General features: G+C 68.2%; 55 protein-coding genes and 2 tRNA genes (2 of these 57 only partly in view). 37 read left to right on the top strand and 20 right to left on the bottom strand.

Annotated elements, in window-relative coordinates; all coding sequences use genetic code 11:
• The 5 genes from ACXPWS_RS21110 to ACXPWS_RS21090 form a co-directional block, all read right to left on the bottom strand.
• Window positions 1-572, bottom strand: the 5' portion of a protein-coding gene (locus ACXPWS_RS21110; protein WP_458708521.1) for an ArsR/SmtB family transcription factor. The gene continues 190 nt to the left of window position 1, outside the view; the window shows 572 of its 762 coding nt (coding positions 1-572); its start codon is at window positions 570-572; its stop codon lies off the left edge, out of view.
• Window positions 565-1,737, bottom strand: a complete 1,173-nt coding sequence (locus ACXPWS_RS21105; protein WP_458708520.1) for an MFS transporter — start codon at window positions 1,735-1,737, stop codon at window positions 565-567. Before ACXPWS_RS21105 ends, ACXPWS_RS21110 begins: the two co-directional genes overlap by 8 nt.
• Before the next feature lie 66 nt (window positions 1,738-1,803).
• Complete coding sequence (locus ACXPWS_RS21100; protein ID WP_458708519.1) at window positions 1,804-3,045, bottom strand: glycosyltransferase family 4 protein; 1,242 nt, start codon at window positions 3,043-3,045, stop codon at window positions 1,804-1,806.
• A gap of 97 nt (window positions 3,046-3,142) precedes the next feature.
• Complete coding sequence (locus ACXPWS_RS21095) at window positions 3,143-4,705, bottom strand: 1,4-alpha-glucan branching protein domain-containing protein (RefSeq protein WP_458708518.1); 1,563 nt, start codon at window positions 4,703-4,705, stop codon at window positions 3,143-3,145.
• A complete protein-coding gene (locus ACXPWS_RS21090) occupies window positions 4,702-5,481 on the bottom strand; it encodes a class I SAM-dependent methyltransferase (RefSeq protein ID WP_458708517.1) in 780 nt (259 codons plus the stop codon). Before ACXPWS_RS21090 ends, ACXPWS_RS21095 begins: the two co-directional genes overlap by 4 nt.
• Before the next feature lie 197 nt (window positions 5,482-5,678).
• On the opposite strand from ACXPWS_RS21090, the gene ACXPWS_RS21085 reads away from it, so the two are divergent.
• The 8 genes from ACXPWS_RS21085 to ACXPWS_RS21050 all read left to right on the top strand — a co-directional run bounded on the left by ACXPWS_RS21085 (window position 5,679) and on the right by ACXPWS_RS21050 (window position 12,823).
• Window positions 5,679-6,470, top strand: a complete 792-nt coding sequence (locus ACXPWS_RS21085; protein WP_458708516.1) for an electron transfer flavoprotein subunit beta/FixA family protein — start codon at window positions 5,679-5,681, stop codon at window positions 6,468-6,470.
• A gap of 46 nt (window positions 6,471-6,516) precedes the next feature.
• Window positions 6,517-7,473 carry an electron transfer flavoprotein subunit alpha/FixB family protein gene (locus ACXPWS_RS21080; protein ID WP_458708515.1) on the top strand — a complete coding sequence of 319 codons (957 nt, stop codon included), beginning with the start codon at window positions 6,517-6,519 and terminating at the stop codon, window positions 7,471-7,473.
• 124 nt (window positions 7,474-7,597) lie between these two features.
• Window positions 7,598-8,356: an SDR family oxidoreductase gene (locus ACXPWS_RS21075; RefSeq protein ID WP_458708514.1), complete on the top strand. Its 759-nt coding sequence runs from the start codon at window positions 7,598-7,600 to the stop codon at window positions 8,354-8,356.
• 102 nt (window positions 8,357-8,458) lie between these two features.
• A complete protein-coding gene (locus ACXPWS_RS21070) occupies window positions 8,459-9,295 on the top strand; it encodes a GNAT family N-acetyltransferase (protein WP_458708513.1) in 837 nt (278 codons plus the stop codon).
• Window positions 9,292-10,152, top strand: coding sequence for a lysophospholipid acyltransferase family protein (locus ACXPWS_RS21065; protein ID WP_458708512.1), 861 nt, complete (start codon window positions 9,292-9,294; stop codon window positions 10,150-10,152). Before ACXPWS_RS21070 ends, ACXPWS_RS21065 begins: the two co-directional genes overlap by 4 nt.
• Before the next feature lie 47 nt (window positions 10,153-10,199).
• Window positions 10,200-11,387, top strand: a complete 1,188-nt coding sequence (locus ACXPWS_RS21060) for a cysteine desulfurase family protein (protein WP_458708511.1) — start codon at window positions 10,200-10,202, stop codon at window positions 11,385-11,387.
• Window positions 11,387-12,454, top strand: coding sequence for a tRNA 2-thiouridine(34) synthase MnmA (gene mnmA, locus ACXPWS_RS21055; protein ID WP_458708510.1), 1,068 nt, complete (start codon window positions 11,387-11,389; stop codon window positions 12,452-12,454). The genes ACXPWS_RS21060 and mnmA overlap by 1 nt, the downstream gene beginning before the upstream one ends.
• 102 nt (window positions 12,455-12,556) lie before the next feature.
• A complete protein-coding gene (locus ACXPWS_RS21050; RefSeq protein ID WP_458713630.1) occupies window positions 12,557-12,823 on the top strand; it encodes an ArsR/SmtB family transcription factor in 267 nt (88 codons plus the stop codon).
• A 6-nt stretch (window positions 12,824-12,829) separates the two neighbouring features.
• Here ACXPWS_RS21050 and ACXPWS_RS21045 read toward each other — a convergent pair whose 3' ends face one another.
• Entirely contained in the window at window positions 12,830-13,459 is a 630-nt protein-coding gene (locus tag ACXPWS_RS21045) for a sensor domain-containing protein (RefSeq protein WP_458708509.1), read from the bottom strand.
• 35 nt (window positions 13,460-13,494) lie between these two features.
• Between ACXPWS_RS21045 and ACXPWS_RS21040 the strand changes: the two genes are divergently transcribed.
• From ACXPWS_RS21040 to ACXPWS_RS21025, 4 genes are all read left to right on the top strand, one after another.
• Window positions 13,495-14,508 carry a methionine synthase gene (locus ACXPWS_RS21040; protein ID WP_458708508.1) on the top strand — a complete coding sequence of 338 codons (1,014 nt, stop codon included), beginning with the start codon at window positions 13,495-13,497 and terminating at the stop codon, window positions 14,506-14,508.
• A 51-nt stretch (window positions 14,509-14,559) separates the two neighbouring features.
• A complete protein-coding gene (locus tag ACXPWS_RS21035) occupies window positions 14,560-15,171 on the top strand; it encodes a hypothetical protein (protein WP_458708507.1) in 612 nt (203 codons plus the stop codon).
• 62 nt (window positions 15,172-15,233) lie between these two features.
• Window positions 15,234-16,145, top strand: coding sequence for an alpha/beta fold hydrolase (locus tag ACXPWS_RS21030; RefSeq protein WP_458708506.1), 912 nt, complete (start codon window positions 15,234-15,236; stop codon window positions 16,143-16,145).
• Window positions 16,146-16,199: 54 nt separating this feature from the next.
• A complete protein-coding gene (locus tag ACXPWS_RS21025) occupies window positions 16,200-17,327 on the top strand; it encodes a DUF2235 domain-containing protein (protein WP_458708505.1) in 1,128 nt (375 codons plus the stop codon).
• A gap of 21 nt (window positions 17,328-17,348) precedes the next feature.
• Here the strand turns inward: ACXPWS_RS21025 and ACXPWS_RS21020 are convergent, their stop codons facing one another.
• Window positions 17,349-17,744, bottom strand: a complete 396-nt coding sequence (locus ACXPWS_RS21020) for an MmcQ/YjbR family DNA-binding protein (RefSeq protein WP_458708504.1) — start codon at window positions 17,742-17,744, stop codon at window positions 17,349-17,351.
• 82 nt (window positions 17,745-17,826) lie between these two features.
• On the opposite strand from ACXPWS_RS21020, the gene ACXPWS_RS21015 reads away from it, so the two are divergent.
• Together ACXPWS_RS21015 and ligA are read left to right on the top strand one after the other, a co-directional pair.
• Complete coding sequence (locus tag ACXPWS_RS21015) at window positions 17,827-18,417, top strand: class I SAM-dependent methyltransferase (RefSeq protein WP_458713629.1); 591 nt, start codon at window positions 17,827-17,829, stop codon at window positions 18,415-18,417.
• Between the two features lie 33 nt (window positions 18,418-18,450).
• Window positions 18,451-20,508, top strand: a complete 2,058-nt coding sequence (gene ligA, locus ACXPWS_RS21010) for an NAD-dependent DNA ligase LigA (RefSeq protein WP_458708503.1) — start codon at window positions 18,451-18,453, stop codon at window positions 20,506-20,508.
• 3 nt (window positions 20,509-20,511) lie between these two features.
• Here ligA and ACXPWS_RS21005 read toward each other — a convergent pair whose 3' ends face one another.
• Window positions 20,512-21,171, bottom strand: a complete 660-nt coding sequence (locus ACXPWS_RS21005) for an ACT domain-containing protein (protein ID WP_458708502.1) — start codon at window positions 21,169-21,171, stop codon at window positions 20,512-20,514.
• Between the two features lie 73 nt (window positions 21,172-21,244).
• Between ACXPWS_RS21005 and gatC the strand changes: the two genes are divergently transcribed.
• The 5 genes from gatC to ACXPWS_RS20980 all read left to right on the top strand — a co-directional run bounded on the left by gatC (window position 21,245) and on the right by ACXPWS_RS20980 (window position 25,978).
• Entirely contained in the window at window positions 21,245-21,544 is a 300-nt protein-coding gene (gene gatC / locus ACXPWS_RS21000) for an Asp-tRNA(Asn)/Glu-tRNA(Gln) amidotransferase subunit GatC (protein WP_458708501.1), read from the top strand.
• Entirely contained in the window at window positions 21,541-23,022 is a 1,482-nt protein-coding gene (gatA, locus tag ACXPWS_RS20995) for an Asp-tRNA(Asn)/Glu-tRNA(Gln) amidotransferase subunit GatA (protein ID WP_458708500.1), read from the top strand. The genes gatC and gatA overlap by 4 nt, the downstream gene beginning before the upstream one ends.
• A 62-nt stretch (window positions 23,023-23,084) precedes the next feature.
• Window positions 23,085-24,248, top strand: a complete 1,164-nt coding sequence (locus ACXPWS_RS20990; protein ID WP_458708499.1) for a sensor histidine kinase — start codon at window positions 23,085-23,087, stop codon at window positions 24,246-24,248.
• Window positions 24,236-24,901, top strand: coding sequence for a response regulator (locus tag ACXPWS_RS20985; protein WP_458708498.1), 666 nt, complete (start codon window positions 24,236-24,238; stop codon window positions 24,899-24,901). Before ACXPWS_RS20990 ends, ACXPWS_RS20985 begins: the two co-directional genes overlap by 13 nt.
• 45 nt (window positions 24,902-24,946) lie before the next feature.
• Window positions 24,947-25,978 carry an ATP-dependent 6-phosphofructokinase gene (locus ACXPWS_RS20980; RefSeq protein WP_458708497.1) on the top strand — a complete coding sequence of 344 codons (1,032 nt, stop codon included), beginning with the start codon at window positions 24,947-24,949 and terminating at the stop codon, window positions 25,976-25,978.
• 4 nt (window positions 25,979-25,982) lie between these two features.
• Here ACXPWS_RS20980 and ACXPWS_RS20975 read toward each other — a convergent pair whose 3' ends face one another.
• Window positions 25,983-26,675 (bottom strand): NAD(P)-dependent oxidoreductase, encoded by a 693-nt coding sequence (locus ACXPWS_RS20975; protein WP_458708496.1) that lies wholly within the window; start codon window positions 26,673-26,675, stop codon window positions 25,983-25,985.
• Between the two features lie 74 nt (window positions 26,676-26,749).
• On the opposite strand from ACXPWS_RS20975, the gene ACXPWS_RS20970 reads away from it, so the two are divergent.
• Entirely contained in the window at window positions 26,750-27,223 is a 474-nt protein-coding gene (locus ACXPWS_RS20970) for a MarR family winged helix-turn-helix transcriptional regulator (protein ID WP_458708495.1), read from the top strand.
• A 23-nt stretch (window positions 27,224-27,246) separates the two neighbouring features.
• Window positions 27,247-28,749 (top strand): Asp-tRNA(Asn)/Glu-tRNA(Gln) amidotransferase subunit GatB, encoded by a 1,503-nt coding sequence (gatB, locus tag ACXPWS_RS20965; RefSeq protein WP_458708494.1) that lies wholly within the window; start codon window positions 27,247-27,249, stop codon window positions 28,747-28,749.
• Window positions 28,750-28,752: 3 nt separating this feature from the next.
• Here the strand turns inward: gatB and ACXPWS_RS20960 are convergent, their stop codons facing one another.
• Entirely contained in the window at window positions 28,753-29,883 is a 1,131-nt protein-coding gene (locus tag ACXPWS_RS20960) for a PQQ-dependent sugar dehydrogenase (protein WP_458708493.1), read from the bottom strand.
• Window positions 29,884-30,043: 160 nt separating this feature from the next.
• On the opposite strand from ACXPWS_RS20960, the gene ACXPWS_RS20955 reads away from it, so the two are divergent.
• Window positions 30,044-30,865, top strand: a complete 822-nt coding sequence (locus ACXPWS_RS20955; protein WP_458708492.1) for a DoxX family protein — start codon at window positions 30,044-30,046, stop codon at window positions 30,863-30,865.
• A gap of 1 nt (window position 30,866) precedes the next feature.
• Here ACXPWS_RS20955 and ACXPWS_RS20950 read toward each other — a convergent pair whose 3' ends face one another.
• Window positions 30,867-31,208 (bottom strand): PH domain-containing protein, encoded by a 342-nt coding sequence (locus ACXPWS_RS20950; RefSeq protein WP_458713628.1) that lies wholly within the window; start codon window positions 31,206-31,208, stop codon window positions 30,867-30,869.
• A gap of 315 nt (window positions 31,209-31,523) precedes the next feature.
• On the opposite strand from ACXPWS_RS20950, the gene ACXPWS_RS20945 reads away from it, so the two are divergent.
• From ACXPWS_RS20945 to ilvC, 3 genes are read left to right on the top strand one after another with little or no spacing between them, the layout of a single operon-like run.
• Window positions 31,524-33,374, top strand: coding sequence for an acetolactate synthase large subunit (locus ACXPWS_RS20945; protein WP_458708491.1), 1,851 nt, complete (start codon window positions 31,524-31,526; stop codon window positions 33,372-33,374).
• A complete protein-coding gene (gene ilvN, locus ACXPWS_RS20940; RefSeq protein ID WP_458708490.1) occupies window positions 33,374-33,880 on the top strand; it encodes an acetolactate synthase small subunit in 507 nt (168 codons plus the stop codon). The genes ACXPWS_RS20945 and ilvN overlap by 1 nt, the downstream gene beginning before the upstream one ends.
• 55 nt (window positions 33,881-33,935) lie before the next feature.
• Window positions 33,936-34,937 carry a ketol-acid reductoisomerase gene (gene ilvC / locus ACXPWS_RS20935; protein ID WP_199196252.1) on the top strand — a complete coding sequence of 334 codons (1,002 nt, stop codon included), beginning with the start codon at window positions 33,936-33,938 and terminating at the stop codon, window positions 34,935-34,937.
• Window positions 34,938-35,006: 69 nt separating this feature from the next.
• Here ilvC and ACXPWS_RS20930 read toward each other — a convergent pair whose 3' ends face one another.
• Together ACXPWS_RS20930 and ACXPWS_RS20925 are read right to left on the bottom strand one after the other, a co-directional pair.
• Window positions 35,007-35,432, bottom strand: coding sequence for a hypothetical protein (locus ACXPWS_RS20930; RefSeq protein WP_458708489.1), 426 nt, complete (start codon window positions 35,430-35,432; stop codon window positions 35,007-35,009).
• 67 nt (window positions 35,433-35,499) lie between these two features.
• Window positions 35,500-36,927, bottom strand: a complete 1,428-nt coding sequence (locus ACXPWS_RS20925) for a phytoene desaturase family protein (protein WP_458708488.1) — start codon at window positions 36,925-36,927, stop codon at window positions 35,500-35,502.
• Between the two features lie 61 nt (window positions 36,928-36,988).
• On the opposite strand from ACXPWS_RS20925, the gene serA reads away from it, so the two are divergent.
• Genes serA through ACXPWS_RS20905 form a run of 4 tightly spaced genes read left to right on the top strand, consistent with a single transcriptional unit; the run spans window position 36,989 to window position 40,839 of the window.
• On the top strand, window positions 36,989-38,575 hold the full coding sequence (gene serA, locus ACXPWS_RS20920) for a phosphoglycerate dehydrogenase (protein ID WP_458708487.1): 1,587 nt from the start codon (window positions 36,989-36,991) through the stop codon (window positions 38,573-38,575).
• The gene (locus ACXPWS_RS20915; RefSeq protein WP_458708486.1) at window positions 38,572-39,582 is read left to right on the top strand and encodes a 3-isopropylmalate dehydrogenase; all 1,011 of its coding nucleotides are present in this window, start codon (window positions 38,572-38,574) and stop codon (window positions 39,580-39,582) included. Before serA ends, ACXPWS_RS20915 begins: the two co-directional genes overlap by 4 nt.
• A gap of 12 nt (window positions 39,583-39,594) precedes the next feature.
• Entirely contained in the window at window positions 39,595-40,173 is a 579-nt protein-coding gene (locus ACXPWS_RS20910) for a hypothetical protein (protein WP_458708485.1), read from the top strand.
• Between the two features lie 60 nt (window positions 40,174-40,233).
• Complete coding sequence (locus ACXPWS_RS20905) at window positions 40,234-40,839, top strand: dihydrofolate reductase family protein (RefSeq protein ID WP_458713627.1); 606 nt, start codon at window positions 40,234-40,236, stop codon at window positions 40,837-40,839.
• Here ACXPWS_RS20905 and ACXPWS_RS20900 read toward each other — a convergent pair.
• Window positions 40,836-42,023, bottom strand: a complete 1,188-nt coding sequence (locus ACXPWS_RS20900) for an MFS transporter (protein WP_458708484.1) — start codon at window positions 42,021-42,023, stop codon at window positions 40,836-40,838. The genes ACXPWS_RS20905 and ACXPWS_RS20900 overlap by 4 nt on opposite strands.
• A 109-nt stretch (window positions 42,024-42,132) precedes the next feature.
• Here ACXPWS_RS20900 and ACXPWS_RS20895 point away from each other — a divergent pair, with 109 nt between their 5' ends.
• The 5 genes from ACXPWS_RS20895 (at window position 42,133) to ACXPWS_RS20875 (ending at window position 45,890) form a co-directional block, all read left to right on the top strand.
• Window positions 42,133-43,293 carry an alpha/beta hydrolase family protein gene (locus ACXPWS_RS20895; RefSeq protein ID WP_458708483.1) on the top strand — a complete coding sequence of 387 codons (1,161 nt, stop codon included), beginning with the start codon at window positions 42,133-42,135 and terminating at the stop codon, window positions 43,291-43,293.
• A gap of 26 nt (window positions 43,294-43,319) precedes the next feature.
• Entirely contained in the window at window positions 43,320-44,102 is a 783-nt protein-coding gene (locus ACXPWS_RS20890) for a fumarylacetoacetate hydrolase family protein (RefSeq protein WP_458708482.1), read from the top strand.
• Between the two features lie 9 nt (window positions 44,103-44,111).
• Entirely contained in the window at window positions 44,112-45,563 is a 1,452-nt protein-coding gene (gltX, locus tag ACXPWS_RS20885) for a glutamate--tRNA ligase (RefSeq protein WP_458708481.1), read from the top strand.
• 116 nt (window positions 45,564-45,679) lie between these two features.
• Window positions 45,680-45,754, top strand: a tRNA-Gln gene (locus ACXPWS_RS20880).
• A 60-nt stretch (window positions 45,755-45,814) separates the two neighbouring features.
• A tRNA-Glu gene (locus tag ACXPWS_RS20875) sits at window positions 45,815-45,890 on the top strand.
• A 47-nt stretch (window positions 45,891-45,937) separates the two neighbouring features.
• On the opposite strand, the gene ACXPWS_RS20870 is transcribed toward ACXPWS_RS20875, so the two are convergent.
• The 3 genes from ACXPWS_RS20870 to ACXPWS_RS20860 are packed head-to-tail and all read right to left on the bottom strand — an operon-like array spanning window position 45,938 to window position 49,233.
• The gene (locus tag ACXPWS_RS20870) at window positions 45,938-47,137 is read right to left on the bottom strand and encodes a DUF1501 domain-containing protein (protein ID WP_458708480.1); all 1,200 of its coding nucleotides are present in this window, start codon (window positions 47,135-47,137) and stop codon (window positions 45,938-45,940) included.
• A gap of 12 nt (window positions 47,138-47,149) precedes the next feature.
• Window positions 47,150-48,484, bottom strand: coding sequence for a DUF1800 domain-containing protein (locus ACXPWS_RS20865; RefSeq protein WP_458708479.1), 1,335 nt, complete (start codon window positions 48,482-48,484; stop codon window positions 47,150-47,152).
• A gap of 47 nt (window positions 48,485-48,531) precedes the next feature.
• Window positions 48,532-49,233, bottom strand: coding sequence for an IclR family transcriptional regulator (locus ACXPWS_RS20860; protein ID WP_458708478.1), 702 nt, complete (start codon window positions 49,231-49,233; stop codon window positions 48,532-48,534).
• Window positions 49,234-49,309: 76 nt separating this feature from the next.
• Here ACXPWS_RS20860 and leuC point away from each other — a divergent pair, with 76 nt between their 5' ends.
• From leuC to ACXPWS_RS20845, 3 genes are all read left to right on the top strand, one after another.
• Window positions 49,310-50,755 carry a 3-isopropylmalate dehydratase large subunit gene (gene leuC, locus ACXPWS_RS20855; protein ID WP_458708477.1) on the top strand — a complete coding sequence of 482 codons (1,446 nt, stop codon included), beginning with the start codon at window positions 49,310-49,312 and terminating at the stop codon, window positions 50,753-50,755.
• Window positions 50,756-50,768: 13 nt separating this feature from the next.
• On the top strand, window positions 50,769-51,362 hold the full coding sequence (gene leuD, locus ACXPWS_RS20850; protein ID WP_458708476.1) for a 3-isopropylmalate dehydratase small subunit: 594 nt from the start codon (window positions 50,769-50,771) through the stop codon (window positions 51,360-51,362).
• Window positions 51,363-51,564: 202 nt separating this feature from the next.
• Window positions 51,565-52,251: an HU family DNA-binding protein gene (locus tag ACXPWS_RS20845; RefSeq protein ID WP_458708475.1), complete on the top strand. Its 687-nt coding sequence runs from the start codon at window positions 51,565-51,567 to the stop codon at window positions 52,249-52,251.
• A gap of 81 nt (window positions 52,252-52,332) precedes the next feature.
• Here ACXPWS_RS20845 and mutT1 read toward each other — a convergent pair whose 3' ends face one another.
• The 3 genes from mutT1 to cofC all read right to left on the bottom strand — a co-directional run.
• A complete protein-coding gene (gene mutT1, locus ACXPWS_RS20840) occupies window positions 52,333-53,265 on the bottom strand; it encodes an 8-oxo-(d)GTP phosphatase MutT1 (protein WP_458708474.1) in 933 nt (310 codons plus the stop codon).
• 42 nt (window positions 53,266-53,307) lie between these two features.
• Window positions 53,308-55,470 (bottom strand): RNA degradosome polyphosphate kinase, encoded by a 2,163-nt coding sequence (locus tag ACXPWS_RS20835; RefSeq protein ID WP_458708473.1) that lies wholly within the window; start codon window positions 55,468-55,470, stop codon window positions 53,308-53,310.
• A 76-nt stretch (window positions 55,471-55,546) separates the two neighbouring features.
• On the bottom strand, window positions 55,547-55,887 hold the 3' portion of the coding sequence (cofC, locus tag ACXPWS_RS20830) for a 2-phospho-L-lactate guanylyltransferase (RefSeq protein ID WP_458708472.1). The gene runs 340 nt beyond the window's last position; only the last 341 of its 681 coding nucleotides appear in the window; its start codon lies beyond the right edge, outside the window — the gene reads right to left on this strand; the stop codon is at window positions 55,547-55,549.

Below are 55,887 nucleotides of genomic sequence, written 5' to 3'. Positions count from 1 at the left end.
CTTGACCCGGCCGGTATCTCGATCCCGATACCGGCGAGAAAGGCCCGCCCGTCCGCGCTGATCCGGTACTCCACGTCATGGCCGGGCTTGCTCAGCCCGTCGTGGCGGTCGCGCTGCGGGCGGTAGTGGCCGTCGCCGCCGGTGAGCACGTTGTGCTCCAGCAGGCTGCCCATGACGGCGACGCCGAGCCGGCCCGCCAGATGGTCGTAACAGGTACGCGCAGAACGCAACCGCGCCGCCCGGGTGCCTTCCCGCAGCGAGCGCACCGGCTGGGGCGCTGCCAGCCGGCCGAGGTGTTCCAGCAGTGCGGCCACGTCCGGGCCGGCGAGACGGTAGTAGCGGTGCCGGCCGTGGGTCTGCACGGCCAGCAGCCCTGCGTCGGTCAGTTTGGCCAGATGCCCGCTGGCGGTGGAGCGGGCGATACCGGCCTCGGTGGCGAGCACACTGGCCGGCAGTGCCCGACCGTCGTCGAGCGCCAGCAGCACCTTGCAGCGGGCCGGGTCGGCCAGCAGGGCCGCCACACCCGCGATGTCGGCGTCGCCATGGGCGGGTAGCTCGGCCACGTCACGCATGGCACACCTCCTCTTGCCGCGGACTGCCTGCCACGCTGCGTCCGCCCACGTAGGCCAGCACCGCACCAGCCAACTCGACGATGCCACCGACCAGCAGGGCTGCGCGAACGCCCGCCACCTCCGATACCGTGCCCACCACCGCGATTCCCATCGTGACACCGATCAGCCGGGCCAGATTGGCCAGCCCGGACGCCAAGCCGGCCCGATGCACCGGCACGGCGGACAGCACCGTCGTCACGGCGGGGCCGGTGTTGAACGCCAGACCCGCGCCGACGATGACGAATACCGCGGCCAGCACCAGGATGTCGGCGTGCGGGCCGACACCGGCATACGCCAGGATGCCCGCACCCATCAACGTCAGGCCGATGGTCATCGGGATGCGCGGGCCCGTGCGCCGGACCACGCGGCTGACCACGGGGATCAGCACCAGATAGGTCAGCGGTAGCGGCAGGAACCACAGCGCGGCCGCCAGTGCGCTGGCACCCCGGTCCTGCTGGAATGCCAGGCTGTTCAGCCACATCAGGGCGTACACCCCGAAAGTCATCGCGCAGGTGGCGCCCAGCCCGACCCGTAGCTGCCGGTTCCGGGCGAGATCCGCCGGGATCGTCGGCTCGGTGGTGGGGCGCTGCCACCACACGAAGGCCGCGCCGGTGAGCACGACGACCGCGGTCAGGGCGGTTGTCGCCGTGACGCCCAGCGTGTCGGTCAGCACGCCACCGATCACGGGCCCCAGTGCAGTGCTGCTTGCCGCCGCCATCGCCCAGGCGGCGGTGGCTTTGGCCCGGCCCGCCGTGTCGGGGAAAGCGGCCGCGGCGATGGCCAGGCCCTGCGGCAGCATGACGCCGGCGGCAACCCCCTGGAGTACCCGTGCCGCCAGCAGTGCGCCGAGATCCGGTGCCACGGCACACGCCAGTGATGCGACGGCGAAGAGGCCGACGCCGAGCCGGAGCAGCCGCCGACGGCCGAACCGGTCGCCGGCCGTTCCCGCGGCGAGTAGTACCGCGGCAAAGGCGACGTTGTAGGCGTCGGCCGCCCACTGGGCACCGGACACCCCGCCGCCGAACTCGGTGCGGATGGCGGGCAGCGCGAGATTGACGGCGTTGCTGTCGATCAGGCCCACGAACAAGCCGAGATACGCGGCGATCAACGTGTAGACGGTGCGCATACCTCGACGTTATGGCCGGAATGATTCGGTGGGCGCCGAACAGTGGCGAGCCCCTGACCGTCCGCCTCAGCGATCGGGCAGCGCGTGCTCGACGATGGGCCGGCGCGGAAGTGGTTCGCGCTCACCGCGTTTGGCCGCGAGATAGACCTGAGCCGTTTCGGCGGCCACGGTATGCCAGTCGAAATCGTGGTTGAGCCGTTCCCGGGCGGCCACCGCCCGTCGCTGGGCGGCGGCCGGATCGTCGAGCACCGAGCGGACGGCCGCGGCCAACTGCGCGACGTTGTGCGGGGCGAACGACACGCCGGTCTCGCCGTTGATGACGGCCTCGCCCAGGCCGCCCACGTTGGAGGTGACCAGTGGGGTGCCGGTGGCCGCGGCCTCGAGTGCGACGATGCCGAACGGCTCGTAATGGCTGGGCAGCACGGCCGCGTCGACGGTGTGCAACATCTGCACCAGTTCACCGTGATCCAGGCGCCCGACGAACTCGATTGCCTTGACCACCTTGTGTTTACGGGCCTGCTCGGCAAGCCAGTCGCGCTGGGTGCCGTCGCCGGCGATGATCAGTGTGGTGCCGGGATGGGTGCGCCGGATCCGCGGCAGGGCGGCGATGACGTCCTGCACACCCTTCTCGTACTCCAGCCGGCCCAGGAACAGCAGACGGGCCGGGCCGGCGCGCACCTTCCGCTTCGCGAACGGCCATGCCGCCGAATCGATTCCGTTGCGGATCACCAGGGTCTCGGCCAGGCCAGGACCGAACAGCTCGGTGATCTCCTCGCCCATGGACGCCGAACAGGTGATGAGGAAATCGGATTCGCGCACCAGCCAGGACTCCACGGCGTGCACCTGGCGGCTGATCGCACCGGACACCCAGCCGGAGTGTCTGCCGGCCTCGGTCGCGTGGATCGTGGACACCAAAGGGACGTCGAAGAATTCGGCCAAGGCGATGGCGGGGTGCGCGACGAGCCAGTCGTGTGCGTGCACGATGTCGGGCCGCCACGGCGTCTCGCCGCGGGTGCCGATCACCAGTCCGGCGCGGGTCATCGCGTGGCCCATGGCCAGCACCCAGGCCATCATGTCGGTGCCGAAATCGAACTCGTGCGGGTCCTCGGCCGCGGCGACGACCCGGACGCCCTCACTGATCTCGTCGGTGGACGGATGCGTGCTCGGATCGGTCCCGGTGGGCCGCCGGGACAACACCACGACCTCGTGGCCGGCGTCGACCAGCGCGGTGGCCAAATGGTGCACGTGCCGGCCCAGGCCGCCGACCACCACGGGTGGGTACTCCCACGAAATCATCAGGATCTTCATCGGCATGTCCCCGTGGTCATCGCCGAGCGTGCGCGAAATGTACGTGTTTGGCGGCGTGTCGGCGGGCAAACACGCACGCTCGCGGGAGAGGAGGAGATCACCGTAGCCGCCTTGCATCGAGGGCGCCGAACAGCCCGTCGGCGCGGTTCCAGTCATCGGCCAGCCGCTCGGCGTGATCGCGGCGCCCCGAGGCCAGTGCGGCCGCGATCTCGCGGGTGGCGTGCGCGTGCAGATGGGCCCGGTAGCGGGCGTATTCGGCCGCCGAGTCCTTGCTGACCATGAACGGCCAGTCGCTGGACACGGTCAGCAAGGTCTCACGCAGAATCTGGTCGGCCACCCGGTCGCGGGTGTGCGGTGCGCCGGTTTGGTCCAGTGCCTTGTCCACGGCGGCCAGTGCGGTCTCGGTCACCTCGGCGTTGAGCTGCACCAGATCGGTCACCTTCTCGCCGTTCCACACCTGCCAGTCCTTGCCCGAACCCCATGAGCTGGGCGGCAATTCGACGGCCGCGCCGACGAAGCCACTGTCGATGGCATCCGACAGCGTGCCGACCCGGATCCCGGCCTCGGGCAGCGCCCGCAGCAACCTCTCCAGCCACAACGGACCCTCATGCCACCAGTGGCCGAACAGTTCGGTGTCGAAGGCCGCCACCACGTGCGCCGGTCGCCCGGTGCGGTCGGCCTCGTCGATCAGCCTGCGGCGCACCACCTCGACGAAGTCGGCCACGTGGGCGTCCACCGCGCGGTCGGCCCGCTGCGGGTCATACGGCGCCTTCTCCGCCGACGGCACGTTGCGGCCGGTCACCCGGGCCGGCTTGAGCCCGGTCACGTGGTCGTAGGTGTGGAAGTCGCGGTAGGCCGCGTGCCCGGGATAGCCGGACTTGGGCGACCACACCCGGTAGCTGACCTGCAGGTCGCGGCCGAACGCGACGACATCGGACTCGCCGACCGGTCGGCCCACCGCGGTGTCACCGTGCAGCGACGGCCCGTCGACCATGAAGTGACTGACACCGGCCGCGGCGTAACCGACTTCCATTCCGGGCGCGTACGCGCATTCGGGCGCCCAGATGCCCGTGGGGGTGTGCGCGAACCGGTGTTCGGCGTCGGCCAGGCCCTCGCGCAGTGCGAACTCGCGTAGCCGCGGATTCAGCAGCGGCTGGAACGGGTGGGCCAGCGGACCGCCCAGCAGTTCGATGGTTCCTGCGTCGATCAGCTGGCGCAGCAGCGGGCTGGCGCCGTGCGCCCACAGCGAGGTGAAGTCGTCGAGCGCCCGCTCGGCCGCTTGGGCTTCATGAAGTCCGTACTCCCGCAACGCTTCCGGTGCGGCAAATCCGGTGCCGCCACGCACCGTGGTGGCCTCCAGTGCGCGTAGCCGCCAGTTGGCCAGCCAGTGGTGCATCCCGGTCAGGCAGTACGGGTCGTCCAGCTGGGCGGTCACCACCGGTGTCATGCCCAGGCTGACCAGGTGGCCACGGCCCTCGGCGGCCAGCGTGCGCAGCGCCCGCATCAGCGGCAGATAGGCCGCCGCCCACGACTGATAGAGCCATTCCTCGCCGACCGGCCACCGGCCGTGGTGGGCGAGCCAGGGCAGATGGGTGTGCAGGACCAGGGTGAACAGGCCCGGGATCGGCGGACCGGGATCTCGCGCACTGGAAGTGGTCACGTGCGCATCGCGATCGCCACCAGATCCAGGCTGTCATCGATATCGCGGTCATCGGTCAGGTCGAAGTCATCGGTGCGCACCGCGGCCACGTCGGCGAGCAGTTCGTCCGACCACGGCGCGTCGGCGACGGCCCTGGCGATCTGGGCGTCGATGATCGACCCGCCGTGGCGGGCGTCGATGGCCTGCAGTCCGGCCCCGTGGAAGACACCCAGCATGGTTTCCATCTCGAAACCCCCGTGCGTGAGCAGTTCGGTCAGCTCGGCGGCATTGAGTTCGCGGGTGTGGAACGGGTTGAGCGGGGTGTCCCGGCCGGGGGAGAAGGTGATCCGGTTGGGCGTGGACATCAGCAGCACGCCGCCCGGCCGCAGCACCCGGAAACACTCACCGACGAACTGCCCCTGATCCCACAGGTGCTCGATGACCTGGAAGTTCACCACCACATCCACCGAGGCGTCCGGGAGCGGCAGATCGGCCAGATTTCCCAGGTGCATCTGCACCCGCGGGTAGCGGGCGCGGATGTGGGCGACCGCGGATTCGTCGTAGTCCACCCCGATGACCTGCCGGGCGACCCCGGCGATCAGGTCGGCGCCATAACCCTCACCGGGGCCGGCCTCCAAGACGTCGCGGTCGGCGCAGCGCGCGGCCAGCCGCTGGTAGACCACCTCATGGCGGCGAAACCAGTAGTTCTCCTCGGCCAGGCCGGGGATGGTGCGTTCACCGGTCAGCGGCAGCGACGGCTGCGCGCCCGCGTTGTCGACCGAACCGAATGTGCTCATTGGAAGGCAGGCTAACCCGTGATGACGTGTTCGCGAACGGATGGCTGGCGACTGTGGGGTCAGAATGCCTGGATTCACGCGCTATGGTGTCCCTGCGTGCCACCACAAGTTACCGACGAGTAACCTGGTGGCCGTAACGTGAAACGTGATATGCCCTGGCCGGCTGCCGGCCTCATCGAGGAGGACGAACCACAGTCATGACGAACATCGTGGTCCTGATCAAGCAGGTCCCTGACACCTGGTCCGAGCGCAAGCTCACCGACGGCGACTTCACTCTCGACCGGGAAGCGGCGGACGCCGTGCTGGACGAGATCAACGAGCGCGCGGTCGAGGAAGCGCTGCTGATCAAGGAGCGCGAGGGTGGCGACAGCACCGTAACGGTGCTCACCGCCGGTCCCGAGCGCGCCACCGAAGCCATCCGTAAGGCCCTGTCCATGGGCGCCGACAAGGCCGTCCACCTCAAGGACGACGGCCTGCACGGTTCCGACCTGATCCAGACCGGCTGGGCGCTGGCCCGGGCACTGGGCACCATCGAGGGCACCGAGCTGGTCATCGCCGGCAACGAGGCCACCGACGGCGTCGGCGGCGCGGTGCCTGCCGTCATCGCCGAGTACCTGGGGCTGCCGCAGCTGACCCACGTGCGCAAGCTCAACGTCGAGGGCGGCAAGGTCACCGCAGAGCGCGAGACCGACGAGGGCGTGTTCGGCCTCGAGGCGACGCTGCCGGCCGTGGTCAGCGTGAACGAGAAGATCAACGAGCCGCGCTTCCCGTCCTTCAAGGGCATCATGGCCGCGAAGAAGAAGGAAGTCACCGTCCTGACGCTGGCCGAGATCGGTGTCGAGGCCGACGAGGTGGGCGTGGCCAACGCCGGCACCAAGGTGCTGTCGTCCACCCCGAAGCCGCCCAAGACCGCGGGCGAGAAGATCACCGACGAGGGCGATGGCGGCACCAAGGTCGCCCAGTACCTCGTTTCCCAGAAGCTGATCTAGCAGCTGATTCCCTCTCGTCTGACGACTTACACATAAGGACACATTCATGGCTGAAGTACTTGTGCTCGTCGAGCACGCCGATGGTGCGCTGAAGAAGGTCACCACCGAATTGCTCACCGCCGCCCGGGTTCTGGGCGAGCCCTCCGCCGTCGTGGTGGGTGCCCCCGGCACCGCCGCCGGCCTGGCCGATGGCCTCAAGGCCGCCGGTGCCGCCAAGATCTACGTCGCCGAATCCGATGACGTGGAGAGCTTCCTGGTCACCCCGAAGGTCGATGTGCTGGCCGCGCTGACCGAGTCGGCCGCACCGGCGGGTGTGGTGCTGGCCGCCACCGCCGAGGGCAAAGAGGTCGCCGGCCGGCTGGCCGCGCGTCTCGGCTCGGGCCTGCTGGTCGACATCGTCGACCTCAAGGACGGCGGCGTGGGCGTCTACTCCATCTTCGGTGGCGCGTTCACCGTCGAGGCCCAGGCCACCGGTGAACTGCCGGTGATCACCATCCGCCCGGGTGCCGTCGAGGCCGCCCCGGCCGACGGCGCCGGCGAGGTCGTCAACGTCGAGGTTCCGGCCCAGGCCGAAAATGCGACCAAGATCACGTCCCGCGAGCCGGTCGTCGGCGGTGACCGTCCCGAGCTCACCGAGGCCAGCGTCGTGGTCGCCGGTGGTCGCGGTGTCGGCAGCGAGGAGAACTTCAAGGTCGTCGAGGAACTCGCCGATTCGCTGGGTGCCGCTGTCGGCGCCTCGCGCGCCGCCGTGGACTCCGGTTACTACCCGGGTCAGTTCCAGGTCGGCCAGACCGGCAAGACCGTGTCGCCGCAGCTGTACATCGCGCTGGGCATCTCCGGCGCCATCCAGCACCGGGCCGGTATGCAGACGTCCAAGACGATCATCGCGGTCAACAAGGACGAAGAGGCTCCGATCTTCGAGATCGCCGACCTCGGCATCGTCGGCGACCTGTTCAAGGTCACCCCGCAGCTCACCGAGGCGGTCAAGGCCCGCAAGGGCTGACGACCCCCGGTCGACGTTCGACGCAAACCCCGGCGCTCCGGCAGCGCCGGGGTTTTGCGTCTGCGCGGGCAGACCACGGACTTTCAAGGGTTCCCCCGGGCCGAATGCCTGTGATCGTGGATGCATGAAGATCACAGTTATCGGAGCAAGCGGAAAGATCGGTTCGCAGGTGGTGCACCTGCTCGTCAACGACGGTCACGAGGTGGTCGCCGCGTCGCGCGGTTCGGGCGCCGACGTGCTCACCGGCGCGGGGCTCGACGAGGCGCTGGCCGGCGCGCAGGTACTCGTCGACGTCGTGAACTCGCCGTCCTTCGACGACGGCCCGGTGTTGGATTTCTTCACCCGGTCCTCGGCGAACCTTGTCGCGGCCGCCGAGACGGCCGGTATCGGTCACTATGTGGCCTTGTCCATCGTCGGTGCCGACGGCCTGCCCGAGAGCGGCTACATGCGCGCAAAAGTGGTCCAGGAGAAGACGATCATGGCTTCCGGGCTGCCCTACACGATCGTGCGAGCCACCCAGTTCCATGAATTCGCCGAGGCGATCACCGGCTCACTGGTGGTGGGCGACGAGGTGCGGGTCCCCGACGGCCGCATCCAGCCGATCGCCGCCGCAGACGTCGCGGCCGAGGTCGCCCGTGCCGCGGCCGCCGCACCGGTGAACGCCGTGCTCGACATCGGAGGTCCGGACAAGATGTCGTTCGCCGACCTGGCCCGCGCCGTGCTGGCCCACCAAAGCGACACCCGCGACATCGTGATCGACCCGGCGGCCACCTATTTCGGCACCCGCGTCGACGGCGACAGCCTGGTCACCGGCGACGGCGCCGTGCTGGCCGCGACAACGTTCGCCGAGTGGCTGGCGGGGCCGGCGCGCCTGCCGGCGTGACCGACGCCGGTCATCGGCCCGCGTCAAGACGTCACCTACCGCTCACGGACACGTCACCGCGACGATGCCCTCCCGAGATGCGGCTGGGCGACCGTGCTGGTTATGAGCACCGCATCTGTACTCATACCCGCCGATGACACGTGCAGCACCGGTCCCGCCGTCGGCGGGCCGCGCTACACCCTGCTGCTCTCCACCGACGCCGGCGACATCGAAGCCGCGCAGCGTCTCCGCCACGATGTGTTCACCTCCGAACCCGGATTCACCCTGACCGCGGCCCCCGACGGTCTGGACGCCGACCGCTTCGACCAGTTCTGCGATCACTTGCTGGTGCGCGAGGACACCTCGGGCGAGTTGGTCGGCTGCTACCGGATGCTCCCGCCGCCGGGCGCGATCGCCGCGGGCAGCCTCTACACCGCCACCGAATTCGACGTCCGGGCGCTGGACCCGCTGCGGCCGTCGCTGGTCGAGATGGGCCGTGCCGTCGTACGCGGGGATCACCGCAACGGCGGTGTGGTGCTGCTCATGTGGGCAGGCATCCTGGCCTACCTGGACCGCTGCGGCTACGACTACGTCACCGGTTGTGTGTCGGTGCCCACGCATGCCGACGGGTCGGAGCCGGGCAGCCAACTACGCGGTGTGCGCGATTTCGTGCTCCGCCGCCACGGCGCGCCGCAGGAGCTCACCGTGCGCCCGTACCGGCCGGTGGTCATCGAGGGCCGCACCCTCGACGAGATCGACCCGCCGGCCCGGGTCAACGTCCCCGCGCTGATGCGTGGTTACCTGCGCCTGGGCGCGCAGGTGTGCGGGGAGCCGGCACACGATCCGGACTTCGGGGTCGGAGACTTCCCGGCTCTGTTGGACAAGCGCAACGCCGATGTGCGCTACCTCAAGCGGTTGCGGTCGGTGTCACAGGCCGGCGATATGGCGGCCGGCGCATGAGCGCCCGGCATTCCTGGCTGCCGCAGGCCTCCTGCGATGCCAGCTGCATGCACGCCGGATCGGCTCCGGTCGGCTCGCGGCCGATGGTCTGGCTACGCACCACGCTGCGTGTGACCGCCGCACTGCTGCTGATCCTGGCGGTGCCCCTGCTGGCTGTCCCGCTACCCGGCCGCTCGCACCTGCAGCGCGCGTACTGCCGGCTCATGTTGCGCTGCATCGGCGTGCGAATCACCGTGTCCGGCGGCCCGATTCGTAACCTGCGCGGTGTGCTGGTGGTCAGCGGCCACGTGTCGTGGGTGGACATCTTCTCGATCGGTGCCGTCATGCCGGGCTCCTTCGTGGCCCGCGCCGACCTCATCGACTGGCCCGCACTCGGTGTGCTGGCCCGCATCATGAAGGTCATCCCGATCGAACGCGAGAGCCTGCGCCGGCTGCCTGCCGTCGTCGGCGCGGTCGCGGCCCGGTTGCGCAATGGGCAGACGGTGGTCGCGTTTCCGGAAGGCACCACCTGGTGCGGACTGGGCTACGGCGAATTCCGGCCGGCCATGTTCCAGGCGGCGGTGGACGCGGCGCGACCGGTGCAGCCGCTGCGGCTGACCTACCACCACCGCGACGGCAGCCCGTCCACCGTGCCGGCCTACATCGGCGACGACACCCTGTTGACGTCGATTCGACGCCTGGTCACCGCCCGGCGCACGGTGGTGCACGTGCGGGTGGAGTCGCTGCAGCTGCCGGGCACCTCCCGACGGGATCTGGCGGCCCGGTGTGAGGCCGCTGTGCGCGGTGACGGCAGCCGCCGCGGGCACTGGCACACGCCCAGGGCGAGCGAAGCGACCGGGGAATCGCTGGCGGCCTGACCTGCGCCGCCGGCCGAACGTCGGCCGGCGGTTATCCTGGACTGGCTATGACCGCCGTCTATCTGGACCATGCCGCCACCACCCCGATGCATCCGGGTGCCATCGAGGCGATGACCGCCGTGCTGGCCACGGTGGGCAATGCGTCCTCGCTGCACACCGCGGGCCGCGCGGCGCGGCGCCGGATGGAGGAGGCGCGCGAAGAGTTGGCCAAACTGCTGGGCGCCAGGCCCTCGGAGGTCATCTTCACCGCAGGCGGCACCGAAAGCGACAATCTGGCGGTCAAGGGTATTTACTGGGCCCGCCGAGACTCGGCGCCGGAACTGCGTCGGATTGTCACCACCCTGACCGAGCACCACGCCGTGCTCGACGCCGTCGAGTGGTTGCAGACCCACGAGGGCGCCGAGGTGACCTGGCTGCCGGTCGATGCGAACGGCTCGGTCTCGCCAGAGGCGTTCCGCGCGGTGCTGGCTGAACATGACGATATCGCGCTCGCGACGGTGATGTGGGCCAACAATGAGGTCGGCACCATCCTGCCGATTGCCGAATTGGCCTCCATCGCAGCAGAATTCGGTGTACCTATGCACAGCGATGCGATTCAGGCGGTCGGCCACATCCCGGTCGACTTCGGGTCAAGTGGACTGTCGGCGTTGTCGGTGGCCGCACACAAGTTCGGCGGCCCGACCGGGGTGGGCGCGCTGCTGCTGCGCCGCGATACCGCGTGTGTGCCGCTGTTGCACGGTGGTGGGCAGGAACGAGATGTGCGTTCGGGCACACCGGATGTCGCCGGTGTGGTGGCCATGGCGGCGGCCGCGCGGATGGCCATCGGGGGGCTGGACGCCACCAGTGCCCGGGTGCGGGCGTTGCGGGACAGGCTGATCGACGGGGTGACCACCGCCATCGAGGATGTGGACGTCAACGGCGCCCTCGGCGACGGGCGGCTGCCGGGTAACGCGCACTTCACCTTCCGTGGATGCGAGGGTGATTCGCTGCTGATGTTGTTGGACGCCAAGGGAATCGAGTGCTCGACCGGGTCGGCGTGCACGGCCGGGGTGGCGCAGCCGTCGCATGTGTTGCTGGCGATGGGCGCCGATCCCGCCACCGCGCGTGGATCGTTGCGGCTTTCGCTGGGGCATACCAGTACCGATGCCGATGTCGATGCCGCGCTGGCGGCCCTGCCCGCGGCGGTGCAGCGTGCCCGGGCGGCGGCCCTGGCCAGCGCGGGGGTGTCCCTCTGATGCGCGTTCTGGTTGCGATGAGCGGCGGAGTCGATTCCTCGGTGGCGGCCGCGCGGATGGTCGATGCCGGCCACGATGTGGTCGGCGTGCACCTGGCGTTGTCCAGTGCGCCGGGCACGCTGCGCACCGGATCCCGTGGGTGCTGCTCGAAGGAGGACGCCGGCGATGCCCGCCGCGTCGCCGACATCCTCGACATCCCGTTCTACGTCTGGGATTTCGCCGACCGCTTCAAAGAAGACGTGATCGAGGATTTTGTCGACTCGTATGCCCGCGGTGAGACCCCGAATCCCTGTGTGCGCTGCAACGAGAAGATCAAGTTCTCCGCACTGTCGGCGCGGGCCCTGGCACTGGGCTTCGATGCGGTGGCCACCGGGCACTACGCCCGGCTGCACGATGGCCGGCTGCGCCGCGCGGTGGACGCCGACAAGGACCAGTCCTACGTGCTGGCGGTGCTCACTGCCGGACAGCTCCGGCACGCGCTGTTCCCGATCGGAGACACCCCCAAGCCGCAGATCCGCGAGGAGGCCGCGCGCCGCGGGCTGGCCGTCGCCGACAAACCCGACAGCCACGACATCTGCTTCATCCCGTCCGGCGACACCCAGGCGTTCCTGGGGGCCAAGATCGGGATCCGGCCCGGCGCGGTCGTCGATACCGGCGGGACCGTGCTGGCCGAGCACGACGGCGTGCACGGCTTCACCATCGGGCAGCGCAAGGGCTTGGGCATCGCCGGGCCCGGCCCCGACGGGGCGCCCCGGTATGTCACGGGTATCGACGCCGAGAGCGGGACGGTGCGGGTGGGCCCGGCCGCCGAGCTGGACGTGTGGACCCTGCGGGGCGAGAAGCCGGTGTTCACCTCCGGAACGGCTTTCACCGGTCCGGTGGAGTGCGTGCTGCAGGTGCGTGCGCACGGTGGCCTGGTCGACGCGGTCGTCGAGCTGCGCGACGGTGAATTGCACGCCGAACTGCGGACGGCGCTGCGGGGTGTGGCGCCCGGCCAGACGATGGTGCTCTACCGCCCCGACCCGGCCGGCGACGAGGTGCTGGGTAGCGCCACCATCACGCGCTGACCTAAGAAAGGCAACCAATTGGTTGCACCGTCGAGCGGCGGGCCACGGCATTCGAGGCCAACAGTCAGGGCTGGGCGGCGCAAACCGGTCTGGTACGACCGACTGCGCATCGTCGTGCAACTCTGCGATTCCGGTCCGTGCTCGACCGCTCAAGTGACACAGGTGATCTCGGTGACCCGGCAAGCGGCCACCAAGCATCTGCTGTTGCTGGAAGCGGTGGGACTGGTGACCAGCAGTCGGCAGGGGCGGGAACGGATCTGGCGCATCCAGCCGGTTCCGCTGGCCGAGGCCAGTGCGTACCTCACTGCACTCTCGCAGCGCTGGGACCACGCGCTGGACCGGTTGCGTGCGTACGTCGAGGAGTCCTGACCCGGCTCAACCCGGCACGTTGGCCAGCAGATTGGTCATCACCAGGTCCGGGATCGACCGCGAGAACCGGCAGGCCGTCACCTCGGCGAGTACCACCGACTTCACCCGGTAGTCCCGCGCGCAGTCACCCGGTGCCCGGGTCTGCACGGTGTCCGCGGTCCCGGTGACCTGCCCGACCAGCAGTGCCCCTTCCGACGTCTCGGCGCAGTCGTAGATCCGCCCGGCCAGATCGGTGAACGCCCGGTGCGCGGTGGCTTCGTCACGGTAGGCGGCCACCGCTTCGGAGATCAGGCCGCCGGCAGGCGGATTCTGGAACGTGGTCTTGTGGAACTCCTCCACCTCGGCGCCGAAGGTCTGTGTCTCGGCGAACAGCCAGCCGCACACGGGTGGCACCGTCGTGGCGAGCCCGTCGATGTCCACCGGCAACTTGCCGTCCATCGACGGGATGATGCTGAGATGCTCACCGGCGCCGGTGAGGGCGCGCATCCGCGATTGGTCCAGGATCACCGCCTCGACGTCGACGGGGGAGCGCGACGCATCATCCAGACCGGGCACCGCCCGGCGGGCCTCACCTGCGACGGTCTGCGAGCAGCCGGCCAGCAGCAGCACTGCCACCGCCATCGTCAAGCCCCGCATTCCTGCAGGTTAACCCATCGAATACTGTTGGCGGCGTGAGTATTTTCGCCACCGCGAGCGGTATCGGATCCTGGCCGGGCACCTCTGCACGCGTGGCGGCCGAGGTGATCGTCGGCGAACTGCACGCGCTGCCGCACCTGGCCGAACTGCCGGCACGCGGAATCGGCGCCGATCTGATCGGCCGGGCCGGTGCGCTGCTGGTCGACATCGGCATCGACACCGCGCCGCGCGCCTACCGCATCACCCCCGGTCGCAGCGCCGCACTGCGCCGCGCGGTCAGCCTGCTGGACGAGGATCTCGACGCGCTGGAGGAGGCCTGGGAGAAGGCCGGCCTGCGCGGCACCCAGGGCCGCACCGTGAAGGTGCAGGTGCCCGGTCCGATCACGCTGGCCGCCCAGTTGGAGTTGCCCAACGGGCACCGCGCCATCACCGACTCCGGCGCCATGCGGGATCTGGCCGGCTCGCTGGCCGAAGGGGTCGCCGCGCATCGCGCCGACGTTGCCCGCCGTATCGGTGCCGAGGTGGTCGTCCAGTTCGACGAGCCGTCGCTGCCCGTGGCGCTGGCCGGCCGGCTGACCGGGGTGACGAGCCTGTCGCCGGTACATCCGGTCGACGGCCCGGTGGCGGGCGCGTTGCTCGACGAATGCGCCCAGCGGGTCGGCGGCGAGGTGCTGGTGCACTGCTGCGCACCGGATATTCCATGGAAAGTTCTGCAGCACAGCATGATTCATGCAGTCGCCGTCGATGTCGCGGTGCTCAGCGCAGCCGATCTGGACGGTATCGGGGAGTTCGTGGAATCCGGGCGCACCGTGCTGCTCGGCGTGCTCCCGGCGACCGCACCGGCCACCGCGCCGACACCCGAGCAGGTGGCCGCCGCGGCCGCGAAGGTCACCGACCGGCTGGGATTTCCGCGCGCGGTCCTGCGTGAGCGGATCGGCATCACTCCCGCGTGCGGTCTGGCCGGCGCCACCGCCGACTGGGCACGCACGGCACTGGGCCTCGTTCAGGATGCCGCGGATCGGCTGGCGCAGGATCCTGACGCAATCTAGCCCGCAAACATCGGTTCGCAGTATGGTGAGATGCCGACGGTGGGGGGTCCAGTGGATCGAGCGAAGCGGGCAGTAGCGGCCGGCGCCACCGCGCTGGCCGCATTTGTACTGGTCGGTGGGCCGACGGCGGCAGAGGCGATGGCCCGGCCGGGTGATTCGGGCTCACCTTCCGGACATGATCGGGGAGGTCAGCGTGGCGACCGCGGTGGCAATGATCGCGTCCGCAACCAAGGACCCCGCAATGATCTCGGCCGCGCCGACACCAGCAGCGCCCCCACAGTCAATGCGCCGCAGCCGTCCTCCGGTTCGAAGATGCGCGCGCCGGCACCGGTTTTCGTCGCTCCCAAGGTGACATTCGGCAACGGGCGCCAACCCGCCCCGGCGCCGGCGCCCGCCATCGTCTCGGCGCCGCAGCCCGACGTGTCACCGCCGCCGGTGGTGGTGCCGGTGCCCGCGCCGATGGGCATCCCGCAGTCGGCCGTTGCGCCGGCCGCGCCGGTGGAACTGTCGGCCCGGCACGACTGGGACTCCGTGCGGCCCGGCCAGCCGATGACCTCATGGTTCGGTCTCGCAGGTCTGGTGCTCATTCCGCTCGGCGGCGCGGCACTGGGCTATCGGCAGGCCCGCGCCGCCAAGGCGGCCTCCGGCCTCGCGCTGCGCTGACGATTTCGGCCGAATCGGCCATCACCCGATACCGGCGGTACTGGATAACGTAGGTTGTACCCATGGAGAACCCGCCCGATCTTCCCGGCGTGCAGCACCGCTACCTCGACCTCGGCAACGGCGTGACGATTCACGTCGCCGAGGCCGGTCCGGCAGACGGACCGCCGGTGATGCTGGTACACGGCTTCCCGCAGAACTGGTGGGAATGGCGCCGGCACATCGAGCCACTGGCCGCGGACGGTTACCGGGTGCTGTGCCCGGACCTGCGCGGGGCCGGCTGGAGTTCGACGCCGCCGGGGGACCGCTATTTCAAGAACGACCTGGCCGACGATCTGGCCGCCGTGGTGGACCGCCTCGGCGTCGGCCCGGTCCGGCTGGTCGCCCACGACTGGGGCGGCCCGGTCGCCACCATCTTCATGCTGCGGCACCCGGAGAAGGTGGCGTCGTTCATGGGTATCAACACCGCCGTGCCCTGGCTCAAGCGAGACCTCAAGGCCTTCGCCAACCTGTGGCGGATGTGGTACCAGATCCCGATGCTGCTGCCGGTGATCGGGCCGCGGGTGATCGCCGACCCGAAGATGCGGTTCTTCCGGCTGCTGGGCTCCTGGGTGGGCGGCGACTACGTGACGCCTCCGGAGGACATGGACTTCTACCGGGCGTGCATGTCCCGGCCGGCCTACGCGCTGGCCGGCTCGAAGTGGTACCGCACCTTCCAGACCCGCGAGGCGTCCCGGTGGATGCGCGGTGAGTTCGACCACCACCACGTCACCGTGCCGGTGCGCTGGCTGCACGGGACCGAGGATTCGGTGCTGACCCCGGAGTTGTTGCGGGTGCTGCCCGAGCACTGCAGCAACTTCGATCTCGAACTCGTTCCCGGGGCCGGGCACTGGATCATCGAGGAGCGCCCGGAATTGGTGCTGGACCGGCTGCGCACGTTCTTGACCTTGGGTGCCGACGCGGACAACCCGGCTTAGGTCGGGTACCGGACTACTCATCGTCCCCGTTCGTCGCTCGTCGATGGTGGACGTATGTCGAAAAGTCTCGTCGTGTGCTGCGACGGTACCTGGAACACTCCCGACCAGAAGAGCCCGACGAACGTCGTCAAAACCGCGCTCGCGGTCGCCGATGCGGATCAGGGTGGGCGGGAGCAACGAGTCTTCTATCACCGCGGGGTGGGTTCCGGCCCGCGCGAGCGTTTGCGCGGCGGCGCCTTCGGCTACGGCTTGTCACGGGACGTCCGCGACACCTACCGCTTCCTGGTGCAGAACTACGAACCCGGCGACCGGCTCTACTTCTTCGGATTCAGCCGCGGCGCGTTCACTGCCCGCAGTACGGTCGGATTCGTGCGCAACTGCGGAATTCTGCGTCCGCAGGAAGAGCATCGCATCGACGAGGCCTACAAGCTGTACCGTGACCGGAACAGGCATCCGCGCAGTCTGTCGGCCGCCATATTCCGGCGCTCCTACTCCTACGAGCCGAACATCCGGTTCATCGGCGTGTGGGACACCGTGGGCGCGTTGGGTGTTCCCGTCGACGGACTGCATGTGGCCAGCTGGCTGAACAGGCGCTGGCAATTCCACGACACGGACCTCAGCAGCATCGTCGAAGCCGCGTTCCACGCCGTCTCGATCGACGAACAGCGGGGCCCGTTCCGGCCCGCACTCTGGACCCAACAGCGACCCGCTCCCAGAAACCAAGTAGTCGAACAGGTTTGGTTCAGCGGCGTGCATTGCGATATCGGCGGCGGCAATCCCGAAAGCAAGCTCAGCGATATCTCGTTGCTGTGGATGGCCGACCGGGCGCGCGGCTGTGGCCTCCGGTACCGGGATGACGCGTTCTCCGACTGCCCGCCGCCGGGTGCCGCTCAGCTGAGCGCCGAGCAGGCCCGTGCCGCGCTGATCTGCGTGGCGCCGGACCTCACCGGAACGTTCGATGATTCGCGTAAGGGCCTCTATCAGTGGATCGCCCCGTTTCGGCGAAAGATCGGCGATGCCAGGGACGGCCACGAATCCGTCGCCTCGAGCGCGGTGTCGCGGCAATGTCGCGTGGCGGGCTATGCGCCGGACGGACTCCTGCAGTACCTGCAACGAAGCGACCATCGGGTGACCGAAGTGCGTGGCGAACCGGCGTGCCGCACGGAGGAAGTCCGCCTCTGAGATGTCGTGTGGCGCCGCGGGTCAACGCTCGTCGAGGCGGCGGATCAGTTTCTTCGGCGCCACCAACCGGAACGACGCGTCGATCAGTTCGCGCACCTCGTCCCAGTCCACCTTCCCCACCGTCAGGTCCAATCCCAGCCAGCCGAATGGCCCCATGTAGGCCGGGAAGAAGAACCGGCGGTCCTGATCCAGTGCCCGGCGATCGGATTCGTCGACCTTGATCAGCACCGAATGCGGGTAGCCGACCATGCCGTCGTCGCCCTTGCGGTTGCCGCCGTACATGGCGAACATCTTCGGCGCGCAGAACACCGGCCTGCCCCAGGAGATCTTCTCGTAGGCCTCGGGGAAGTCCAGGGCGATCGTGCGCACCTCGGCCAGCCCGAAATCGTCGTCGGTGAACATCACAGGGTGCGGCACGGGTAGCAGTCTATCCAGCTCGAAATTCAGTTAGGCTGCCCTTATCTACGCAGATAGGAGGACCGTGATGCCGACATCGTGGCTGGACACCGTGATACGCCAGACCCGCAGGGCCGGTGACTTCCCGTACCCGCACTGGGCGTCGATTTTCCTGAACAACCCCATCCGGCGCGTCATCGGCCGGCCCGGCGCGGTGATCGACGCACTGATGCTCGACGGTACCGAGCGGGTGCTCGAGGTCGGTCCCGGTCCGGGCTTCTTCAGCGCCGAGATCGCCAAGCGGTTGCCCGACGGGCGGCTGCACCTGTTCGACCTTCAGCCGCAGATGCTGGAGAAGGCGCGGCGGGCGGTGCAGGCCGCCGGCTGCCGCAACGTCGCCCTGCACTCCGGGGATGCGGCCGCCGGGCTGCCGTTCCCCGACGACACCTTCGATGTCGCTTTCCTGGCCGCCGTGCTGGGCGAGGTACCCGACAAGGAGGTCTGCATCCGCGGGCTGGAGCGGGTGCTGCGCCCGGGTGGCCTGCTGGTGTTCGTCGAGGCGTTCCCCGATCCGGACCGCCAAAGCGTGCAGACCCTGCGCGAATTGGTCGAGCCGCACGGCTTCGTGCTGCAGGGCGTCGAAGGCACCACGTGGCGTGACGTGGTGCGGTTCCGGCTGTGGCCGACGCCGTAAACCCTGTCGGCGGGCTCGACTAGCCTCACTCAGGTGAGCTCATCCGACTCTGAGGTGCGTGGCCGCTGGCAGGAACTCGCCGAGGAAGTGCGCGGACATCAGTTCCGCTACTACGTCAAAGACGCGCCGATCGTCTCCGATGCCGAGTTCGACACCCTGCTGCGCGAATTGCAAGCCCTGGAGGAGGCGCATCCCGAGCTGCGCACCCCCGATTCGCCCACCCAGCTGGTCGGCGGCGCGGGGTTCGCCACCGACTTCGCCTCCGCTGATCACCTGGAACGAATGTTGTCGTTGGACAACGTGTTCGACAGCGATGAGCTGTCCGCCTGGGCCGCCCGGATCAGCGCCGAGACCGGTGAGAACACCGAGTATCTGTGCGAGCTCAAGATCGACGGCGTGGCATTGGCGCTGGTCTACCGCGATGGCCGGCTGGTGCGCGCGGCGACCCGCGGTGACGGCCGCACCGGCGAGGACGTCACCCTCAACGCGCGCACCATCGCCGATGTCCCCGAACGGCTCACCGAGTCCGAGGAGTTCCCGCTGCCCGCGGTGCTCGAGGTGCGCGGTGAGGTGTTCTTCCGGGTCGCCGACTTCGAGGACCTCAACGCCGGCCTGGTCGCCGAGGGTAAACCGCCATTCGCCAACCCGCGCAACAGTGCCGCGGGATCGCTGCGGCAGAAGAACCCCGCCGTGACCGCCCGCCGCCGGCTGCGGATGATCTGTCACGGCCTGGGCCTGGTGGACGGCGCGACGTTCGCCTCCCTGCACGACGCGTACCGGGCACTCGGGGCGTGGGGACTGCCGGTGTCCACCCATACGACGCGGGTGCAGGGCATCGCCGCGGTGGCCGAACGGATCGCCTACTGGGGTGAACACCGCCATGACGTCGAACACGAGATCGACGGCCTGGTGGTCAAAGTCGACCAGGTCGGGCTGCAACGCCGGCTGGGCTCCACCTCACGCGCACCGCGCTGGGCGGTGGCCTACAAATACCCGCCCGAGGAAGTGACCACGAAACTTCTCGACATCCGGGTCAACGTCGGCCGCACCGGCCGGGTCACCCCGTTCGCCTACATGGAGCCGGTCAAGGTGGCCGGGTCCACCGTCGGACTGGCCACCCTGCACAACGCCTCGGAGGTCAAACGCAAGGGTGTGCTGATCGGCGACACGGTGGTGATCCGCAAGGCCGGCGACGTCATCCCCGAGGTGCTGGCGCCGGTGGTCGACCTGCGCGACGGCACCGAACGTGAATTCGTCATGCCGACAACATGTCCCGAGTGCGGTACCACGCTAGCCCCGGCCAAGGAGGGTGACGCCGATATCCGCTGTCCGAACACCCGCAGCTGTCCGGCGCAGTTGCGCGAGCGGGTTTTCCATGTGTCGGGACGCGGCGCGTTCGACATCGAGGGCCTCGGCTACGAGGCGGCGATCGCCCTGCTGCAGGCCGGCGTGATCGAGGACGAAGGCGATCTGTTCACCCTGACCGCCGACGATCTGTTGCGTACCGACCTGTTCACCACCAAGGCAAAAGAGCTGTCCGCCAACGGTAAACGATTACTGGCCAACCTGGGCAAGGCCAAATCCCAGCCACTGTGGAGGGTGCTCGTCGCGCTGTCCATCCGCCATGTCGGGCCGACCGCCGCGCGGGCCCTGGCCGGGGAGTTCGGCAGCTTGGATGCGGTGATGGAGGCCTCCGAGGAACAACTGGCCGCCGTCGAGGGTGTCGGGCCGACCATCGCCGCCGCGGTGATCGAGTGGTTCACCGTGGACTGGCACCGTGCCATCGTCGAGAAGTGGCGTGCGGCAGGGGTGCGGATGGCCGACGAACGTGCGGCGGGTGTCGAGCGCACCCTGGAGGGCCTGTCGATCGTGGTGACCGGCTCGCTGACCGGCTTCTCACGTGACGAGGCCAAGGAGGCCATCCTGGTCCGTGGCGGGAAGGCCGCCGGTTCGGTGTCGAAGAAGACGTCGTATGTGGTTGCCGGGGATGCACCGGGATCCAAATATGACAAGGCCGTCGAACTCGGTGTGCCGATCCTCGATGAGGACGGTTTCCGCCGGCTGCTGGAAAACGGGCCCGACGGCGCCTGACCGTCAGCGCAGGATGGTGGCGACGATCCCGGCCAGATAGCCCAGCCGGGCGACCTCGGACGGCCGGAACGCCGGCCCACCCGGTCGGCCCAGCAGCACGGCGGTGCCGTGATCGCCCAGGGGAGCGGCGGCCAGCGTGGTGTCGATATTGCGCCAGACCGCAGGCACCCAGTTCGCCGTACCGTCCAGAACGGCGGCATGCTCGATCGGCAGCCAGGGCGCGGTTTGGGCGTGCGTCTCGGGTGCGCTCGGACTCCCGACGACGGTGTCCACCCCGCCGTCGCGCAGGCGCAGCACCGAACACCAGCCCACCCGAAGCACTTTCGGCGCCTCGTCGGCCAGCACCCGCAGCTTGTCCTGCCGGTCGCCGGCCGCGGCGATCTGGTCGATCAGCTCGAGTTCGCGGTGGGCTTCCAGCAATCCGGTGTGCGGGCGGATGCTGTCGACATACACACCCTGGATGTGTTCGGCCGCGGTGATCAGCGAATCGGGCATCGCACCGGCGGGCAGCTCGACCACCAGATCGTCGATCGCGTAGCCCGCCGCGCGCTCGACCACGTCCAGGGACAGGATGTCGGCGCCCACCGAGCCGAGCGCGACGGCCAGCGAGCCGAGGCTGCCCGGTCGGTCCTCCAGCTGGACCCGCAGCAGATATGACGGCACGCGCAACACCTTGTCACAGCCGCCGGGGAGCGGCGAATCTTGAGCCTGGGCACAGCGACTAGGCTGCTTTGTCGTGTCACAGATCTCTCGGGACGAGGTAGCCCACCTTGCGCGGCTGGCCCGGCTCGCCCTCACCGATGGCGAGTTGGACAGTTTCGCCGGTCAACTCGATGCCATCCTGGCCCACGTCGGCCAGATCCAATCCGTCGACGTGACCGGCGTCGAAGCCACCGACAATCCGTTGAAGAGCGTGAACGTCACCAGGGCCGACGAGGTGGTGCCGAGCCTCACGCAGGACGAGGCCCTGGCGGCCGCGCCGCGCACCGAAGACGGGCGCTTCGCCGTGCCCCGCATCCTGGGAGAAGCAGAGTGACCGACCTCATTCGCGCGGATGCCGCCACGCTGGCCGCCAAGATCGCCGCCGGGGACGTCACCTCCACCGAGGTGACCCAGGCGCATCTGGATCAGATCGCGGCGACCGACGACCGCTACCACGCCTTCCTGCATGTCGGCGCCGAGCAGGCCCTCGACGCGGCCGCCGAGGTGGACCGCAAGGTCGCCGCCGGTGAGCGGCTGCCCTCGTCGTTGGCCGGTGTGCCGCTGGCGCTCAAGGATGTCTTCACCACCGTCGACGCGCCGACCACGGCCGGCTCCAAGGTCCTGGAGGGCTGGCGGTCGCCGTACGACGCGACGGTCACCGCGAAGCTGCGCGCGGCCGGCATCCCGATCCTGGGCAAGACCAACATGGACGAGTTCGCGATGGGCAGCTCGACCGAGAACTCGGCGTACGGCCCCACCCGCAACCCGTGGGACGTCGATCGGGTGCCCGGCGGCTCCGGTGGCGGAAGCGCCGCGGCGCTCGCGGCGTTCCAGGCCCCGCTGGCCATCGGCACCGATACCGGCGGGTCGATCCGGCAGCCGGCGGCCCTCACCGCGACCGTGGGGGTCAAACCCACCTACGGCACGGTGAGCCGGTACGGGCTCATCGCGTGCGCGTCGTCCCTGGATCAGGGTGGGCCGTGCGCGCGCACGGTGCTCGACACCGCGCTGCTGCACCAGGTGATCGCGGGCCACGACCCGTGCGATTCCACGTCGATCGACGCCGCGGTGCCCGATGTGGTGGGCGCGGCGAAGGCCGGTGCGTCCGGCGACCTCAAGGGTGTGCGGGTCGGCGTCGTCAAGCAGTTGCGCGGTGAGGGCTATCAAGCCGGCGTGCTGGCCTCGTTCAACGCCGCCGTCGAGCAGCTCACCGCCTTGGGCGCCGAGGTGAGTGAGGTGGACTGCCCGAATTTCGAGCATGCGTTGGCGGCCTACTATCTGATCCTTCCGTCGGAGGTGTCGAGCAACCTGGCCCGCTTCGACGCCATGCGTTACGGCTTGCGTGTCGGCGACGACGGCACGCACAGCGCCGAAGAGGTGATGGCGCTCACCCGCGCCGCCGGTTTCGGGCCAGAAGTCAAGCGCCGCATCATGATCGGTGCCTACGCGTTGTCGGCGGGCTACTACGACGCGTATTACAACCAGGCCCAGAAGGTGCGCACGCTGATCGCGCGCGACCTGGACCGGGCCTACCAGAGCGTCGACGTCCTGGTCACCCCGACCACGCCGTCCACGGCGTTCCGGCTGGGGGAGAAGGTCGACGATCCGTTGGCCATGTACCTGTTCGATCTGTGCACCTTGCCGCTGAACCTGGCCGGGCACTGCGGGATGTCGGTGCCGTCCGGGCTGTCAGCCGATGACGGGCTGCCGGTGGGCCTGCAGATCATGGCCCCGGCGCTGGCCGACGATCGGCTCTATCGGGTCGGTGCGGCCTACGAGGCGGCCCGCGGGGACCTGCCCGCGGCGGTCTAGGCGTCCGGAAATCACCCTGCAGGGGGAGTGCTGCGCGGTCGATCCGCCCTAACATTCAGGCGGTGGACAGACCGACGGCATTCAAGAGCTGGCACTGGCGCACCTGGCTGGTGGTGATCATCACCGCGATCCTGTACGCGGTCGGCTGGCCGACGCTGTTTCTGACCCATCAGGTTCCCGCGGCGCTGGCGCCCATCGTCGCCGCGCTGGCGGCCTGGCCTCTGCTGCTGATCACGATCAATCCCCTTCTGGGATGGTTGATTTCGGCCGGCGCGGCGGTGGCGATTCCGCTGTTCTTCGATCGGCTGCCGGGCTGGAGCTACCCGTGGCAGGTGGTGCACTTGATCGTGTTGCTGGTGCTCATCGTCGCGGTGGCGTGGACCAGGCCACTGCCGGTGGTGCTCAAGGTATGGGGGGCGTCGGCGGTGCTGTTCCTGATCGCCATGCCGGCCGAGGCGGACGCCGGCTGGGCGTTCGGTGTCACGGCCATCGTGTTCGGCGTGGTGCTGGTGCGCGGGCTGGTGTTGTCGCGCCGCCAGGTCGCCCGGCTGGAGGAGGAGAGCGATCTGGAGCGGGCCCGCCGCACGGTGCTCCAAGAACGTACGAGGATCGCCCGCGATCTGCATGATGTCGTCGCGCACCACATGTCGATGGTGGTGGTGTCGGCGCAGACCGCGCCGTACCGGCACGCCGACGTGCCGCCGCGGCTGCAGACCGAGTTCGAGACCATTGCCGCGACCGGCCGTCAGGCACTCAACGAGATCCGCGGTCTGCTCGGGGTGCTGCGCAGCGATACCGACGTGGCCGAGTTGGCCCCCGCTCCGGCCGTCACCGATCTGCCCGCGTTGTTCGCCGCGACGCAGCGGGCCGGCGTGCCCCTGACCTGGCAGATCGACGGGTCGACCACATTGGTGGGTGAACTGATCGGGGCGGCGGCATACCGGATCGTGCAGGAGTGTCTGGCCAATGCGTCCCGGCACGCCGCGGGATGCCTGGTGGCCGCCGATATCAGCATCACCGTGGACGGGGTGGGGATCGAGATCCGCAACCGGCTGGCGGCGACCGCACCGTGGCCGGCGCCCGAGCCCGGGCTCGGTATCTCCGGCATGCGGGAACGGGCCGCCGCGGTCGGTGGCATGGTCGCGGTGCACGCCGACGACGACGAGTTCGTGGTGTGGGCCTATCTGCCGGCGGTCCCGGCTACCGTGGCGGGATGTCCGGCCTGATCACCACCTTCATCGCCGACGATCAGGCGATGGTCCGGCAGGGGTTCGGGGCGCTGCTGGCGGCGCAGGACGATATCCGGGTGCTCGGTGATGCGGCCAACGGGCGGGATGCGGTGCGCGCGGTGCGTGAGCTCGTCCCCGATGTGGTGCTGATGGATGTCCGGATGCCGGAGATGAACGGCTTGGATGCCGCCCGGGAGATCCTGGCCCGGACGACGTCGAAGGTCTTGATGCTGACCACCTTCGATATCGACGAGTACGTCTATGCCGCTCTGCGGGCCGGAGCCAGCGGGTTCCTGCTCAAGGACGCTCCCGCCGAGGAGTTGATCCGGGCGGTACGGGTCATCGCCGCCGGGGAAGCTCTGCTCGCACCGTCGGTGACGCGACGGATGATCGCCGAACTGGTCACCTGGCCCGGCACGCCGCGGCGGTCGCCCGATGAATTGGCCCTGCTCACCCGCCGGGAGACCGAGGTGATGCATCTGATGGCGCGCGGCATGTCCAATGCCGAGATCGCCGCCGAGTTGTTCGTCTCCGAGGAGACGGTGAAGACGCACGTCGGCAAGGTGTTCGCGAAACTCGGACTGCGTGACCGTGCCCAGGCCGTCGTGATGGCCTATGACACCGGGCTGGTGTCGCCGTTCGCGCCCTGAATCCCAGGCGCGCCGCGGCCGGGCGAAGCTGGCAGGATCTAGGCCATGCGAATCGGAGTGCTGACCGGTGGTGGCGATTGTCCCGGCCTGAATGCGGTCATTCGGGCCGTCGTGCGGACGTGCGACGTCCGGTACAACTCCTCGGTCGTCGGGTTCCTCGACGGTTGGCGCGGGCTGCTCGAGGACCGTCGCATCCAGCTTGCCAATGACGACCGCAACGATCGGTTGCTCGGCAAGGGCGGCACCATTCTCGGCACTGCGCGGGTCAACCCGGACAAGCTGCGGGCCGGGCTGGACCAGATCAAGCAGACGATGGAGGACAACGGCATCGACGTGCTGATCCCGATCGGTGGCGAGGGCACGCTGACGGCGGCGCACTGGCTGTCGGAGGAGAACGTGCCCGTGGTGGGGGTGCCGAAGACGATCGACAACGACATCGATTGCACCGACGTGACGTTCGGTCACGATACGGCCCTGCAGATTGCCAGTGATGCCATCGACCGGCTGCACAGCACCGCCGAGTCGCATCAGCGCGTCATGCTGGTCGAGGTGATGGGCCGGCACGCCGGGTGGATCGCGTTGAATGCGGGCCTGGCCTCGGGTGCGCACATGACGCTGATCCCCGAGCAGCCGTTCGACGTCGAGGAGGTCTGCCGGCTGATCAAACAGCGGTTCGTCCGCGGCGACTCGCATTTCATCTGCGTGGTGGCCGAGGGCGCCAAACCCGCCGAGGGATCGATGCAGTTGCGTGACGGCGGTATCGACGAATTCGGGCATGTGAGATTCACCGGGGTGGCACACCAACTCGGCGTCGAGATCGAGAAGCGGATCAAAAAGGAGGTCCGCACCACGGTGCTCGGTCACGTCCAGCGCGGTGGCACCCCGACGGCGTATGACCGGGTGCTGGCCACCCGGTTCGGGGTGAACGCCGCCGACGCCGCGCATGCCGGGGAGTACGGCACGATGGTGTCGCTGCGCGGCCAGGACATCGGCCGGGTGTCGCTGGCCGATGCCACCCGCCAGCTCAAACTGGTACCGCAGAGCCGCTACGACGACGCCGCCGACTTCTTCGGCTGACCTGTCAGGCGCTCTTGAACGCCTCGCGGCGCAGCAGCTGCCACATCGACGGGGTGTCCACGGTGGTCGAGATGGTGACCGTCGCGCCCGGCAGCGGGGTGGTGGCCAGCCTGAGCAGGTAGTCGGCCAGGTCGGTGCGCGACGTGAAGGCTCCGACCGGGTCCTGTTGCCCACCAACATATTCGGTGACGTACGGAAGGTCGAATAGCCCGGAGGGGCGCACGATCGTCCAGTCCAGACCGCTGGCGGCGACGATGGCCTCCATGCGGCGCATGTCGGCATACAGCGTCTTGCCGAAGATATTGCTGATCACCGGCTGGACCAGTCGCAGCGACAGCGGTGTGCCGGTTCGACCGGGGTACTCGGCGATGGCGCTGGAGCTGACGACGGCCAATCGGGTGACACCGTGTGCGCGCATCGCCGCGACGATGTTGGTCAGCCCCAGCGAATAGGTGTCCACGGGTTCCCGGGTGAAGGTGACACCGAGGGTGGACAGCACCGCGTCCGCCCCGCCGACCACCCTCGCCACGGCCGCGGCGTCCCGCACGTCAGCGCCCGCCACGGTGAGTCCGGGGCCGGTGACCGGGAAGTTCGCGGGCGCCCGGGTGACTGCGACGACGTCGTGCCCGGCGGCCAGTGCCAGCCGGGTGAGTTGACGGCCGGTACCGCCGTTGGCGCCGAAGATGACGAGCCGCATGATGTCCTCCATATAGTCACTAGATGTGATGATCACTATAAGTGACAATCATGCATGGTGCTAATATTCCGTGGATGGCCGATGAATCGCCCGGCATTGCCGCCCTCGACCAGCGCATCCCATTCCTGCTCTCGCAGTTGGGCGCGCATGCCGCCGACAGCTTCCGGAGCCGTCTGGAGCCGTTGGGTATTCGGCCGCGGGCCGTCGCGGTGCTGCTGACGCTGGCCGGCACCGACGGTCTGTCCCAGCGCGAGTTGGCGGCTCGCCTGGGGCTGCACCGCAACGTGATGGTGTCGCTCATCGACGCCCTGGAGTCCGAGGGGCTGGTCGAACGCCGCACCCATCCCGCTGACCGCAGGGCGTTCGCCGTATCGCTGACCGACCGGGCCCGCGCGGTGCTGCCCGCGCTGGACCGGGTGGTGGGTGAGCTGGAGGACGAAGTCAGTGCACCGCTGTCGGTCGACGAGCGGGCGATACTGCTGCGGGCCCTGCAGCGGCTGTCCGCGGCGGCCGGTCTCACTCCCGGCGTGCACCCGAAATTGGCCTGACCGGCCCCACTAGGATCACTGCCATGTCTGTCGATACCGCCGAACTCCTCGATTACGACGAGGTCCTCGCCGCCTTCGAACCCGTGATGGGTATGGAGGTACACGTCGAGCTGTCGACCGCCACCAAGATGTTCTGCGGCTGCGCCAACGCATTCGGTGCCGAGCCCAACACCCAGGTGTGCCCGGTCTGTCTGGGTCTGCCCGGTGCGCTGCCGGTGCTCAACGAGGCCGCCGTCGAGTCCGCGATCCGGATCGGGCTGGCGCTCAACTGCGATATCGCGCCGTGGGGCCGGTTCGCGCGGAAGAACTACTTCTACCCCGACCAGCCCAAGAACTACCAGATCTCGCAGTACGACGAGCCGATCGCCGTCGACGGCTACCTCGACGTGCCGCTGGACGACGGCACCACCTTCCGTGTCGAGATCGAGCGCGCGCACATGGAAGAGGACACCGGCAAGCTGACCCATCTCGGGAGCGACACCGGCCGGATCTCCGGGGCCACCACGTCGCTTGCCGATTTCAACCGCGCCGGGGTGCCGTTGGTCGAGATCGTCACCAGGCCCATCGAGGGCACCGGTGAGCGGGCCCCCGAGATCGCCCGCGCCTATGTCACCGCGCTGCGCGATCTGCTGCGCGCCCTTGGTGTCTCCGATGTGCGGATGGATCAGGGGTCGATGCGGTGTGACTCCAACGTGTCACTGAAACCCAAGGGCGCCAACGAATTCGGTACCCGCACCGAGACCAAGAACGTCAACTCGCTCAAGAGTGTCGAGGTGGCGGTGCGCTACGAGATGCGCCGCCAGGCGGCGGTGCTGACCTCCGGGGGCACCGTCACCCAGGAGACCCGGCACTTTCACGAGTCCGGGCACACGACGCCCGGACGCAGTAAGGAAACCGCCCAGGACTACCGCTATTTCCCGGAGCCGGACCTGGAGCCGGTCGCCCCCAGCGCCGAACTGGTGGACCGGTTGCGCACCACCATCCCCGAGCTTCCGTGGTTGGCGCGCAAGCGCATTCAGCAGGACTGGGGTATCTCCGATGAGGTGATGCGCGACCTGGTGAACAACGGCGCCATCGATCTGGTCGCGGCCACCGTCGCCCACGGCGCCGCCAGTGAGGCCGCGCGCGCGTGGTGGGGCAACTTCCTGGTGCAGAAGGCCAACGAAACCGGGGTGGAGCTGGACGCACTGCCGATCACGCCGAAGCAGGTGGCTGCGGTGGTCCGGCTGGTCGACGACGGCAAGCTGTCGAACAAGCTGGCCCGGCAGGTGGTCGAAGGTGTGCTGGCCGGCGAAGGCGATCCCGAGCAGGTGATGACCGATCGCGGACTGGTCATGGTGCGCGACGATTCGCTGATCCAGGCCGCCGTCGACGAGGCACTGGCCGCCAATCCCGATGTCGCCGAAAAGATCCGGGGTGGCAAGGTGGCTGCTGCGGGCGCCATCGTCGGCGCGGTGATGAAGGCCACCAAGGGCCAGGCCGACGCCGCGCGGGTGCGCGAACTGGTGATCGCGGCGTGTAGCTAGCGCTTACGTCTTGTCGGCGTTGGTGCGGGGGAAGCCGCCGCCCGCCGGGAACAGCGGGAAGACCACGTCGTCGAGTTTCTCGGCGTCGCCGGAGGTCTTGTTGATCGTGCCGCCCCACACGTTGCCGTCCGGCGACACCGCCAACGCCCAGGCGTGGCCGTGCTGGTCCTGGCGCACCACCTCGGGTTCACCGGTCACCGCGCCGGTGTCCGGTGCCATCCGCACGGCCACGGTCTGCTTGGTGTTCACCAGGTTGACCAGCACGGCACCGTCGAGCGCGGCGCAGCCGGCCACCCCGGGCCGGTCCGGCCAGGACCACACGGTGGTCACCTTGGAATCCTTGGTGATCTTCTGCAGCCGGTCCGCCGTCGGCGTCCGGTCGGTGATGTACAGCGACCCGTCGGCCGGATCGGTGCACATCGCACCGGCCGCACCCATCCCGGACAGTGCGGTGGTGGGTGGTGCCTGATCGACGGTGGTGGGCTGCTCGATACGCAGGATCTTGCCGGCCAGCGAGGCCGGGTCGTTGGCCAGCGCCGGGTTGCCCGCATCGCCGGTCTGCACCACCAGCGTCGTCGGGCTGGTGAAGATCAGCGAGCCGGCATTACCGGTCGCGCCCTTGGGGATACCGGTGAGCAGCGGCTTGGGGACATCGTCGTCGGCGATGCGGATCACCCGGTTGTCGGTCGGGGTGCTGATGTAGGCGTACATCAGCCGGTCCTGTGAGTAGGTGGGCGACATCACGATGTCGAGCAGACCGCCGTCACCGGATGGGTCGACGGGGATGACCACCTTGATCTTGGGTTCGGCCTTCGTCGACACGTCCTTGACGGCGCCGGTGACCCGCTCGGCCACCAGTGCCGACTGACTGTCCGGGCCCATGATCAGTCCGCTGGTGCTCTCCAGGCAGCCCTGCATCACCCCGGGGGCGGGGCACTCCTTGGGAAACGGCGTGCCCGGCAGTGGCGGGGGAGGCGGCGGCGAGGACGACGGTGGGGCTTCCATCTGTGGCTCGGTGGTGAACGGTTGCGACTGGGCGTCGTCGAACCGCGCGCACCCGGACCCCACCAGCAGCACCGCGCAGAGCGCCGCGGCGCCTCGGAGCGCCGTCACCGTCGGCCCACCCTGTGTCATGCAGGCCAGACTACGGATGGAATCTGCAGCCGCGCCACGAAGGTGCCCGCGCCGGGCGCCCCGCGGCGCAGTGTCACGACTGCGCATCGGTGTGGATACGGAGGTATTCGTACCGCGCCAATACCGTGTTACGGCGTGTCTTGCACTTACCCTGGCAACCGTGACCGCTGAACCCCATGACGTGACCGACTGGCAACGGCCGGCGTCGGCGCGGCTGGTCGACCCGGAAGACGACCTGCCCTCGTCGACGTACGGCGGTGACTTCGAGACCACGGCGATCCCGCGGTACGACACCGCAGGCACCGCGAAGCCGGAGCAGTCCAGCTACTCGCTGCTCGGCGACCCCGAACCGCTGCCCTATGTGTCCCCGGAAACGGCGAACCCATATGCGACCGCGCCGGCGGTCCCCGTGGAAATCGGACCGCACGACGCCGACCAGCGCATTCGGCTGGCCGGAAAGCGCGGCACCACCGACCTGGGGTTGTTCCTGCTGCGCGCCGGACTGGGTGTGTTGCTCGTCGTGCACGGCCTGCAGAAGGCCTTCGGCTGGTGGGGCGGCTCGGGGCTGAGTGGTCTCCAGGGTTCGCTGACCGACCTGGGCTATCAGCACGCCGGCATCATCACCTACGTCGCCGCCGGCGCGCAGATCGGCGCCGGAGTGCTGCTGGTGCTGGGACTGTTCACCCCGCTGGCCGCCGCCGCCGCGCTGGCCTATCTGATCAACTCGCTGGTGGCCGCCATCGCAGCCGCGCCGGACCACAGTTTCGTCAGCTTCGTGGTGCCGTCCGGGCACGAGCATCAGGTCACCCTCGTGCTGGTGGCGGCGGCGCTGACGCTGACCGGCCCCGGGCGCTACGGCCTGGACGCCGGCCGCGGCTGGGCCCGCCGACCGTTCGTCGGATCGTTCCTGGCGCTGCTGCTCGGGATCGGTGTCGGCGTCGGCTTCTGGGTGCTGCTCAACGGCGCCAATCCGATCGGCTGACTCACTCGTACGGGTTGGGCACCCGGCCCCCGCTGGCCGAGGTCAGCAACGGCAAGGTGGAGAACGTCACCGCGGGCAACACGATTTCGCCACCGTCGGTCAGTCGGGCTCGCGCCCACGAACTCTTGCTGAACCGCAGTCCGTCGATCCGTTCCCAGCGCACCGCGCGGCTGTGCAGCAGTGTGCGCACGGTGACCTGGTCCCGGTCGGCCGTCGTGCGATAGCGAAAAATAGCTGCCGACAACAGGATCGGGATGATCAGCAGGACCGCGGCATAGCCCGGCCAGGCCAGGATCAGGGCGAGCAGACCCAGGGTGAAGAAACCCACCCCGATATGGGCCATCGGGGAGATGCGGATGACGACGTCGGTCTGCGCACGAGCGGAACTCACGAATCCATCTTCGCACTGCACCTGCGCGCCGCAGCCACCGTGCGACGCAATTTGACCTTTGACCAGTGCGCGGGCTACCGTCAGTTGTTATGCAGAAGCCCGAGATTCTCGTAGTACTTGGTTGGCGCGTTGATGCCGCGCTGGCCCTCGCTTGGGCATAGCAAACAGCATCGACGCGCCAACCCTCGTACAGCGGCTTCCGCTGACGGGGGTTTTTTGTTGCCCGAGACCAGAACCGATCAATCCGAACACGACGAAGAGGACACCGTGAGCGCTCCCACCACGCGGCCCCCCGAAACCGCCCAACGCGCGAACGCACAAGTGCCGCCGGCCAAGACGGCACCGCAGCCCAATCATGTTGCGCCCGTTGAACTCACCGGCGCCCAGTCGGTGGTTCGCGCGCTGGAGGAGATCGGCGTCGAGGTGATCTTCGGTATCCCCGGCGGCGCGGTGCTGCCGGTGTACGACCCGCTGTACGACTCGCTGAAGTTGCGCCACATCCTGGTTCGGCACGAGCAGGGGGCCGGCCACGCCGCCAGCGGGTACGCCCATGCCACCGGCAAGGTCGGGGTGATGATGGCCACCTCGGGTCCCGGCGCCACCAACCTGGTCACCCCGCTGGCCGACGCCCAGATGGACTCCATCCCGGTGGTTGCCATCACCGGCCAGGTCGGGCGCGGCCTGATCGGCACCGATGCCTTCCAGGAAGCCGACATCACCGGCATGACCATGCCGATCACCAAGCACAACTTCCTGGTGCGCAACGGCGACGACATCCCGCGGGTGATCGCCGAGGCGTTCCACATCGCCGCATCGGGACGTCCCGGCGCGGTGCTCGTCGACATCCCCAAGGACATCCTGCAGGGGCAGTGCACGTTCTCCTGGCCGCCGGTGATGGATCTGCCCGGCTACAAGCCGAACACCAAGCCGCACAGCCGCCAGGTGCGCGAGGCCGCCAAGCTGATCGCCGCGGCCCGCAAGCCGGTCCTCTACGTCGGCGGCGGCGTCATCCGCGGTGAGGCCACCGCTGAGCTGATGGACCTGGCCGAACTGACCGGCATCCCGGTGGTGACCACCCTGATGGCGCGCGGCGCGTTCCCCGACAGCCACCCGCAGCACATGGGTATGCCCGGTATGCACGGTGCGGTGTCGGCGGTGGCCGCGCTGCAGAAGGCCGACCTGCTGATCGCGCTGGGCACCCGCTTCGACGACCGCGTCACCGGCAAGCTGGAGTCATTTGCACCGGGCGCCTTGGTGATCCACGCCGACATCGACCCGGCCGAGATCGGCAAGAACCGGCATGCCGACGTTCCCATCGTGGGTGACGTCCGCAACGTCATCACCGAGCTGTTGGCGATCCTGCGCCGCGACGGTGTTTCGGCGGCGTCGCTGAAACTGGACGCCTGGTGGGAGTACCTGTCCAGCATCAAGTCGACCTACCCGCTGAGCTACGGCCCGCAGAGCGACGGCAGCCTGAGCCCCGAGTTCGTCATCGAGAAGCTGGGCCAGATCGCCGGCCCCGAGGCGCTGTACGTCGCCGGCGTGGGTCAGCACCAGATGTGGGCCGCGCAGTTCGTCAAGTACGAGAACCCGAAGACCTGGCTGAACTCCGGCGGTCTTGGCACCATGGGATTCGCCGTGCCGGCGGCCATGGGCGCCAAGTTCGGCCGGCCCGAGGCCGAGGTGTGGGCCATCGACGGCGACGGCTGCTTCCAGATGACCAACCAGGAGCTGGCCACCTGTGCCATCGAGGGTGCACCGATCAAGGTCGCGTTGATCAACAACGGCAACCTGGGCATGGTGCGGCAGTGGCAGACGCTGTTCTACGAGAAGCGCTACAGCCAGACCGATCTGTCCACCCACAGCCGTCGGATCCCCGATTTCGTCAAGCTGGCCGAGGCGCTGGGTTGCGTCGGATTGCGTTGCGAGCGTGAAGAAGACGTCGAGGACGTGATCAACCAGGCCCGTGCCATCAATGACCGGCCGGTGGTCATCGACTTCGTGGTCGGCGCGGATGCGCAGGTGTGGCCGATGGTCGCCGCCGGAACCAGCAACGACGAGATCGAGGCCGCCCGCGGGATCCGGCCGCTGTTCGACTCGGAAGAGGGGCACGCCTGATGACTGTCTCCACGCATACGCTGTCGGTCCTCGTCGAGGACAAACCCGGCGTGCTGGCCCGCGTCGCGTCGCTGTTCTCCCGGCGCGGGTTCAACATCCAGAGCCTGGCCGTCGGCGCGACCGAGCAGAAGCATCTGTCGCGGATGACCATCGTCGTCGAGGTCGAGGATTTCCCCCTCGAGCAGGTCACCAAGCAGCTGAACAAGCTGATCAACGTGATCAAGATCGTCGAGCAGGACGAGGAGCAGTCGGTCTCGCGGGAGCTCGCGCTGATCAAGGTGCGCACCGACGCGGCCACTCGCAGCCAGGTGATTGAAGCGGTCAATCTGTTCCGTGCCAAGGTGGTGGACGTGTCCACCGAGTCCCTGACCATCGAGGCCACCGGCACCCCGGCCAAACTGGAGGCGTTCCTGCGGGTGCTCGAGCCCTACGGGATTCGTGAGATCGTGCAGTCCGGCATCGTGTCGTTGTCGCGCGGGCCGCGCGGTATCGGCACCGCGAAATAGCTTTCACAGAACGAATCAAAGAGACAAAGAGAAGGAAAATTCAGTGGCAATCGAACTGTTCTACGACGACGACGCGGATCTGTCGATCATCCAGGGCCGCAAGGTCGCGGTGATCGGCTATGGCAGCCAGGGCCACGCCCATTCGCTGTCGCTGCGTGACTCGGGCGTGCAGGTCAAGGTCGGCCTGAAAGAGGGCTCGAAGTCCCGCGTCAAGGTCGAGGAGCAGGGCCTGGAGGTCGGTACGCCGGCCGAGGTCGCCAAGTGGGCCGATGTGATCATGGTGCTGGCGCCGGACACCGCGCAGGCCGAGATCTTCACCAAGGACATCGAGCCCAACCTGGAGGACGGCAACGCGCTGTTCTTCGGACACGGCCTGAACATCCACTTCGGTCTGATCAAGCCCGCCGAGAACATCACCGTGGGCATGGTCGCCCCCAAGGGCCCCGGCCACCTGGTGCGTCGGCAGTTCGTCGACGGCAAGGGCGTGCCCGCGCTGATCGCCGTCGCCCAGGACCCCAAGGGCGAGGGCCAGGCGCTGGCGCTCTCGTACGCCGCCGCTATCGGTGGCGCGCGCGCCGGTGTCATCAAGACCACCTTCAAGGAAGAGACCGAGACCGATCTGTTCGGTGAGCAGGCCGTGCTGTGCGGTGGCACCGAAGAGCTCATCAAGACCGGGTTCGAGGTCATGGTCGAGGCCGGCTACGCCCCCGAGATGGCCTACTTCGAGGTGCTGCACGAGCTCAAGCTCATCGTCGACCTGATCTACGAAGGCGGCATCGCCCGGATGAACTACTCGGTGAGCGACACCGCGGAGTTCGGCGGCTACATCTCCGGTCCGCGGGTCATCGACGCCGACACCAAGGAGCGCATGCGCGCCATCCTCAAGGACATCCAGGACGGCAGCTTCGTCAAGCGTCTGGTCGCCAACGTCGAGAACGGCAACACCGAGCTCGAGGGTCTGCGCAAGGCGAACGCCGAGCACCCGATCGAGGTCACCGGCAAGAAGCTGCGCGACCTGATGAGCTGGGTCGACCGGCCGATCACCGAAACGGCGTAACCAGACGCCCACTGGCCAGTTGTTGCACGCAAATTACCAAAAAGCGTGCAATAACTGGCCTTTCGGCGTTCAGGGGGTGGCTTCGTGGCCGTCGCGGCCCTTGCTGCGGCGGTCCTCTTTCATCTCCGCCTCGAACACGTGACGCTTTCCGTCCATCAGCTCATCGCGAACACGTTTCTCGTGCTCGCGGAACCGCCACCAGTAATCGTCGTCGAACTCCTCGATGACCTGAAAGGTCCAGCGGCCACGAATCACGTTGCGCCCGACGATGTCCTCGGACAATCGGTCGGCGACCCCGGCGTGCCCGGCCGCGCGCAGATCGTCGCAGGCCTGCCCGAGCAGCAGATCCGCGTGCCCCATCAATTGGTGGAACGAGTACAGGTGGCCCCTGGCCCGTTCGACATACTCCAGCGCCTCCGAGACCTTGCCTACGGCCTCGACGGTCGCATCGCTGACACCCGGCGGACGCCCGTGCGCGTCGTCCAACCGCGTCACGACGACCGCCTGCCTTTGTGCAATTGCTCACTCACCCCCGCTGGTATACCCACAAAACGAGGGTGCGTCACGGTGCGAGCGACGGCAGTTTCCTGATCCCGAATTCGCGCCGCAGCACCGTGCGCGCCGCGTAATAACCGGCCATTCCGTGCACACCGCCGCCGGGTGGGGTGGCCGACGAACACAGATAGGCCTTCGGGATGGGTGTGGTCCACGGATTCAGTCGCGGTGTCGGGCCGGCCAGCGCGCTGATCATGTTGTTGCCGCCCACCCCGATATCGCCGCCGACCAGATTCGCGTTGTGGTCGGCCAACCGCGACGCCGGGACGCTGCGCGTCGCGACGACGATATCGCGGAAACCGGGGGCGAAGCGCTCGAAGATGCCGGTCACCGCTTCGGCCATGTCTCGCGAAGAGCCATGTGGCACATGCACATACGTCCACAGTGGCCGGCGGCCGGCGGCGTCGATGCGGCCCGGGTCGGCCACATGCGGCAGCGCGGCCAGCACCATCGGCCAGTCGGCGTGCCGGCCGGCGGCGATCTCGGACTCGGCCAGTGCCATCTGTTCGCGACTACCACCCAGGTGCAGGGTCGGCGCCTGCGCCAGACGTGGATCGCGCCACGGGATCTCGCCGGAGAGCACGAAGTCGATCTTGGCCACCCCGGGCCCGTACCGGTAACGCCGCAGCGCCCGGGCGTATCCGGACGGCAGGGCGGCACCGTAGATGGACAGCAACGCGGTGGGGGCGGTGTCGTAGAGCACCACACCGCCCGGCGGCGCGGTGACCTCCTGGCCGAGCACCAGCTCACCGCCGTGGGCGGTCAGGTCGGCCAGCAGTGCGTCCGGGATGGCCTGCGAGCCGCCGACCGGGATCGGCCACCCCACCGCGTGCCCGAGGGTGCCCAGCATCAGCCCGGCGCCGCTGGAGACCAGCGAAGGCATCTGCGAGATGGTATGTGCCGCAACACCACTGAACAACGCGCGGGCGTCCGCGCCGACGAGGTGGCCCCACAGCGGGGTGCCCTGGGTGAGCAACCGGGGTGCCACCTTCGCCGCCGCCGACAACGGGGGGACCGAGCGCTTGTCACCCAGGATCAGCCGCACCACCGCGTCCCAGTCGTCGACCAGCGGCCCGAGCAGATGTCCCCACGACGCGCCGTGCTCGAGTTCGGCACAGGTACGCCCGATATCGCGGTAACCGATCGCCGCCGGACGGTCGGCCAGCGGGCTGGCGTAGGAGATCTCCGGTGCCGGCAGCCTCACCCCGCGTGCGGTCAGGTCGAAGGCGGCGAAGAACGGTGATGCCAGCGCCAGCGGATGCACCGCCGAGCAGACGTCGTGGGTGACGCCCGGGTACTCCGGATCGGGCCGGGTGCGGGCGCCGCCACCTGCCGTGGGCTGCGCCTCGATGACCCGCACGGCCAGCCCGGCGCGCGCGAGGATCACGGCGGCGGTCAGTCCGTTGGGCCCACTTCCGACGACGGTGACGTCCATGACCCCATCCTGGGTCAATGCCCGGTGTTTCGTCGGGATTGCAGCCCACTATCCTTACCGCGTGAGTCTTCCCGTTGTACTGATCGCCGACAAGCTCGCCGAATCGACCGTCGCCGCCCTCGGCGACCAGGTAGAGGTTCGCTGGGTGGACGGTCCGGACCGCCCGAAACTGCTCGCCGCGATCGCCGATGCCGATGCCCTGCTGGTCCGTTCGGCGACCACCGTCGACGCCGAGGTGCTGGCCGCGGCGCCCAAGCTCAAGATCGTCGCCCGCGCCGGCGTGGGCCTGGACAATGTCGACGTCGAGGCCGCCACCGCCCGCGGTGTGCTGGTGGTCAACGCCCCGACCTCCAACATCCACAGCGCCGCCGAGCATGCGCTGGCCCTGCTGCTCTCGGCCGCGCGCCAGATCCCGGCCGCTGACGCCACGCTGCGTGCGCACACCTGGAAGCGGTCGTCGTTCTCCGGTACCGAGATCTTCGGTAAGACCGTCGGCGTGGTCGGCCTGGGCCGGATCGGCCAGTTGGTCGCGCAGCGGCTGGCCGCCTTCGGCGCGCACGTCACCGCGTATGACCCGTACGTCTCGCAGGCCCGCGCCGCCCAGCTCGGCATCGAACTGCTTACCCTGGACGAGTTGCTGGGCCGCGCGGACTTCATCTCGGTGCACCTGCCAAAGACCAAGGAGACCGCCGGCCTGCTCGGCAAGGACAACCTGGCCAAGACCAAGCCCGGCGTGATCATCGTGAACGCCGCGCGCGGTGGTCTGATCGACGAGCAGGCCCTGGCCGACGCGATCACCAGCGGTCACGTACGGGCCGCCGGCCTGGACGTGTTCGCCACCGAACCGTGCACCGACAGCCCGCTGTTCGAGTTGCCTCAGGTGGTCGTCACCCCGCACCTCGGTGCGTCGACAGAAGAAGCCCAGGACCGTGCGGGCACCGACGTCGCCGCCAGTGTGAAACTGGCGCTGGCCGGTGAATTCGTGCCGGACGCGGTCAATGTCGGCGGCGGTGTGGTCGGCGAGGAAGTCGCGCCGTGGCTGGATCTGGTGCGCAAGCTCGGGCTGCTGGTGGGCTCGCTGTCCGACGCCGCCCCGGTGTCGCTGACCGTCCAGGTGCGCGGCGAGCTCGCATCCGATGATGTTGAGATCCTTCGGTTGTCGGCACTGCGTGGGCTGTTCTCGGCCGTCGTCGACGAGCAGGTGACGTTCGTCAATGCGCCCGCGCTGGCCAAGGACCGCGGTGTGACCGCCGAGATCTCCACGGCGAGCGAGAGCCCCAATCACCGCAGCGTGGTCGACGTGCGCACGGTGTACGCCGACGGCAGCTCGCTCAATGTGGCGGGCACGCTGTCCGGGCCGCAGCAGGTGCAGAAGCTGGTGCAGATCAACGGGCGCAATTTCGACCTGCGCGCCGAGGGTTTCAACCTGGTGGTCAACTACAGCGATCAGCCCGGTGCGCTCGGCAAGATCGGTACCGAACTCGGCGGTTCGAACGTCAACATCCTGGCCGCCCAGCTGAGTCAGGACGCCGGCGGGGACAGCGCGACGATCATCTTGCGTCTGGACACCGACGTACCCGAAAACGTGCGCGCCGCGATCGCCAAGGCGGTCGGCGCCACCACACTGGAAGTGGTTGACCTGTCGTGAAACTAGCTGTCATCGCCGGCGACGGCATCGGTCCCGAGGTCATCGCCGAGGCGCTCACGGTGCTCGACGCCGTGCTTCCCGGTGTCGAACGCACCGAGTACGACCTGGGCGCGCGGCGCTATCACGCGACCGGTGAGCTGCTCACCGCGGAGACCATCGAGGAACTCCGCGGCTACGACGCCATCCTGCTCGGCGCGATCGGCGATCCGTCGGTCCCCAGTGGCGTGCTGGAACGCGGTCTGCTGCTGAAACTGCGTTTTGCTTTGGATCATCATGTGAATCTGCGGCCGGGCCGGTTGTACCCCGGCGTGACCAGCCCGTTGTCCGGCGTCACCGGTATCGACTTCGTGGTGGTGCGCGAGGGTACCGAGGGGCCCTACACCGGCAACGGCGGGGCGCTGCGGGTCGGCACGCCGCACGAGGTCGCCACCGAGGTCAGCGTGAACACCGCCTTCGGCGTCGAGCGCGTCGTGCGGGACGCGTTCGTCCGCGCCCAGTCGCGGCGTAAGCACCTGACGCTGGTGCACAAGACCAACGTGCTGACCTTCGCGGGCAGCCTGTGGTCGCGCGTCGTCGCGGAGGTGGGCACGGAGTTCCCCGACGTCGAGGTGGCCTATCAGCACATCGATGCGGCCACCATCCACATGGTCACCGACCCCGGCCGGTTCGACGTGATCGTCACGGACAACCTGTTCGGCGACATCATCACCGACCTGTCGGCGGCGGTGTGCGGCGGTATCGGTCTGGCCGCCAGCGGCAATATCGATGCCACCCGGACCAATCCGTCGATGTTCGAGCCGGTGCACGGCAGCGCGCCCGATATCGCGGGCCAGGGCATCGCCGATCCGACGGCCGCGGTGATGAGTGTGGCCCTGCTGCTGGCTCATGTCGGCGAGACCGAGGCGGCGGCCCGGGTGGACAAAGCCGTCGGTGAGCACCTGGCCACCCGCGGGGACGCCAAGCAGTCCACCAGCGAGGTGGGAAAGCGGATCCTGTCGCTGCTGTAGGGGTTTAGCGCGTTGACCGCCCACTGCGCGACGCTCACGCGGCAGTGCTGGTTGTTCGCGGCCGGTTCGATCTGCTTCGCGGTGGCCACCGTGCCCGGCTTCGCGGAGCTGGCCGGTACCGGCGCTGCGAATGTGTTGTGCTTCATCGGGTCGTGGTTCTTCACCACGGCCGGCTGGATGCAGCTGCGACTGTCCGGCGCCGGGGCCGGCTGGTGGTCATCGGCAACCCAATGGGCCGGCACCATCCTGTTCAACATCAGTACCGGCGCGTCGGTGTGGGCGCACACGATTCACGGCGAACGTCGCTACGTGTGGGCGCCCGACGCCACCGGGTCGGTGGCATTCCTCATCTCCGGTGTCCTGGGTGTTCTCGTCGTCGGTCTGTGGGATCCGAGATCGGTTGACTGGCAAGCCGAATGGATCAATCTGGTGGGTTGTGCCGCGTTCGGTGTCTCCGCGCTGGCGGCGTTCGTGACCAAGGCCGGCGTGACCGTCGATGCGCGGCTGGCCAACCTCGGCACCTTCGCCGGTGCGTTGTGTTTCCTGGTTGCCGCGCTGCTGATCCTGCCCCGGCGGCACCCCGAAACATGATGCCCGATCACTTGTTTCATCGGCGCGATGAGTTTTGCGGGCGCCGCCGGTCTGATGATCATGGGAAACATTCAGATCGAACTGTTCGCCAGCCTCGACCTCGTTGCGCAGGCACCGGGTGGGCCTGACGAAGATCCGGTGGGCTTCTCGTTCGGCGGCTGGCAGGCGCCGCTGATCGACGAGGTCGCCGGCGCCCAGATCGCCGCCGCGTATGAGGGCGCCGACGCGTTGTTGCTCGGCCGGCGCACCTACGACATCTTCGCCGCCTACTGGCCGCACCAGGACGACGAATTCGCCGCGTTGTTCAACCGCATCCCGAAGTATGTGGCCTCCCGTGGCAGGCCCGACCTCTCGTGGTCCGGATCGACCCAGCTCGGCCCCGACCTGGCCGGCGCGGTACGTGAGATCGCCGATCGGCACGAGCAGGTGCGGGTGGTGGGCAGCCTGAATCTGGTGCAGACGCTGCTGCGGGAGAAGCTCTTCGACCACCTCGACCTCTGGGTGCACCCGATCCTGCTCGGCACCGGGAAGAAGGTATTCGACGGTGGTGCCGTGCCGTCGAACCTCGCCCTCGTCGAACCGCCGGCGGCCAGTCCCAAGGGCACCGTGCACCTGCGCTACGCCCTGGCCGACGGTGTTCCCCAGACCGGGGATATGAGCGGCTAAGCCGTGTGTTCGCGATCGGCCGGCACCAGTGGGATGGCGATCACCGGGAACAGCGCGCACACCAGGAACGCCGCCGGATAGCCGAGCAGGCCGATCAACGCGCCGAACACCGGCGGCGCGGCCGACATGGCCAGGTGCTGGCTGGTGTTCTGGGTGCCCAGCGCACGGCCACTCCAGAACGGCCCGGCGATCTCTGCGATGGCGGTGAATGCCAGTCCGTTGTCGGACACCGTGATCACCGACGCGATCACCACCAGGACGACGCTGACGGGGGAGTGCAGCCAGTCGGTGAGCGCCAGCAGCGCCATCGATGCCGCGGCACCCGCGGCGATGGTGCGGATCGGTCTCAGCCTGGCGCCGGTGACGTCCGACCAGCGTCCAGCTGCGATCCGGCCTGCGGCGCCCAGGATCTGGGCCGCGGTCACCAACAGTCCGGCCGAGGCCGCCGACCAGTCGCGGGTGGTCATCAGCCACACCAGGGTGAAGGTCCACACCACCGACTGCGGTACCACCAGCAGCACGGACACCGCATGGATGCGCCACAGCATCGACGACCCGCGGTACGGATTGGCCAGATGCGCATCCGGAGCCTCGGCGCGCGGCGGTCGCGGCGGGTCGATGACGCCCACCAGGCACATCGCGGCGGCCAGCGCACAGACCACCGCCGGAAACAGTAAAGCCGTTGCCACACCATGAGTTTCGGCCAGGCGGGGGATCACCAGTGCGCCCAGGCCGACACCCAGTGGGGTGGCGGTCTGCCTGATGCCCATCACCAGCCCGCGCTGCTCGGGCGGAAACCAGCCGACCACAAGCCGTCCACTGGCCGAATTGCTGCTGGCGGCGGCCATTCCGCCGATCAGCAGGAAGGCTCCGACGGCCAGCAGTGAGTGTGCCGACGCGGCGGCGAAGGCGGCCACGGCGGTCAGCGCCGACCCCAGACTCAGCACCAGGCGTTCGCCGGACCGGTCGACCACATAACCCCACAGGATCAGCGTCGTCACCATCCCCAGGCTGGGCATCGCCGACAGCGTCCCGGCCTGGGCGAGACCCAGACCGCGCTCGGTGTGCAGGGTCGGAATGAGGAAGGCGGCACCGTTGATGAAGACGTTTGCGCATGTGGTTGCGGTGAGCGCGATCACCAGCATGGACCAGCGACGGGCGGAACCGATCGTGGCGGTGGGCATAGCGCCATGGTGTCACGACCATCCCAAAATATTGAACGCGTATCTCAAAATATGAGAACCTCGGTCACTGTCATAACCTGGGGCGGTGTATTTACGCAGAGTCGCCATAATGCTGGTGAGTGGATTGATTGCCGCAACGACGCTGGCCCCGTTGGCTTCGGCGGCCGAGTTGAACTGGTCCGGGCTGGACGCCCGCCAGCACAGCGGTGCGATCCCGGCGCCCGGCAAGCTGATCTCATCGGCGCCGCTGGACCCCGCGTTGTGGATACCGGGCGCGGCACAGGCCTACCGGATCTTGTATTCGACTGTGGATCAACATGACTCGCCGGCGGTGAGCACCGCCGCGGTGTTCGTCCCCGGCGGACCCGCACCGGCGGGCGGTCGGCCGGTGATCGCCTGGGCGCACGGCACGGTCGGACTGGGCGACGACTGCACACCGTCCGCGCTGCCCCGAAGCGAACGAGATGACGAATATCTGGCGCACTGGCTGGACGAGGGCTACGTGGTGGTCGGCTCCGATTACGCCGGACTGGGCACTCCTGGCCTGATGAGCTACCTGAACAGCGTGGCGACCGCGCACAGCGTGGTGGACTCGGTGATCGCCGCACATCACCTGGACCTGCCGCTGTCACCGAAGTGGGCCATCGTCGGCCAATCCCAGGGCGGTGCCGCCGCGGTCAACAGCGCCCGGTGGGCGACCGAGTTCACCCGGGGGACCGGACTCGACTACCGCGGGGTGGTCGCCACCGGCACGCCGTTCAATGTCGAGGCCATCGTCGGGCAGGGCGGCCCCGACATGGTGCTGCCGCCCGATCTCGGGCCCGCCGCCGCCGCCTACACGGCCTACATCCTGGCCGGCGTCCGCGAGGCACGCCGCGATCTGGCCATCGATTCCGTGCTCAGCGCCGCCGGGGCTGCCGCCGTGGACAAGGCCGAGACACTCTGCACGGCGGCGCTGGGCCAGGCGCTGGACGGGTTGTCGCCGCCGGCCTTCTTCCGGGCGCCGCTGAGCTCGCTGCCCGGGATCACCGAGGCGCTGTATGCCTACATGGGCACGCCGACGACCGGCTATGACCGCCCCATCTTCCTCGGCGTGGGCCTGCAGGACCGGGATGTGCCGCCCAGCATGTCCCTGGCGCTCGATGACCAGTTGCGGGCCAACGGCCAGGACGTGACGCTCAAGGTCTATCCCGACGAGGACCATTCCGGCACTGTGCTGGCCTCGATCGTGGACTCCACGCCGTTCCTGCGTGCCCAGTTCACGGGGTGAGCAGGGACCCTCACTAGGCTGGCCGGATGCGTCTTGGTCGAATCGCCAGTCCCGACGGCGTCGCCTTCGTAGTCATCGAAGGCGACCCGAACTCCGATGCGGTGTGCCGCGAGATCGCCGAACAGTATCTCTCGCGCAACCCCACTTTCACCGGCCGCAGCTGGCCGCTGGCCGATGTCCGGCTGCTGGCGCCGATCCTGGCCAGCAAGGTGGTGTGCATGGGCAAGAACTACGCCGCCCACGCCCGCGAAATGGGCGGCGAAGCACCCGAATCCCCGGTGATCTTCCTCAAGCCCAACACCGCCATCATCGGCCCCAACGTGGCGATCCAGTTGCCCGCCGATGCCCACCCGGTGCACCACGAGGGCGAGCTGGTCGCCGTCATCGAACGGCCGTGCAAGGACGTGCCCGCCGCGAAAGCCGCCGACTACATCCTGGGCTACACCATCGCCAACGATGTCTCCGCCCGCGACCAGCAGAAGCAGGACGGGCAGTGGATGCGGGCCAAGGGGCATGACACCTTCTGCCCGGTGGGGCCGTGGATCGAGACGGCCGTCGACCCGTCCGGTCTGGACATCCGCACCGAGGTCAACGGCACGGTGCGCCAGGACAGCAACACCGCACTGCTGCTACACGATGTCGGCGCGATCATCGAATGGGTGTCGGCGGTGATGACACTGCTGCCGGGGGACCTGATCTTGACCGGGACACCCGAGGGTGTCGGCCCGATCGAAGACGGCGACACCGTCAGCATCACCGTCGAGGGTATCGGGACCCTCTCCAATCCTGTTGTGCGCAAGCAGAAGTAGAGGCACGTCATGACCGTTCGCGTACGTTTCTGTCCGTCGCCCACCGGTACCCCGCATGTCGGCCTGGTGCGCACCGCGCTGTTCAACTGGGCCTACGCCCGGCACACCGGCGGCGCCTTCGTGTTCCGCATCGAGGACACCGATGCCGCCCGCGACAGCCAGGAAAGCTATGACGCCATCCTGGACGCGCTGCGCTGGCTCGGGCTGGACTGGGACGAGGGCCCCGAGGTGGGCGGCCCGCACGAGCCCTACCGGCAGTCGCAGCGCGCCGAGATCTATCGCGGTGTGATCGCCGAGCTGCTGGCCGCCGGCGAGGTGTACGAGGCCTTCTCGACCCCCGAAGAGGTGGAGGCCCGGCACATCGCGGCGGGCCGGAATCCCAAGCTGGGCTACGACAATTTCGACCGCGACCTCACCGCCGAGCAGCGCGCGGCGTTCACCGCCGAAGGCCGTAAGCCGGTGTTGCGGTTGCGGATGCCCGACGCGGATCTGTCCTGGAACGATCTGGTCCGCGGCCCGACCACCTTCCCGGCAGGCTCCGTGCCGGATTTCGCGATCACGCGGGGCAACGGAGATCCGTTGTACACCTTGGTCAACCCGGTCGACGATGCGCTGATGAAGATCACCCACGTGCTGCGTGGCGAGGACATCATGCCGTCCACGCCGCGCCAGATCGCGTTGTACCAAGCACTGATCCGAATCGGCGTCGCCGAACGTGTTCCTGAATTCGCGCACCTGCCAAGCGTTTTGGGCGATGGCAACAAGAAGCTGTCCAAGCGCGACCCGCAGTCGAATCTGTTCCTGCACCGTGATCGCGGCTTCCTGCCGGAGGGGTTGCTGAACTATCTGGCGCTGCTGGGCTGGGGGATCGCCGACGATCACGACGTGTTCGGCCTCGACGAGATGGTGGCCGCGTTCGACGTGGTCAACGTCAACTCCAACCCGGCCCGGTTCGATCAGAAGAAGGCCGATGCGATCAACGCCGAGCACATCAGACTGCTCACGCCTGCGGATTTCGCCGCCCGGTTGGATGCCTACCTGGGCGCGCACGGCCACGACACCACCCTCGACGACGCCGCTTTCGCCGAGGCGGCCGCACTGGTGCAGACGCGGATCGTGGTGCTCGGCGACGCCTGGGACCTGCTGAAGTTCTTCAACGACGACGCCTACGTCCTCGACGACAAGGCCGCGGCCAAGGAACTCGGACCGGACTCCGCGGCGGTGCTGGACGCCGCGCTGGCGGCGTTGGAGGCCGTGTCCAGCTGGACCACCGCGGGCATCGAGACCGCGCTGAAGGCGGCCCTGCTGGACGGTCTTGAGCTCAAGCCGAGGAAGGCGTTCGGCCCGATCCGGGTGGCGGTCACCGGCGCGACGGTCAGCCCGCCGCTGTTCGAGTCGATGGAATTGCTCGGCGCGGACCGCAGTCTGGCCAGGCTGCGGGCCGCAAGGGGTGGGGTGTGAAAAGTGGCCCCGATTCTTTGGTAATCTGTTCGTCGGCCCGAAAAGCACAGCGGAGATCCTCGCCGCGGCGCTGATTGGGCCAACTGATGCCCTGACCTGCGGTGATGGGTGTCAAATGGGGTATGGTGTAATTGGCAACACTAGGGATTCTGATTCCCTCATTCTAGGTTCGAGTCCTGGTACCCCAGCCAATCCGGTGATTAGGTCAGTACTGGCTCCTGGGCTATGCTTTCCCTCCGGATTGAGTTCTAGCCCCCGTCGTCTAGCGGCCTAGGACGCCGCCCTCTCACGGCGGTAGCGTGGGTTCGAATCCCATCGGGGGTACCACCGGAGATCCCGGGACTGCGAAGTCCCGGGATTTTTTCGGCTCACGGTCAGAGGAAGCCGATGCGGTTGCGGCCGGGCCCGACCGAGGGCTCCGGATCCGAATTCAGTGTCCCGCTCAGCAGCTCGTAATAAATGTCACGAAAATCGGTGGTGGTCTTCAAGTCGCCGTCGTCGAGATCGGTCAGGCTCGGTTCGTCGCCGTAGAACCCACCCTTGACCCTGGGGCCGGCGATGAACACGGGGCCGGACGTGCCGTGGTCGGTGCCCTGGGAGGCATTGGCATCGACGCGTCGGCCGAATTCGGAGTACACCATGACGACGAGATTGCGGCCGTGGGCGGTGTGGCCGACCTGCCGCAGAAACGGTGCCAGCGCGTCGTCGAGGGCCTTCAGCAGTCGCTGATGGTCACCCCGCTCGTCGGCATGCGTGTCGAAGCCGCCCAACGTCACCATGTACACCCGGGTCGGGACTCCGGCCTTCACACACTGGGCCACCAGATCCAGGTCCTCGGCCAGTTGCTTGCCCGCGCTCATGGTCGCCGTATCCGGCAGAGGTTTGTCGGTGAACGCGCTGAACGCCGAGTCGGTGGTCTTGTAGGCCCGGTAGTTGGCGCGCACCGCGGCCATCGCCGGCGAATCGCGCGGATCGGGCGCGCTCAGTGCTTCCAGGGTGTCGGCGACATCGTCGGGAATCTGCGGGATGCTCACGGAAAGCCCTGCGGCGACCTGCTTCTCGCCGACCGCCAGCGGGGGCAACACCGATCCGACGTTGACGGCGCGCAGCGGATCGTCGCCGCCGGCATCCAGCCAGCGGCCGATCCAGCCCGAGGACAACGGCGCACCCGGCGACGCCGTCTGCCAGATGTCCATCGACCGGAAATGGCTGCGATCCTGTTTCGGATAGCCCACCCCGCGCACGATGGCCAACTGATTGTCGGCCCAGATCTCCTTCAGCCCGGTCAGCGCGGGGTTGAGGCCCAGCCTGCCGTCGAGGTCGAGCACCTCGTGCGGGGCGAACGCGAGATCGCGCCTGGCATCGTGATATGCGTTGTCGGCGACCGGGATCACGGTGTTGATGCCGTCGTTGCCGCCGTAGAGGGTGAGGATGACCAGGATGCCTGCGTCCGTGGACAGCGGGCGTTCCTGCCCGTGCCGGAGCAATTGCGGCAGCGTGACGGCGGCCCCCGACAGCAGGCCTGCGGCACCCACACTGGCGATCAGGAAGTTGCGGCGGTTCAACTCGGGCATCGGCGTATCTCGCTAGGACGTCAGGTATTCGGGTGTGTTGACCGCCGCGGCGACCAGCCTGGTGGGATTCCCGGCCAACGGTTTGAGTGCGGCGGCCGTGCTGTCCGACCACGCTCCGATGCCGAGGAGATAGCCGGCGGCGTCCACACGGTCCTGCGTGCCGGCCTGCTGGACGATGGAGATATTTCCCATCGGGACGAACTTGTTGGCCGCCCACACCCGCGCGGCGGTGCTCGTGGTGGACAGCCAGGCTTGGCCGCGCGGCCAGCCACCGACGTCGTAGGGATAGAAGGGGCGTTGTCCCATCACGGTCAGCACGGCGTTGCAGCCGGCGACGGCGTCCGCCCCGTCCAGGGGCACGGCGAGCGCACGGATGACGCCGAGTAACCATTCGACCGGTTGGTTCACCATGATGCTGGTGCTCGCGGTGAAGGACGGATCCATGAAGACGGCCTTGGTGAGGGCCTTCAGGTTCCGGCCCGGGCCGTAGGCGCCGACCAGACGGTCCAGGGTGTCGGCGGGTGCGGGCGCATCCGAGGCCAGCAGCCGCCAGAGCTTGCCCGCCACGAAGCCGGGGGAGCCCGGCTGGTCCAGCACGATGTCGCAGAACGCGCTGTCATCATGATTTCCGGTGACGCCGAGCACGGTTTTGGGGGAGGTGTCGTGATTGTCCGGCGACACGATCGTGCGGGCGCCGGGCTCGACATACCGTCCGGTCAGTGCGCGGGCGCCTTCCCGGACGTCGGCCTCGGTGTATCCGTTGTTGTGCCCCAAGGTGAACAGCTCCATGAATTCCCGGGACAGGTTCTCGTTCGGCGCGGCCTTGGTATTTCGCACGGCATCCAGCCATTGCGCCATCGCCGCATCGGTCAGCATGGCGTAGGCCAGCGTGCGGAAGTCGCCGAGGCACAGGGTGCGCAGTTTCTGGTTCTGGGCGGCCATCAGCTCGGCGGCCACCACCTTCTCCGCAGAGGTTGCGAAATGGTTGTGCCACACCAGCGTCAACTTCTCGTGGATGGGCTGCTGAACGGCGGCCATCCGGCGCAGCCACCAGGCCGAGAGCTCCTGCATCTGGCCGTACAGACCGGTGATGAACTGGGTACGTATCTGCTGGTTGGCATTCTCCGGCGGCAGCGGCGGGGTGACCGGTGCCGGGATGGGCGTGGCGGCGGCACCCGGATCGCTGTCCGGGTTCATGTTCAGTGCGGTATCCAGATACACCGACCAGTCCTGGCCGGCGACGGCATCGACCTGGGGCCCGGACGCGCCGAAACCCGCCCTCCGCAGCATCCGTGCGGTGGCGATCCAGTGCGGGGACTGCGACGCCGTGGTTCCTCCTAGAGCCAAAACTCCTGGCCGTTAACTACGAAGGATAGAGCCATTGGCTGTGTTTGCTACAACCTTCGCGTCAATGCTTCGGACGCGGCCAGCAGATCGGCGGCCCAGCGGGCTCCGGGCCGGCGGCCCATCCGGTCGATCGGCCCGGATACGGACACCGCGGCGATCACCGCGCCGCGGCCGTCGCGCACCGGGGCCGAGACGCTGGCGACCCCGGGCTCACGTTCGGCTGCACTTTGCGCCCACCCTCGTTTGCGAACCTCTGCCAAGGTGCGTTCGGTGAATTTCGCCGATGCGAGCACGCTCTGCTGGGTGGCGGCATCGCTGAATGCCAACAGCACCTTGGCTCCCGAGCCCGCGGTCATCGGCAGGCGGGTGCCGATCGGCACCGTGTCCCGCAGCCCGGCGGGCGGTTCCAGGGCGGCCACGCACACCCGGGAGGTGCCCTCGCGCCGATACAGTTGCACGCTCTCGCCGGTGATTTCGCGCAGCCGGGGCAGCACCACCGCACCCGCGGCCACGAGCGGATCGTTGACCTGACCGGCCAGTTCGGTCAGCGCCGGGCCGAGCCGCCACCGGCCTTCGGGGTCGCGGGCCAGCAGCCGGTGAACTTCCAGGCCGGCGGCCAGACGGTGTGCGGTGGCACGCGGAAGTCCGGTTCGTTCGCACAGTTCGGCCAGGCCGCAGGGCGATTCGGCCACCGTGTGAAGGACACCCACGGCTTTGTCGAGGACGCCGATGCCGCTATCCTGTCTCATAGGGAGATACTAGCGTTCCGTATCGTGAGATAGCCAGCCCGTCACGGCAGGACGCCCCGACACGAATCGAGAAGTCATGGAGCAGACCCAGAAGCCGAAGACCTTGGCCGAAAAGGTGTGGGAGGACCACGTTGTGGTGCGCGGCCCAGGCGAGGGAGCGGCCAAGGAACCCGACCTCATCTACATAGATCTGCACCTGGTGCACGAAGTCACCAGCCCGCAGGCGTTCGACGGCCTGCGCCTTGCCGGGCGTCCGGTGCGCCGGACCGATCTGACGATCGCCACCGAGGACCACAACGTGCCGACCATCGACATCGACAAGCCGATCGCCGACCCGGTGTCCCGCATTCAGGTGGAGACGCTGCGACGCAACTGCGAAGAGTTCGGTGTGCGGCTGTACCCGATGGGCGATGTCGAGCAGGGCATCGTCCACATCATCGGGCCGCAACTGGGTTTGACGCAGCCCGGTATGACGATCGTCTGCGGCGACAGCCACACCTCCACCCACGGTGCGTTCGGCTCGATCGCGATGGGCATCGGCACCTCGGAGGTCGAACATGTGTTGGCCACCCAGACGCTTCCGCTCAAACCGTTCAAGACCATGGCGGTCAATGTCGACGGTGTGCTGCCGGCCGGCGTGAGTGCCAAGGACATCATCCTGGCGGTGATCGCCAAGATCGGTACCGGTGGCGGCCAGGGTCATGTCATCGAATACCGGGGTAGCGCCATCGAATCGCTGTCGATGGAGGGCCGGATGACCATCTGCAATATGAGCATCGAGGCGGGTGCGCGGGCCGGGATGGTGGCCCCCGACGAGACCACCTACGAATTCCTCAAGGGTCGTCCGCACGCTCCGACGGGTGCGGACTGGGATGCCGCGCTGGCGGCGTGGAGCCGGTTACGCACCGACGAGGGCGCCGAATTCGACACCGAGGTGCACATCGACGCCGCGACGCTGAGCCCGTTCGTCACCTGGGGGACCAACCCGGGCCAGGGCGCGCCGTTGTCGGCCGCCGTGCCCGACCCCGAGCTGATGTCGGGTGACGACGAGCGCCAGGCCGCCGAAAAGGCATTGGAATACATGGACCTTCGGGCGGGTACCCCGTTGCGCGAGGTGTCTGTCGACACCGTGTTCGTCGGCTCGTGTACCAACGGTCGGATCGAGGATCTGCGCGTGGTGGCCGAGATCCTGGACGGTCGCAAGGTCGCCGACGGCGTGCGGATGCTGGTGGTGCCGGGCTCGATGCGGGTCCGTGCCCAGGCCGAATCCGAAGGCCTGGGGGCGATCTTCACCGCCGCCGGAGCCGAGTGGCGGCAGGCCGGCTGCTCGATGTGCCTGGGGATGAATCCAGATCAACTGGCGCCGGGGGAGCGTTGCGCTTCCACCTCCAACCGAAATTTCGAGGGCCGTCAGGGCAAGGGCGGGCGCACCCATCTGGTGTCGCCGGCCGTCGCGGCCGCCACCGCGGTGCGCGGCACGCTGTCCTCGCCGGCCGATCTGCCTGCCGCCCAGACCCGCTAGAAGGAGACTCGTCATGCAAGCTTTCACCACTCATACGGGAATCGGCGTGCCGTTGCGGCGGTCCAATGTGGACACCGATCAGATCATCCCGGCGGTATATCTGAAGCGGGTCACCCGAACGGGTTTCGAAGACGGTTTGTTCGCCGCCTGGCGCAACGATCCATCCTTCATTTTGAACCTGGCGCCTTTCGACAAGGGGTCGGTTCTGGTCGCCGGTCCCGATTTCGGCACCGGCTCGTCACGGGAACACGCCGTCTGGGCGCTGATGGATTACGGCTTTCGAGTCGTCATCTCGCCGCGATTCGCCGATATCTTCCGGGGCAATGCGGGCAAGGCGGGGCTTTTGGCGGCCGAAGTCACACACGACGATGTGGAACTGCTGTGGAAGTTGATCGAGCAGAATCCCGGCCTGGAAATCACTGTGAATCTTCAAGATCGGAATATCACCGCAGGAACGGTCATGCTGCCGTTCACGATTGACGACTACACGGCCTGGCGGCTACTCGAAGGGCTCGACGATATAGGCCTTACGCTGCGCAAACAGGACGACATCGATGCTTTCGAGAAGAGTCGTCCGAGCTTCAAACCGACCACCTCGCCGGGCTGATTTCGGGCCGTCGCGGAGCCCAAATCCCGCCCGGCAACCACGTTCTCGGACGCCCGTACCACCGCCCAAGTGGGGCAACCGAATCCAAAAAACTTTCTCAGCTATGCCTGAAACTGCGCGTGGCTCTTGGAAATCTGCTGCTTGTGGGTTTACCGTGTCCTCTAGTCGGTTCAAAGTGGACCACTGACTTCGGAGGGTATGCATGAACAAAGCAGAGCTCATCGACGCACTGACAGCCAAGTTGGACACCGATCGTCGACAGGCTACTGCGGCGGTTGAAAACATCGTCGACACAATTGTGCGGGCTGTGCACAAGGGTGAGAGCGTCACGATCACCGGCTTCGGTGTCTTCGAGCAGCGCCGTCGCGCCGCTCGCGTTGCGCGCAATCCGCGCACCGGCGAGACCGTCAAGGTGAAGCCGACCTCGGTGCCGGCGTTCCGCCCGGGCGCTCAGTTCAAGGCGGTTGTCGCTGGCGCACAGAAGCTCCCGGCCGATGGTCCGGCCGTGAAGCGTGGTGTGGCTGCGGCCCCGGCCAAGCGCACCGCCGCCAAGAAGGCCGCTCCGGCCAAGAAGGCTCCGGCCCGTAAGGCCGCTGCCACCAAGGCCGCTCCGGCCAAGAAGGCCCCGGCCACCAAGGCTCCGGCCAAGAAGGCCCCGGTCAAGAAAGCGGTCGTGACCAAGGCCGCTCCGGCCAAGAAGGCGCCGGCCAAGAAGGCTCCCGCCACCAAGGCGCCGGCCAAGAAGGCTCCGGTCGCCAAGAAGGCCGCTCCGGCCAAGAAGGCTCCGGCCAAGAAGGCTCCGGTCGCCAAGAAGGCTCCCGCCAAGAAGGCTCCCGCCACCAAGGCTCCCGCCAAGAAGGCCGCTCCGGTCAAGCGCGGCCGCAAGTAGAACCACCCCATCTCGACACGAATACGCCGTGGATCCTCGTGATCCACGGCGTATTCGCGTCGGCGTGTCTAGAGTGAGTGGTCAGTCGTCGATGGCGAGCGGGCTGCCGATATGGTCGGCGGCAACCAGGCGCTCGCCCGCCAGCGACAGAATCCAGGTGCTGCCCTTACGGTTCCGCGACTTGTCCGGCTGGACCCCGTCGCGTTCGCACCACCAGGTGATCAGATCCGGGATGACTTTGCCCTGCGTGCATATCACCGGTGTGCCGTCGGCAGCGTCGCCGGCGATCTCGAGCACGCGGGATCGGGCGGTGCCGCGATGATCGGCGTACGCCTCCTCGGTCAGCGCCGGCTCGTCGCCGATCGGCACGCCCAGTTCCTCGGCGAGCGGTTCGAGGGTCTGCTGACACCGGGTGCGCGGCGCGGCGAACAAGCGATCGGCGCCGAACGCGAGCAGTTGCCCGACCAGTGATTCGGCTTGTGCCCGACCATGCTTGTCCAGCGGGCGTTTCCGGTCGTCCCCCTTGAAACGGGATTTCCGGCCCGCCCGGCCGTGCCGGACGATGAGCACCGTGCTGGTGTGCGCCGGAAGTTTGGTGAAGCGGCGCAGCACCTTCCGGTCATAGGGGTACTGCAGGCGTTCCAGCGCCTGGGCCGGCGGGAGCCAGAGTAATTGGTCGACCTCGTCGTTGGCGATGAACTCGCCGTCGAGGGTGCGGGCCGCCCAGAATCGCACCCTCTTGGTGTCCTCGCCCACCGGATAGCTGATCGCGGCCAGGCGCCGGCCGAGCTGGCAGGCATACCCGGTCTCTTCCAGAATCTCGCGTACCGCGGTGACGGGTTCGGTCTCACCCGGATCCACCTTGCCCTTGGGCAACGACCAGTCGTCATAGCGGGGACGGTGCACGACCGCAACCTCGAGCGAAGCCTCGTCCGTGGCCGAGGGATCGTCAGCCCGCCACAGCACCGCGCCCGCCGCGTGAATCGTCTTGGGGCGGGTCACCGTGTTCGGCACATCAACTCCTGGGGGTCGTCGGCCCGGTCACCTCGGCGGTCGTCACGGATGGCGGTGACGTTCCATCATCAACACCTGATGATCGCGCACGGTTTGGCCCTCGAGCGGCATTGCTGTCCAGTGACCGTCGGCACGCAGTTCCCAGCACCGGGTGGCCGGATCCATTGCAGACTCGAAGATGTCATCGAGCTGCGCGGTGAGCCGGGTGTCTTTCACCTGGGCCATGACTTCGACGCGGCGGTCGAGATTACGATGCATCATGTCGGCGCTGCCGATCCAGAACTCGTTGATGGCGTTGAAGTGAATACTTCGCGAGTGCTCCAGGAAACGGCCCAGGATCGACCGGACCACGACGTTCTCCGAGAATCCCGGCACACCGGGCTTCAGCGCGCAGATTCCGCGCACCACCACCTCCACCCGCACACCGGCCTGCGAGGCGCGATAAAGGGCGTCGATCACCTGCTCGTCGACGAGTGCGTTGGCTTTCATGCGGATTCGGCCCTCGGCGCCGTCCCGGGTCGCGGCGATCTCGCGCTCGATCCGTTCGATGATGCCTCTGCGCACGCCGAAGGGCGCGACCAGCAGGTTGCGGTAGGACTCTTTGCGCGAATACCCGGTCAGCGAGTTGAACAGGTCCGTCAGGTCCGCGCCCACCTCGGGTGAGGCGGTGAGCAGGCCGACATCTTCATAGAGGCGGGCGGTTTTCGGGTTGTAGTTCCCGGTGCCGATATGGCAGTACCGTCGAATTGCCGACCCTTCGCGGCGCACGACCAGGCAGGTCTTGCAGTGCGTTTTGAGCCCGATCAGCCCGTACACCACGTGCACCCCGGCTTGTTCCAGCTTCCTGGCCCAGGTGATGTTGGCCTGTTCGTCGAAGCGGGCCTTGATCTCGACCAGCGCCACCACCTGCTTGCCCGCCTCGGCGGCGTCGATCAGCGCGTTGACGATCGGCGAGTCACCGGAGGTGCGGTACAGCGTCTGTTTGATGGCGAGCACATTCGGGTCCGCCGCGGCCTGCTCGATGAATCGCTGCACCGTGGTGGAGAACGAATCGTAGGGGTGGTGCACCAGCACGTCGCCGTCGCGCAAGGTCGAGAAGATGCTCTTGGGGGTTTCGCGCTCACCGAAAGCCGGTGGGGTGGCGGGCACGAACGGGCGGTCCTTGAGGTCGGGCCGGTCCACCCCGTAGATCTGCCACAGTGAGGACAGGTCCAGCAGCCCCTGCACCTGGATCACGTCCCCGGGATGGACATCGAGCTCGCGCAACAGCAGCTCGAGCATGTTCTCGGTCATATCGTCGGCGACCTCGAGACGCACCGGCGAGCCGAACCGGCGCCGGGCCAGCTCCCGTTCCAGGGCCTGCAGCAGATCCTCGTCGCGGTCCTCGGCCACCTCGAAGTCGGCGTTACGGGTGATCCGGAACGCGTGGTGTTCCACAATCTCCAGTCCGGGGAACAACACCGGCAGGAACACCGCGATCAATGTCTCCAGCGGCAGGAACCGGGCCGGCCCGGCGCTGCCGTCCTCGGTCTCCCGGACCGGGAGCTCGACGAACCGGTCGACGTTGTCGGGCACCTTGATTCGCGCGAAGTGCTGGGTCTTGTCGTCGGGCTGCCGGACGGTGATGGCCAGATTGAGACTCAGGCCGCTCACGAACGGGAACGGATGCGCGGGGTCCACCGCCAGCGGAGTGAGCACCGGGAAGACCTGCTCGTGGAAATAGGTGGACAGCCGTTCCCGCTCCCGCTCGTCCAGATCGTTCCAGGTGACGATGACGATGCCCTGCTTCGCCAGCGCCGGGCGCACCGACTCGAGGAACACCTGGGCGTGCCGGCTGGCGAGTTGCTGAGTGCGTTCGCCGATCCTGCGCAGCTGCTCGCGCGGGGACAGCCCGTCCGCCGAGCGCACCGAAAGACCCATCTCGTCGCGGCGTTTCAGACCGGCGACCCGAACCATATAGAACTCATCGAGATTCGAGGAGAAGATGGCCAGGAACTTGGCACGTTCCAACAGCGGCAATGAGGTGTCCGCGGCCAGCGCCAGCACCCTGGCGTTGAAGTCCAGCCAGCTCAGCTCGCGGTTGAGGTAGCGATCCTCGGGCAGCGCGTCGGGGACGGAATCCGGCGTCGCGGCCGGCGGTGCATCGGGAGTGTTCTCGGGTGACGTCCACTCGGCGTCGGCGGTTCGCGTGTCGGCTTCGGTCATGTACCGATCATTGCGCATCGCCACGGCGCATTCCAGTGCGGCGGGCTTTGTCGGGGCCGGTGACGCGGCGGGGCTGTCAGCAATCGGTGCCCGTGCACGCCAGATTACCGATCACCCGGCTGGTGGCAGGCCCGACGCCCAGGCTCAGCGCTGCGGCGAGATCGTCGGGGGTGTCGATATCACAACGCAGGCCGGGCCAGTCGCCGGTGAGTTCGACCGCACCCGAATCTGCGTGCCGGCGAGCGGAATCCGTGCCGAAAAGTGGATCCAGCGCGGTGCCGAAGGCGAACAGAGCGGAGGTGCCGGTGCCGTGCCGGTCGCCGACGAAGCTGCGCCGATGGTGCGTTGCCGCGGCGATGGCCCCGGCCAGTTCCGCCGGCCGCAATGCCGGAAGATCGCCCTGGACGATCAGGATAT

The organism is Mycobacterium sp. BMJ-28, assembly GCF_054404835.1.
Note: the sequence above shows the minus strand (reverse complement) of the source record. Positions and strands in the feature narration are given on the sequence as shown.

What these genes read in the sequence shown, in the direction of transcription:
- ACXPWS_RS21070 (WP_458708513.1), top strand. Translation starts at nt 8,459, where the DNA reads ATGAGCACCGCATCTGTACTCATACCCGCCGATGACACGTGCAGCACC.
- ACXPWS_RS20980 (WP_458708497.1), top strand. Translation starts at nt 24,947, where the DNA reads ATGCGAATCGGAGTGCTGACCGGTGGTGGCGATTGTCCCGGCCTGAAT.
- ACXPWS_RS20890 (WP_458708482.1), top strand. Translation starts at nt 43,320, where the DNA reads ATGCGTCTTGGTCGAATCGCCAGTCCCGACGGCGTCGCCTTCGTAGTC.
- ACXPWS_RS20975 (WP_458708496.1), bottom strand. Translation starts at nt 26,675, where the DNA reads ATGCGGCTCGTCATCTTCGGCGCCAACGGCGGTACCGGCCGTCAACTC.
- ACXPWS_RS20960 (WP_458708493.1), bottom strand. Translation starts at nt 29,883, where the DNA reads ATGACACAGGGTGGGCCGACGGTGACGGCGCTCCGAGGCGCCGCGGCG.
- leuC (WP_458708477.1), top strand. Translation starts at nt 49,310, where the DNA reads ATGGAGCAGACCCAGAAGCCGAAGACCTTGGCCGAAAAGGTGTGGGAG.
- ACXPWS_RS21075 (WP_458708514.1), top strand. Translation starts at nt 7,598, where the DNA reads ATGAAGATCACAGTTATCGGAGCAAGCGGAAAGATCGGTTCGCAGGTG.
- ACXPWS_RS20835 (WP_458708473.1), bottom strand. Translation starts at nt 55,470, where the DNA reads ATGACCGAAGCCGACACGCGAACCGCCGACGCCGAGTGGACGTCACCC.
- ACXPWS_RS20905 (WP_458713627.1), top strand. Translation starts at nt 40,234, where the DNA reads ATGGGAAACATTCAGATCGAACTGTTCGCCAGCCTCGACCTCGTTGCG.
- ACXPWS_RS20900 (WP_458708484.1), bottom strand. Translation starts at nt 42,023, where the DNA reads ATGCCCACCGCCACGATCGGTTCCGCCCGTCGCTGGTCCATGCTGGTG.
- ACXPWS_RS21090 (WP_458708517.1), bottom strand. Translation starts at nt 5,481, where the DNA reads ATGAGCACATTCGGTTCGGTCGACAACGCGGGCGCGCAGCCGTCGCTG.
- ACXPWS_RS21105 (WP_458708520.1), bottom strand. Translation starts at nt 1,737, where the DNA reads ATGCGCACCGTCTACACGTTGATCGCCGCGTATCTCGGCTTGTTCGTG.
- ACXPWS_RS21065 (WP_458708512.1), top strand. Translation starts at nt 9,292, where the DNA reads ATGAGCGCCCGGCATTCCTGGCTGCCGCAGGCCTCCTGCGATGCCAGC.
- ACXPWS_RS20950 (WP_458713628.1), bottom strand. Translation starts at nt 31,208, where the DNA reads ATGGCCCATATCGGGGTGGGTTTCTTCACCCTGGGTCTGCTCGCCCTG.
- ACXPWS_RS20895 (WP_458708483.1), top strand. Translation starts at nt 42,133, where the DNA reads ATGCTGGTGAGTGGATTGATTGCCGCAACGACGCTGGCCCCGTTGGCT.
- mnmA (WP_458708510.1), top strand. Translation starts at nt 11,387, where the DNA reads ATGCGCGTTCTGGTTGCGATGAGCGGCGGAGTCGATTCCTCGGTGGCG.
- ACXPWS_RS21085 (WP_458708516.1), top strand. Translation starts at nt 5,679, where the DNA reads ATGACGAACATCGTGGTCCTGATCAAGCAGGTCCCTGACACCTGGTCC.
- ACXPWS_RS21080 (WP_458708515.1), top strand. Translation starts at nt 6,517, where the DNA reads ATGGCTGAAGTACTTGTGCTCGTCGAGCACGCCGATGGTGCGCTGAAG.
- ACXPWS_RS21030 (WP_458708506.1), top strand. Translation starts at nt 15,234, where the DNA reads ATGGAGAACCCGCCCGATCTTCCCGGCGTGCAGCACCGCTACCTCGAC.
- ACXPWS_RS21100 (WP_458708519.1), bottom strand. Translation starts at nt 3,045, where the DNA reads ATGAAGATCCTGATGATTTCGTGGGAGTACCCACCCGTGGTGGTCGGC.
- ACXPWS_RS20925 (WP_458708488.1), bottom strand. Translation starts at nt 36,927, where the DNA reads ATGGACGTCACCGTCGTCGGAAGTGGGCCCAACGGACTGACCGCCGCC.
- gltX (WP_458708481.1), top strand. Translation starts at nt 44,112, where the DNA reads ATGACCGTTCGCGTACGTTTCTGTCCGTCGCCCACCGGTACCCCGCAT.
- ilvN (WP_458708490.1), top strand. Translation starts at nt 33,374, where the DNA reads ATGACTGTCTCCACGCATACGCTGTCGGTCCTCGTCGAGGACAAACCC.
- leuD (WP_458708476.1), top strand. Translation starts at nt 50,769, where the DNA reads ATGCAAGCTTTCACCACTCATACGGGAATCGGCGTGCCGTTGCGGCGG.
- ACXPWS_RS21025 (WP_458708505.1), top strand. Translation starts at nt 16,200, where the DNA reads ATGTCGAAAAGTCTCGTCGTGTGCTGCGACGGTACCTGGAACACTCCC.
- ACXPWS_RS20970 (WP_458708495.1), top strand. Translation starts at nt 26,750, where the DNA reads ATGGCCGATGAATCGCCCGGCATTGCCGCCCTCGACCAGCGCATCCCA.
- ACXPWS_RS20845 (WP_458708475.1), top strand. Translation starts at nt 51,565, where the DNA reads ATGAACAAAGCAGAGCTCATCGACGCACTGACAGCCAAGTTGGACACC.
- ACXPWS_RS21060 (WP_458708511.1), top strand. Translation starts at nt 10,200, where the DNA reads ATGACCGCCGTCTATCTGGACCATGCCGCCACCACCCCGATGCATCCG.
- gatB (WP_458708494.1), top strand. Translation starts at nt 27,247, where the DNA reads ATGTCTGTCGATACCGCCGAACTCCTCGATTACGACGAGGTCCTCGCC.
- ACXPWS_RS20985 (WP_458708498.1), top strand. Translation starts at nt 24,236, where the DNA reads ATGTCCGGCCTGATCACCACCTTCATCGCCGACGATCAGGCGATGGTC.
- ACXPWS_RS20870 (WP_458708480.1), bottom strand. Translation starts at nt 47,137, where the DNA reads ATGCCCGAGTTGAACCGCCGCAACTTCCTGATCGCCAGTGTGGGTGCC.
- ACXPWS_RS20860 (WP_458708478.1), bottom strand. Translation starts at nt 49,233, where the DNA reads ATGAGACAGGATAGCGGCATCGGCGTCCTCGACAAAGCCGTGGGTGTC.
- ACXPWS_RS21045 (WP_458708509.1), bottom strand. Translation starts at nt 13,459, where the DNA reads ATGCGGGGCTTGACGATGGCGGTGGCAGTGCTGCTGCTGGCCGGCTGC.